Source organism: Phyllobacterium sp. LjRoot231, from assembly GCF_964253365.1.
Taxonomy (GTDB): Bacteria; Pseudomonadota; Alphaproteobacteria; order Rhizobiales; family Rhizobiaceae; genus Phyllobacterium.
In genome coordinates this window covers 114,194-169,967 of the sequence record NZ_CAXUQT020000001.1, presented here as the reverse complement: position 1 = coordinate 169,967, position 55,774 = coordinate 114,194, and the positions used below count along the sequence as shown (strand labels likewise).

At 55.3% G+C, this 55,774-nt stretch carries 55 protein-coding genes, 1 tRNA gene and 2 pseudogenes (2 of these 58 cut by a window edge); 32 read left to right on the top strand and 26 right to left on the bottom strand.

The features are described from left to right. Window positions 1–707: the 3' end of a CHASE2 domain-containing protein gene (locus ACSQ3H_RS00830; RefSeq protein ID WP_436115280.1), read on the top strand. 1,465 nt of this gene lie to the left of the window's left edge; the window shows 707 of its 2,172 coding nt (coding positions 1,466–2,172); its start codon lies off the left edge, out of view; it ends in the stop codon at window positions 705–707. 52 nt (window positions 708–759) lie between these two features. On the opposite strand, the gene ACSQ3H_RS00825 is transcribed toward ACSQ3H_RS00830, so the two are convergent. The 3 genes from ACSQ3H_RS00825 to ACSQ3H_RS00815 all read right to left on the bottom strand — a co-directional run bounded on the left by ACSQ3H_RS00825 (window position 760) and on the right by ACSQ3H_RS00815 (window position 3,493). Beyond that, a complete protein-coding gene (locus ACSQ3H_RS00825; protein WP_436115279.1) occupies window positions 760–1,800 on the bottom strand; it encodes a FecR family protein in 1,041 nt (346 codons plus the stop codon). Window positions 1,801–2,046: 246 nt separating this feature from the next. Continuing rightward, window positions 2,047–2,123 (bottom strand) — tRNA-Arg (locus ACSQ3H_RS00820). Window positions 2,124–2,923: 800 nt separating this feature from the next. Next, window positions 2,924–3,493, bottom strand: coding sequence for a UvrD-helicase domain-containing protein (locus ACSQ3H_RS00815; RefSeq protein ID WP_436115278.1), 570 nt, complete (start codon window positions 3,491–3,493; stop codon window positions 2,924–2,926). Between the two features lie 183 nt (window positions 3,494–3,676). Here ACSQ3H_RS00815 and ACSQ3H_RS00810 point away from each other — a divergent pair, with 183 nt between their 5' ends. The 3 genes and pseudogenes from ACSQ3H_RS00810 (at window position 3,677) to ACSQ3H_RS00800 (ending at window position 6,611) form a co-directional block, all read left to right on the top strand. Then, window positions 3,677–4,870 carry a PAN domain-containing protein gene (locus tag ACSQ3H_RS00810; RefSeq protein WP_436119303.1) on the top strand — a complete coding sequence of 398 codons (1,194 nt, stop codon included), beginning with the start codon at window positions 3,677–3,679 and terminating at the stop codon, window positions 4,868–4,870. Next, window positions 4,792–4,968, top strand: a pseudogene (locus tag ACSQ3H_RS00805) (PAN domain-containing protein); the annotation flags it as partial. The gene ACSQ3H_RS00810 and the pseudogene ACSQ3H_RS00805, both read left to right, overlap by 79 nt. A 209-nt stretch (window positions 4,969–5,177) precedes the next feature. Then, window positions 5,178–6,611, top strand: coding sequence for an ISNCY family transposase (locus ACSQ3H_RS00800; protein WP_436115277.1), 1,434 nt, complete (start codon window positions 5,178–5,180; stop codon window positions 6,609–6,611). A gap of 243 nt (window positions 6,612–6,854) precedes the next feature. On the opposite strand, the gene ACSQ3H_RS00795 is transcribed toward ACSQ3H_RS00800, so the two are convergent. Next, complete coding sequence (locus ACSQ3H_RS00795) at window positions 6,855–7,925, bottom strand: SAM-dependent methyltransferase (protein WP_436115276.1); 1,071 nt, start codon at window positions 7,923–7,925, stop codon at window positions 6,855–6,857. Window positions 7,926–8,501: 576 nt separating this feature from the next. Between ACSQ3H_RS00795 and ACSQ3H_RS00790 the strand changes: the two genes are divergently transcribed. Further along, entirely contained in the window at window positions 8,502–8,936 is a 435-nt protein-coding gene (locus tag ACSQ3H_RS00790) for a helix-turn-helix domain-containing protein (protein ID WP_436115275.1), read from the top strand. On the opposite strand, the gene ACSQ3H_RS00785 is transcribed toward ACSQ3H_RS00790, so the two are convergent. Continuing rightward, on the bottom strand, window positions 8,933–10,207 hold the full coding sequence (locus ACSQ3H_RS00785) for an OmpP1/FadL family transporter (RefSeq protein ID WP_436115274.1): 1,275 nt from the start codon (window positions 10,205–10,207) through the stop codon (window positions 8,933–8,935). The two genes, ACSQ3H_RS00790 and ACSQ3H_RS00785, sit on opposite strands and share 4 nt — an antisense overlap. 347 nt (window positions 10,208–10,554) lie before the next feature. Further along, complete coding sequence (locus tag ACSQ3H_RS00780; RefSeq protein ID WP_436115273.1) at window positions 10,555–10,707, bottom strand: hypothetical protein; 153 nt, start codon at window positions 10,705–10,707, stop codon at window positions 10,555–10,557. A 27-nt stretch (window positions 10,708–10,734) separates the two neighbouring features. On the opposite strand from ACSQ3H_RS00780, the gene ACSQ3H_RS00775 reads away from it, so the two are divergent. Continuing rightward, on the top strand, window positions 10,735–11,241 hold the full coding sequence (locus ACSQ3H_RS00775; protein WP_436115272.1) for a hypothetical protein: 507 nt from the start codon (window positions 10,735–10,737) through the stop codon (window positions 11,239–11,241). A gap of 23 nt (window positions 11,242–11,264) precedes the next feature. Here the strand turns inward: ACSQ3H_RS00775 and ACSQ3H_RS00770 are convergent, their stop codons facing one another. Further along, window positions 11,265–11,828 (bottom strand): thermonuclease family protein, encoded by a 564-nt coding sequence (locus tag ACSQ3H_RS00770; protein ID WP_436115271.1) that lies wholly within the window; start codon window positions 11,826–11,828, stop codon window positions 11,265–11,267. Between the two features lie 331 nt (window positions 11,829–12,159). On the opposite strand from ACSQ3H_RS00770, the gene ACSQ3H_RS00765 reads away from it, so the two are divergent. From ACSQ3H_RS00765 to ACSQ3H_RS00735, 7 genes are all read left to right on the top strand, one after another. After that, complete coding sequence (locus ACSQ3H_RS00765) at window positions 12,160–13,050, top strand: LysR family transcriptional regulator (protein WP_436115270.1); 891 nt, start codon at window positions 12,160–12,162, stop codon at window positions 13,048–13,050. A gap of 133 nt (window positions 13,051–13,183) precedes the next feature. Then, window positions 13,184–13,987, top strand: coding sequence for a carbon-nitrogen hydrolase family protein (locus ACSQ3H_RS00760; RefSeq protein ID WP_436115269.1), 804 nt, complete (start codon window positions 13,184–13,186; stop codon window positions 13,985–13,987). Between the two features lie 11 nt (window positions 13,988–13,998). Beyond that, a complete protein-coding gene (locus tag ACSQ3H_RS00755) occupies window positions 13,999–14,670 on the top strand; it encodes an RraA family protein (protein WP_436115268.1) in 672 nt (223 codons plus the stop codon). A gap of 34 nt (window positions 14,671–14,704) precedes the next feature. After that, entirely contained in the window at window positions 14,705–15,745 is a 1,041-nt protein-coding gene (locus ACSQ3H_RS00750) for an ABC transporter substrate-binding protein (protein WP_436115267.1), read from the top strand. A gap of 33 nt (window positions 15,746–15,778) precedes the next feature. Further along, the gene (locus ACSQ3H_RS00745; RefSeq protein ID WP_436115266.1) at window positions 15,779–16,891 is read left to right on the top strand and encodes an ABC transporter ATP-binding protein; all 1,113 of its coding nucleotides are present in this window, start codon (window positions 15,779–15,781) and stop codon (window positions 16,889–16,891) included. Then, a complete protein-coding gene (locus tag ACSQ3H_RS00740) occupies window positions 16,888–17,769 on the top strand; it encodes an ABC transporter permease (RefSeq protein ID WP_436115265.1) in 882 nt (293 codons plus the stop codon). The genes ACSQ3H_RS00745 and ACSQ3H_RS00740 overlap by 4 nt, the downstream gene beginning before the upstream one ends. 5 nt (window positions 17,770–17,774) lie before the next feature. Further along, window positions 17,775–18,569, top strand: a complete 795-nt coding sequence (locus tag ACSQ3H_RS00735; protein ID WP_436115264.1) for an ABC transporter permease — start codon at window positions 17,775–17,777, stop codon at window positions 18,567–18,569. Between the two features lie 168 nt (window positions 18,570–18,737). On the opposite strand, the gene ACSQ3H_RS00730 is transcribed toward ACSQ3H_RS00735, so the two are convergent. From ACSQ3H_RS00730 to ACSQ3H_RS00720, 3 genes are read right to left on the bottom strand one after another with little or no spacing between them, the layout of a single operon-like run. After that, window positions 18,738–19,676, bottom strand: coding sequence for a plasmid partitioning protein RepB C-terminal domain-containing protein (locus ACSQ3H_RS00730; protein ID WP_436115263.1), 939 nt, complete (start codon window positions 19,674–19,676; stop codon window positions 18,738–18,740). Then, window positions 19,673–20,587, bottom strand: a complete 915-nt coding sequence (locus ACSQ3H_RS00725) for a plasmid partitioning protein RepB C-terminal domain-containing protein (protein WP_436115262.1) — start codon at window positions 20,585–20,587, stop codon at window positions 19,673–19,675. The genes ACSQ3H_RS00730 and ACSQ3H_RS00725 overlap by 4 nt, the downstream gene beginning before the upstream one ends. Beyond that, window positions 20,580–22,142, bottom strand: coding sequence for a recombinase family protein (locus ACSQ3H_RS00720; RefSeq protein ID WP_436115261.1), 1,563 nt, complete (start codon window positions 22,140–22,142; stop codon window positions 20,580–20,582). Before ACSQ3H_RS00720 ends, ACSQ3H_RS00725 begins: the two co-directional genes overlap by 8 nt. 98 nt (window positions 22,143–22,240) lie before the next feature. On the opposite strand from ACSQ3H_RS00720, the gene ACSQ3H_RS00715 reads away from it, so the two are divergent. After that, window positions 22,241–22,618 (top strand): hypothetical protein, encoded by a 378-nt coding sequence (locus ACSQ3H_RS00715; RefSeq protein ID WP_436115260.1) that lies wholly within the window; start codon window positions 22,241–22,243, stop codon window positions 22,616–22,618. 521 nt (window positions 22,619–23,139) lie between these two features. Here the strand turns inward: ACSQ3H_RS00715 and ACSQ3H_RS00710 are convergent. Beyond that, complete coding sequence (locus ACSQ3H_RS00710; protein ID WP_436115259.1) at window positions 23,140–24,600, bottom strand: MFS transporter; 1,461 nt, start codon at window positions 24,598–24,600, stop codon at window positions 23,140–23,142. 139 nt (window positions 24,601–24,739) lie between these two features. Between ACSQ3H_RS00710 and ACSQ3H_RS00705 the strand changes: the two genes are divergently transcribed. The 5 genes from ACSQ3H_RS00705 (at window position 24,740) to ACSQ3H_RS00685 (ending at window position 28,712) form a co-directional block, all read left to right on the top strand. Then, window positions 24,740–25,630, top strand: coding sequence for a LysR family transcriptional regulator (locus ACSQ3H_RS00705; protein WP_436115258.1), 891 nt, complete (start codon window positions 24,740–24,742; stop codon window positions 25,628–25,630). A gap of 322 nt (window positions 25,631–25,952) precedes the next feature. Beyond that, the gene (locus ACSQ3H_RS00700) at window positions 25,953–26,336 is read left to right on the top strand and encodes an ArsR/SmtB family transcription factor (RefSeq protein WP_436115257.1); all 384 of its coding nucleotides are present in this window, start codon (window positions 25,953–25,955) and stop codon (window positions 26,334–26,336) included. Next, the gene (locus ACSQ3H_RS00695) at window positions 26,333–26,881 is read left to right on the top strand and encodes an SRPBCC family protein (protein ID WP_436115256.1); all 549 of its coding nucleotides are present in this window, start codon (window positions 26,333–26,335) and stop codon (window positions 26,879–26,881) included. The genes ACSQ3H_RS00700 and ACSQ3H_RS00695 overlap by 4 nt, the downstream gene beginning before the upstream one ends. A gap of 69 nt (window positions 26,882–26,950) precedes the next feature. After that, a complete protein-coding gene (locus tag ACSQ3H_RS00690; protein WP_436115255.1) occupies window positions 26,951–27,703 on the top strand; it encodes a hypothetical protein in 753 nt (250 codons plus the stop codon). Window positions 27,704–28,031: 328 nt separating this feature from the next. Then, complete coding sequence (locus tag ACSQ3H_RS00685; RefSeq protein WP_436115254.1) at window positions 28,032–28,712, top strand: superoxide dismutase; 681 nt, start codon at window positions 28,032–28,034, stop codon at window positions 28,710–28,712. On the opposite strand, the pseudogene ACSQ3H_RS00680 reads toward ACSQ3H_RS00685, so the two are convergent. The 3 genes and pseudogenes from ACSQ3H_RS00680 to hglS form a co-directional block, all read right to left on the bottom strand. Beyond that, window positions 28,675–29,001, bottom strand: a pseudogene (locus ACSQ3H_RS00680) (EAL domain-containing protein); the annotation flags it as partial. The gene ACSQ3H_RS00685 and the pseudogene ACSQ3H_RS00680 overlap by 38 nt on opposite strands. A 393-nt stretch (window positions 29,002–29,394) precedes the next feature. After that, a complete protein-coding gene (gene amaB, locus ACSQ3H_RS00675) occupies window positions 29,395–30,906 on the bottom strand; it encodes an L-piperidine-6-carboxylate dehydrogenase (protein ID WP_436115253.1) in 1,512 nt (503 codons plus the stop codon). 81 nt (window positions 30,907–30,987) lie between these two features. Then, on the bottom strand, window positions 30,988–32,394 hold the full coding sequence (gene hglS, locus ACSQ3H_RS00670; protein ID WP_436115252.1) for a 2-oxoadipate dioxygenase/decarboxylase HglS: 1,407 nt from the start codon (window positions 32,392–32,394) through the stop codon (window positions 30,988–30,990). A 123-nt stretch (window positions 32,395–32,517) separates the two neighbouring features. Here hglS and ACSQ3H_RS00665 point away from each other — a divergent pair, with 123 nt between their 5' ends. The 3 genes from ACSQ3H_RS00665 to ACSQ3H_RS00655 all read left to right on the top strand — a co-directional run bounded on the left by ACSQ3H_RS00665 (window position 32,518) and on the right by ACSQ3H_RS00655 (window position 35,760). Further along, window positions 32,518–33,444 carry a LysR family transcriptional regulator gene (locus ACSQ3H_RS00665; RefSeq protein WP_436115251.1) on the top strand — a complete coding sequence of 309 codons (927 nt, stop codon included), beginning with the start codon at window positions 32,518–32,520 and terminating at the stop codon, window positions 33,442–33,444. 102 nt (window positions 33,445–33,546) lie between these two features. Then, a complete protein-coding gene (locus tag ACSQ3H_RS00660; RefSeq protein WP_436115250.1) occupies window positions 33,547–34,830 on the top strand; it encodes an NAD(P)/FAD-dependent oxidoreductase in 1,284 nt (427 codons plus the stop codon). Window positions 34,831–34,914: 84 nt separating this feature from the next. Then, window positions 34,915–35,760 carry an endonuclease/exonuclease/phosphatase family protein gene (locus ACSQ3H_RS00655; protein WP_436115249.1) on the top strand — a complete coding sequence of 282 codons (846 nt, stop codon included), beginning with the start codon at window positions 34,915–34,917 and terminating at the stop codon, window positions 35,758–35,760. Here the strand turns inward: ACSQ3H_RS00655 and cls are convergent. Next, window positions 35,732–37,192 (bottom strand): cardiolipin synthase, encoded by a 1,461-nt coding sequence (gene cls, locus ACSQ3H_RS00650; RefSeq protein WP_436115248.1) that lies wholly within the window; start codon window positions 37,190–37,192, stop codon window positions 35,732–35,734. The two genes, ACSQ3H_RS00655 and cls, sit on opposite strands and share 29 nt — an antisense overlap. Window positions 37,193–37,206: 14 nt before the next feature. Further along, window positions 37,207–38,706, bottom strand: coding sequence for a sensor histidine kinase (locus ACSQ3H_RS00645; RefSeq protein WP_436115247.1), 1,500 nt, complete (start codon window positions 38,704–38,706; stop codon window positions 37,207–37,209). 255 nt (window positions 38,707–38,961) lie between these two features. Between ACSQ3H_RS00645 and rpmH the strand changes: the two genes are divergently transcribed. The 4 genes from rpmH to yihA all read left to right on the top strand — a co-directional run bounded on the left by rpmH (window position 38,962) and on the right by yihA (window position 42,201). Beyond that, a complete protein-coding gene (rpmH, locus tag ACSQ3H_RS00640; RefSeq protein ID WP_040853797.1) occupies window positions 38,962–39,096 on the top strand; it encodes a 50S ribosomal protein L34 in 135 nt (44 codons plus the stop codon). A gap of 47 nt (window positions 39,097–39,143) precedes the next feature. Then, entirely contained in the window at window positions 39,144–39,506 is a 363-nt protein-coding gene (gene rnpA / locus ACSQ3H_RS00635; RefSeq protein WP_436115246.1) for a ribonuclease P protein component, read from the top strand. Window positions 39,507–39,539: 33 nt separating this feature from the next. Continuing rightward, complete coding sequence (yidC, locus tag ACSQ3H_RS00630) at window positions 39,540–41,396, top strand: membrane protein insertase YidC (RefSeq protein WP_436115245.1); 1,857 nt, start codon at window positions 39,540–39,542, stop codon at window positions 41,394–41,396. 181 nt (window positions 41,397–41,577) lie between these two features. Then, complete coding sequence (gene yihA, locus ACSQ3H_RS00625; protein WP_436119302.1) at window positions 41,578–42,201, top strand: ribosome biogenesis GTP-binding protein YihA/YsxC; 624 nt, start codon at window positions 41,578–41,580, stop codon at window positions 42,199–42,201. A gap of 89 nt (window positions 42,202–42,290) precedes the next feature. Here yihA and ACSQ3H_RS00620 read toward each other — a convergent pair whose 3' ends face one another. The 3 genes from ACSQ3H_RS00620 to ACSQ3H_RS00610 form a co-directional block, all read right to left on the bottom strand. Next, entirely contained in the window at window positions 42,291–42,842 is a 552-nt protein-coding gene (locus tag ACSQ3H_RS00620) for a fasciclin domain-containing protein (RefSeq protein ID WP_436115244.1), read from the bottom strand. A gap of 98 nt (window positions 42,843–42,940) precedes the next feature. Further along, the gene (locus tag ACSQ3H_RS00615) at window positions 42,941–43,651 is read right to left on the bottom strand and encodes an anti-sigma factor (protein ID WP_436115243.1); all 711 of its coding nucleotides are present in this window, start codon (window positions 43,649–43,651) and stop codon (window positions 42,941–42,943) included. Further along, a complete protein-coding gene (locus ACSQ3H_RS00610; protein WP_436115242.1) occupies window positions 43,648–44,187 on the bottom strand; it encodes a sigma-70 family RNA polymerase sigma factor in 540 nt (179 codons plus the stop codon). The genes ACSQ3H_RS00615 and ACSQ3H_RS00610 overlap by 4 nt, the downstream gene beginning before the upstream one ends. A gap of 162 nt (window positions 44,188–44,349) precedes the next feature. On the opposite strand from ACSQ3H_RS00610, the gene argB reads away from it, so the two are divergent. Then, the gene (argB, locus tag ACSQ3H_RS00605) at window positions 44,350–45,252 is read left to right on the top strand and encodes an acetylglutamate kinase (protein WP_436115241.1); all 903 of its coding nucleotides are present in this window, start codon (window positions 44,350–44,352) and stop codon (window positions 45,250–45,252) included. On the opposite strand, the gene ACSQ3H_RS00600 is transcribed toward argB, so the two are convergent. Further along, window positions 45,253–45,699, bottom strand: a complete 447-nt coding sequence (locus ACSQ3H_RS00600) for an Lrp/AsnC family transcriptional regulator (protein ID WP_436119301.1) — start codon at window positions 45,697–45,699, stop codon at window positions 45,253–45,255. Between the two features lie 158 nt (window positions 45,700–45,857). Here ACSQ3H_RS00600 and phhA point away from each other — a divergent pair, with 158 nt between their 5' ends. Then, window positions 45,858–46,691: a phenylalanine 4-monooxygenase gene (gene phhA / locus ACSQ3H_RS00595; protein ID WP_436115240.1), complete on the top strand. Its 834-nt coding sequence runs from the start codon at window positions 45,858–45,860 to the stop codon at window positions 46,689–46,691. Between the two features lie 36 nt (window positions 46,692–46,727). Here the strand turns inward: phhA and ACSQ3H_RS00590 are convergent, their stop codons facing one another. Beyond that, a complete protein-coding gene (locus tag ACSQ3H_RS00590; RefSeq protein ID WP_436115239.1) occupies window positions 46,728–47,405 on the bottom strand; it encodes a GGDEF domain-containing protein in 678 nt (225 codons plus the stop codon). A 249-nt stretch (window positions 47,406–47,654) separates the two neighbouring features. On the opposite strand from ACSQ3H_RS00590, the gene ACSQ3H_RS00585 reads away from it, so the two are divergent. After that, on the top strand, window positions 47,655–48,380 hold the full coding sequence (locus ACSQ3H_RS00585; protein ID WP_436115238.1) for a pyrimidine 5'-nucleotidase: 726 nt from the start codon (window positions 47,655–47,657) through the stop codon (window positions 48,378–48,380). 4 nt (window positions 48,381–48,384) lie between these two features. Here the strand turns inward: ACSQ3H_RS00585 and ACSQ3H_RS00580 are convergent, their stop codons facing one another. Beyond that, window positions 48,385–49,227, bottom strand: a complete 843-nt coding sequence (locus ACSQ3H_RS00580) for an LOG family protein (protein WP_436115237.1) — start codon at window positions 49,225–49,227, stop codon at window positions 48,385–48,387. A 511-nt stretch (window positions 49,228–49,738) separates the two neighbouring features. On the opposite strand from ACSQ3H_RS00580, the gene dapD reads away from it, so the two are divergent. Next, a complete protein-coding gene (gene dapD, locus ACSQ3H_RS00575; protein ID WP_436115236.1) occupies window positions 49,739–50,593 on the top strand; it encodes a 2,3,4,5-tetrahydropyridine-2,6-dicarboxylate N-succinyltransferase in 855 nt (284 codons plus the stop codon). A gap of 35 nt (window positions 50,594–50,628) precedes the next feature. On the opposite strand, the gene ACSQ3H_RS00570 is transcribed toward dapD, so the two are convergent. Then, entirely contained in the window at window positions 50,629–51,654 is a 1,026-nt protein-coding gene (locus ACSQ3H_RS00570) for a 2-dehydropantoate 2-reductase (protein ID WP_436115235.1), read from the bottom strand. A gap of 101 nt (window positions 51,655–51,755) precedes the next feature. On the opposite strand from ACSQ3H_RS00570, the gene dapE reads away from it, so the two are divergent. Both dapE and ACSQ3H_RS00560 read left to right on the top strand, forming a co-directional pair. Further along, window positions 51,756–52,943, top strand: a complete 1,188-nt coding sequence (gene dapE, locus ACSQ3H_RS00565) for a succinyl-diaminopimelate desuccinylase (protein ID WP_436115234.1) — start codon at window positions 51,756–51,758, stop codon at window positions 52,941–52,943. After that, the gene (locus tag ACSQ3H_RS00560) at window positions 52,940–53,566 is read left to right on the top strand and encodes a hypothetical protein (protein WP_436115233.1); all 627 of its coding nucleotides are present in this window, start codon (window positions 52,940–52,942) and stop codon (window positions 53,564–53,566) included. The genes dapE and ACSQ3H_RS00560 overlap by 4 nt, the downstream gene beginning before the upstream one ends. Here ACSQ3H_RS00560 and truA read toward each other — a convergent pair. The 3 genes in view from truA to def are tightly spaced (at most 14 nt apart) and all read right to left on the bottom strand, a layout consistent with a single transcriptional unit that may run on beyond the window. Then, a complete protein-coding gene (truA, locus tag ACSQ3H_RS00555; protein WP_436115232.1) occupies window positions 53,518–54,303 on the bottom strand; it encodes a tRNA pseudouridine(38-40) synthase TruA in 786 nt (261 codons plus the stop codon). The two genes, ACSQ3H_RS00560 and truA, sit on opposite strands and share 49 nt — an antisense overlap. A gap of 14 nt (window positions 54,304–54,317) precedes the next feature. Beyond that, window positions 54,318–55,247, bottom strand: a complete 930-nt coding sequence (gene fmt, locus ACSQ3H_RS00550; RefSeq protein ID WP_436119300.1) for a methionyl-tRNA formyltransferase — start codon at window positions 55,245–55,247, stop codon at window positions 54,318–54,320. 10 nt (window positions 55,248–55,257) lie between these two features. Continuing rightward, window positions 55,258–55,774 carry the 3' portion of a peptide deformylase gene (gene def / locus ACSQ3H_RS00545; RefSeq protein WP_436115231.1) on the bottom strand. 14 nt of this gene lie beyond the right edge of the window, so 517 of the gene's 531 nt are visible here — the last part of the coding sequence; its start codon lies off the right edge, out of view; it ends in the stop codon at window positions 55,258–55,260.

Genomic DNA, 55,774 nt, shown 5'->3' with positions numbered 1-55,774 from the left:
TGTTCTTGAACACACTGCTTGACGCGCTTAGCCGCCACGTCATCGCAAATGAAGGCACCCTCGACAAGTTCATCGGAGACTCGATAATGGCCTTCTGGAACGCCCCTGTCGATGTCGCCAACCATGCCAACAAGGCTGTTCATGCCGCCTTGGCCATGCGCGAGACGCTTGCCCGACTCAATGAAGATGACGCATTTGGCTTCGGAAACGAGCAAAGGGTCGGCATTGGGATCGGGATCCACACCGGGCTGGCGTGCGTCGGGAACATGGGTGCCGAGACCCGCTTCAATTATTCGGCTGTTGGCGATGCCGTCAACATCGCTGCTCGCATCGAGTCTTCCTGCAAGGAGATCAGTTTCGACATTCTCGTGTCAGACACCACTGCAAAATTGTTGCCGGGCTACGCCTTGCTTGAGGCGGGTGCGCTTGCCCTGAAGGGGAAAAGTATGCGAACCAGACTCTTCGCAGTTGTTGGCGATGAGCGCCTCGGCGGGTCTGCCAAGTTTGCGCAACTGCAGTCTATCCACGCCCAGCTTGTCGAGGCCTTGCGTTTGCGGTCAGCAAGCCGCCGCAGGATCATGCGTACTGCAAAACTCCTGGCCGCAGGGCTAACAACTGGTTTGCCTGAATTCTATCGCCGGATTTCCCGCAGGTCCGATCATTTCATCGATGAACCTACCGGAAAAGACGGGGGGTCGGCTGAGTAACCACATTAGCAATGGAGGTCAGTCCTCATATTACCGAAGTGGCGAGCCACGGTTAGTTATTGTCATAGCCTCTGCCGGAACGATCACCATCCCGATTATCGTTGCCCTTTCCGTGCCTATCTTTGCCGTGCCGATCGCGGTCTTTATCGTGGTCATCATCATCATGGTCTTTACCATGGTGCTTGTCATGATGATGCGGCTTGTCCGCCTTATCGGGTATATCTGGCTTGTCAGGCTCGTCAGGCTGCTGCTCGTGTTTGGACGGTGCAGCGTGTGTATCGGGCGTGTTCGGCCTGTCCGGAGCGGCACTTGGCGGATCGGGAGCGGCGGGCGGATCAGGAGCCGGAGGATTGTTAGGGGCGGGACTGGGGGCTCGGCCCGGAGGAAGCGAGCCGTCATCGTTAGACTGCGCTGCCGCCATTGAAAGGCCACAGCCAGTACCGGTAATTCCCAAGCCGCCTGCAAGTTTCTGACTGCCTGACAGGAACGGCAGGGCTTTGGGGCTGCCCAGCGTCTTGAATATATTACGATCGACGCGGCGGGTATCCGTCATCTGACCATTGCGCTTGGCAACGACACAGTCGCAGCGGCGCTTGAGTTCTTGACAGCCGCCAGGACCGCAGAACCGCGCCGCGCCATTCAAAAGAACGACGGCTGTCGTACCGTCAGGGCCCACATAGAAGTCGAACGCGGTTCCACGCACGCCGATCGTGCCGGCGGGCGTCAAGATTTGATAGGCCGAAGATTTCGAATTGCCGCTGATCCAGCGAAACGTTCCCTTCGCGGCTTTGATGGTAAGCTTCTTGACTGAGTCCGTGTCGTCATAAACGAACTTGTCGATGACCACCGACGAGCCCCATCCCACTGACAGCTTGGTACCGTCACGGAACAGGAATTGACCAAGGCCGGACTGGGAGGTCTTGATTCGTTCGTCACGGTGGACCGGCGCATCCACTACCAGCGGACCGCCTGCACCGGTAACTTCTGTCTTGATCAGGACCGCCTCGCCGACAGGCTCCGCGGCCATTGCTGGCAGCGGGCCAAAAAGCATCACACTGAGCGCCGCAATTGCGGCCCCACGCAAATTCGGCATCGGACCCCCATCTGAAGTCGACGATAGTAGCATGGGATCGGGACAGGCGTCCCTCATCCCTATTGGTTAGGAAGTTCGGGTGTCGGGACCTACCGCGATCACGGCTGCAGAACGTGGCGACCAGAGCGAGGAGAAGCCCTCCAAGCTGCGTCACGTGCAACGGCATGTTGAAGCTGGCAACCTGGCAAGAACTGCTGCAGGCATTGCAGACATATCTGAGCCTGCAGCCCCTCTTTAGTTCGGAAGTGGCGCACCCGACAGGATTCGAACCTGTGACCTCTGCCTTCGGAGGGCAGCACTCTATCCAGCTGAGCTACGGGTGCATTGAAGATGCGGTGACCTGCATGCGCGAAGCGTTTCTAACCGATGCAGCCCGCGGCTTCAATGGCGAATTTTGCTTGAGCGCAAGTAAGGTGTGCGGATGCTGGAACCGCGGGGCGCACAGGTTCGTAACTGCGCCCCTGGTGTATTCCGGCTTGCTGTCCTCTGACATTGCTACCTCGACACAAATACGAATCTACCTGATTGACGGTGAATAGCGCATTTCGAGTGCAGTGCTTTCAACCACTCAGCCACCTCTCAGCGCTAGGGATCAGTCTATTTGCGGGCGGTGTCCTAGCCAGCACAGATAAGTCACATGAGACCACCCAAGCGACACACGGAGTGTGGCGGTGTTGTGCCGGTAAACACGAAACTCATTCTCTCATAACCTTATCCAGCATGTGGCTGCAGTAGCCACAGAGACCCTGGTGTTCAGCGTAGATAATCTCATTTAATGGAATCGAAGTTCCGCAACGCGCGCAGTCTTGATCGCCATATTCGTGGCCACAAACTGCACACGCATTTTCAAAGTCTACATAGGTATCGTTGCCGCACTCGGTGCAGGGATGTAATAGACCGTCTTCTCCTGTTTCCTTGGCTCGGATGTAAGCCTCATATACGAACAGGATTGTCGCAGCGTTTGGGGAAGTGGTTTCCAAGCTGAATGCCCTTGAAGGGTTGCCTGATTTGTCGGCAGTCGTGGACGATTTGTTTCCAGAAGATCAACCCAATGCGTCGGCTGTGCGCCAACTGGCACTGCAAGCACTACCGGAAGTCGATCCCGGAGATAGAGACGCCCTGGTCACTGCAATAGCTGCGGGATTACTTCGCCGATTAGCATCGCGCGATGAAAACGCAGCCAAGAAATTAGGTCGCCTTGGAATGCCGCATCAGCTTCATTGACAACGTATCCTGGTGCTTCCGTCTGTAGGCGCGCCCAAGCAGACTCATAAGCTTGTCTCAATTTCTTGACTTGTTTCTTCCCTCCGTGAGCATTCATCAAATCACTGATGAGTGGCTGAAGCTCAAAATCGTTCAGCGGCCTTGGAGTTCTACCAGTCGCATCGAGAACGTGATTCCGCATCAACACTCTCAACGCTAGACTATGCAGGGTGACGGCTTTTAATTGTTCGCTGCCTGGAACGTCCATGCCAACAAGTTCTCGGTGAAGGTCCTCAGCAGCTATTCTGGTAAACGTGACCGGAAGAATTTTTGTCGGATCGCATTTCTGCTCCAACAGACGAGCAACACGCCGTTTCATAGCAAAAGATTTCCCAGTCCCTGGACCCGCAACTACGCGAATCCTCAGGCTGGTGGATGACACAATACTGTATGTCGGCGTGCCTTCGAGAATGCCGTCAGCCCATCCCATTACGATTCCCCCAAATAGACCGTATTTATGGATCCCTCTGATGCATATAGCGAGGTCAGCACGGGTTTCAATTGATTTAGTATTGCTTAGTAAATTACCTCCAATGGTGATGGTGAGGACAACTTGAAATACTCCCTCGATTGATGGTTTAATAAGAAAAAATGGCGCCGGGGGGCGTGAGTGATGCGTATATGCGTTGGGGTCCGCCGACTTTTGTCGGTTCTTTTGTTTTTCTTGTCCTTCACGGCTGTTGGTTTTGCAGCGGAACGATCGTTCGGGCCGTTTTCAATCAGTGACAGTCGTCCCGATGTTATCGCTTTGAACGGCGAAATTGGTGTTGGAGCGGCGCTTGATTTTCGCCGTGTGCTGCAAGCGGCGCCGAATGCCAAACTTTTCGTTCTGAACAGCCCAGGCGGGACAGTGGAGATGGCACTGCTCATCGCCGATGATGTGCATCAGCGCAACCTCGCCACGTTCATTCCCAAGGGCTCCGGCTGCTATTCCGCCTGTGCCTACATCTTCCTCGCCGGGAATGAGCGTCAGGTTGATGGCGAACTTGGCGTTCACCAGATCTCAAATGACAGTGGCAACCTTGTCAGCGCGCAATATTCGATTTCCGACATTCTTGACGTCTTAAACCGCTTCAACACGCCAACTGAAGTGCTCACCGTGATGTTTCGAACGCCGCCGAAGGAGATGCATGTCTTTTCGCAAGAGGAGGTTGCGCGCTTTCACATCAATCGGAAGCCAGGAACGCAGGCACCAGCTGACGCGGTTAAAACAGCCGAACACGAATTCGAACCCGATGGGGTTGCAACGAGCCCGACAACGCCGGTGGTTTTGTCGCCTGCCAGTATTCCGGCGCAAGCAACGCCGGAAGGCTTGAGCGGGCAAGCCGAGGCGAAGTTGTCGGCGATCGAACAATATGCCAAGCGTCCAACGCGCATGGCGGTCTACACTGGCCTTGATCTGTTTGGTGATGACATCTCGTCGGTGCGCACCAGCGATGCGGCGCAGTGCGCGAGGAGCTGTCTTTCGCTGAACGGTCAATGCAAGGCATTTACCTTCAACGCCAATCCACGTGTGGCGCGTGGCCCGAACTGTTTCCTCAAAGCCAGCGAAGGCACCGCCGACGGCAATGCGGTCGCGGTCTCCGGTAAGTTTCTCAGCAGCGCCGATCCGACCCGCAACAGTTTTCCATGGGCACGATCGACCCGAAATTGGCACTGTTCAAGGACGTGGATTTGCCCGGCGGCGATCTCTCTAGGCGGCCAGCGCAAAAGGGTGGCACGGCGCAACAGTGTCGTTTGGCATGTATTGCCGACAACCGCTGCATCGCCTTCACCTTCATCCAGCGCAAGAGCGAGTGTTGGCTGAAGGGCACGGTGGGGACGCCGATCTACGGCCAGGGCATGGTGACGGGGGTGAAGAAGATGCAAACGTTCGCGCCGACCTCGATCATCAGCTTGGAATAGCGCGTTCAAAGCGCGGTCGGACCCGAGGCTGACGGACTTTGTGGTGACGCACGTCGGGTTGCGTTGGCCGTCGTGAAATATCAGTTCCATAATGGGGTGTTATGCAACGCGAAACTGTAGCCGCAAAGTTAAAATGTCCTGTTTCTGCAAAGTAGAAACGTCGCTGTGTCACCTTCTCGCTTGTTGCAACGAGATTTGGGGTGCGGATTTTGGGATTGATTTTAATGAGCGAACGCGAACTGCATCGTATCGAGGTTTTGTCAGAGGTTATTGAGCGGCGTCGGACGATTGCGTCAGCGGCAATTGTGCTGTCGCTGAGTGTACGTCAGGTGCAACGGATCATGCGGACATTTTGTCTTGAAGGTGCGACGGCACTTCGGCACCGCAGCCGCGGCCGGCGGTCGAACAACCGTATCAACGACGGCGTGCGTGAGCTCGCGCTGCAGCTGGTCCGGGAGCGCTATGCGGACTTTGGTCCGACGCTGGCCGCCGAGAAGCTTGGTGAGCATGGATTTTCGGTTTCGCGCGAGACGCTGCGCCAGTGGATGGCGGATGATGGCTTATGGCTGTCGCGCAAGCAGCGCCGGACGTTTCGCCAGCCGCGGCTACGGCGCGAATATTACGGTGAGCTGATCCAGATTGACGGCAGCGATCATCGCTGGTTTGAGGATCGCGGCGATGCGTGCACGCTGCTTGTGTTCATCGACGATGCAACCGGGAAGCTGATGCAGCTTTTGTTTGTCCGCTCGGAGAGCGCCTTCAGCTATTTTGCGGCGCTGGAGCTTTACCTGAAGACCCATGGCCGTCCGGTTGCATTCTACTCCGACAAGCACTCGGTGTTCCGGGTTACCAAGCAGGACGCCAAGGGCGGCCAGGGCATGACCCAGTTCGGCCGGGCGCTCTCGGAACTCAGCATTGAGATACTTTGCGCCAATTCGAGCCAGGCGAAAGGCCGGGTCGAACGGGTCAATCGCACCTTGCAGGACCGTCTGGTCAAGGAACTGCGGCTGGCAGGCATCGGCGATATGACTGCCGGCAACGCGTTTCTGCACGGCTTCACGGAGCGGTTCAATGCGCGATTTGCGGTTTCTCCGATCAAGCCGAACAATCTGCACCGGCCGCTCAATGTCGTTCCGGACAGAATGCGCGACATTCTGTGCAAGCGGGAACAGCGTTACGTCGGGGAGCAGCTGGCGTTTTCCTATGAGCGCAAGCGCATCATGCTGGAGGAGAACGAGATCAGTCGGGGTCTGGTCGGCAAATATATCGACACTTACGCCTTTGCCGACGGCCGTCTCGAGATGCGCTGGAAAGGCATAACCCTGCCCTACAGGATGTTCGACAAGGATCAGCGTGTCACCCATGCAGCGGTGACCGAGAACAAACGGCTGGGCGATGTGCTGTCGTTTATCAAGGCTCAGCAGGATCCATTGCCGGCACCGAAGGTGAAGACCAACAGCGAGGGCATTGCTTATCAAAAACGCGGCCGCAAACCACCCGGACAAAAGGGCCGGGTTGATCAGATGATTGAGCGCCGAGCCTGTGAACAGGTGGCAAGTGCTCCCTCTATTGTCGCCGGTCCGGGCTGCGATATTGAGGTCTCCGCCCTGCCCGGCAACACGCCTCGGCGCATGTCAGGATGACATTTCTACTTTGCAGAACATGCGACATTTCTACTTGGTTGCAACAGAAACTCATGTCGCGAGGTTGGCAGCGCGACCTGGGTGAAAGACCTCCAGCGCACAGCGTGGCGCAACTATCCAGCGTTGAATTTGAAGTCACGTGCTTTTGCCCAATTGTCGTGCTCGCCACAAAATGGCAGTCGAGGTCGGATCAACGAGCTCGATATGATAGCCCCGTCTATGAGACGGAGAGGAGCACGGCGATCACACTGCCGATCCAACCTTGTGCAGCAGAACCACAGCGATAAAGTGCTCGTGACGCTGCGGATTTGCAGCGAGACGAGTCGCGAACCGGCCGAAGAGGTCATCGACCAGCTCCGCACGATTACGCACCGGATCGATAGAGTTCATGATCGTCGGACCTGAAAACGCCCTCATCATACCCGTCCAGCCCAGGGCAAGGTTGGCCGCATCCCCTGTCCGCTCGAAGTCGCCCCAATGGACGTCCGGCCCTTCGAGGATTTCAGCGTGCTCGATCTCCAGCCCGGCAAAGTGTCCGTCTTCGGAGAAAGGCGCTTGAATGTCGGCCATTCGACGCGGGGCCGTCGGCACGGTGATTCTCAGGATTTCATGGTCGGAAAACAGTCCGTCGCGCCTCATATCGCAAACGGCCTCCCACAATTCTCCCATTAGCCACTCAAACCCCATCCTGTCCGGCTGCCTGGCGGGGAACAGGGATAGCAGTCGACCGCCCGGACGCAGTTCCCTTGATCGAAGCTCTAAAAAATGCCGCCAGTCGCGAGCCTGTTGCTCGCTAACTGCAGCACGAATTTCCGGCACCCTGCTCCGCACCGCGAACACATGGTCCGGCGCATCGACCGGATTCCGGCTCATCCACTGGATCGTCCAAGAGTTCCAGCCGAGATGAACGCGTCCCGGCGGCGTCAAAGGCTCGAAATAGGTGCGGCCGATGGCAGACGGAAAGATTCCGGATGTTCCAACCATATAGCTGCCAGGATCTTCGTTCAATGTCGTGAAAAGGGACGCAAAGTCGTTGGAGGGCAGGTCGGTGTGGATGACTTCCACCATTCGCTCGTCACCCGCCCGGACCCGGAGCACTCGGATCGCCGTTGCGATGGGCTCCATTGAATTGAGGCCCTGCGACGAGCCGTAGTCGACTATGACCAGCGTCTCTTTTCCCAAGTCCACGGATTGGGCGGCCTTTTCCCAGAGCGCCAGGGCGGTGGCGTTTCCAGCTGCCTGCATGGAGGAGTTACGGTTATAAAAGCCATGTCCCTCCATGGCAGCGATCGCAGAGCTGACTGCTTCGGGCATGTTGCACCCCCCAACCCAACGGATAGCGTCACATGGGTTATGCGCAATTATATACGCGCCTCTGCACATAGCCACAGATTCGGTTATAGATCGCTACCGCTTGCCCGTTAACTGAGGACTCATGTCTAAAGTCGGTTTAAAAGCCAAGATAATCTGTTTCTTGAGTTCGTTGTAACTGGTCATTGCGCTCCCCCCAAATCTTTGGTTAACGAACGGTTAACGGGGCCCTAACTTCGACTCGAGGTCTTTGATTTTGGCCTCTAGTTCATCGACTGTGTTGCACACTGTCATGGTATCCTCGATTGCCAGCCCGCCACATTATCAGCCAGACAACAAACGCCAAGCCCATGCAAGGAGAGAGGCATATTATTGATAAAACTGGGTATTCCCCACGAAATCGCCCCCTACCATTAGTGTGAAAGCAATATCACCTGCCATGAATTTTTGGCCTCAGAAGCCGATTATCGGCATTTTCAAACGGTCGTTTACTGACAACTTCCGACATTGAACACGCGTGGATTTACAAGATCGAACCGGCTAGAAATCGCATGACGATTCGAACCATGGAATTCAAGCATGAACAACGCCTACGCTGCTCTCGATAGCCTACTTGACCCTTCCATTGAGGATATCATCAGAATTGTTGCCGAGTGCAATCAGCTATCGAGCGCCGACCTCATCGACAGGTCTCGCAAACCGCACATAGTAGAGGCTCGCGATGACGCAATCGCCGAGGCGTATGTGAGGCTGCGCGGAACGTCCTTGACCGATATTGGAATAGCATTTGGCAGCAGGAACTATGCAGCAATCAAGAAATCACTGATGCGGCGTGATCTTGAAGTGCCGGTGTCAGGCATCATTGATCGGGAGGCTGTAGCTACTGACGGCAGGGGAGGGATGTCCATCGAGGACATAGCGCATAAACATCACTGCTCACGCTGGAGCGTCCGGAAAATCCTCTATGAGGCCAAGGTTCCAGTTAAGAAAACCCTGGCCTCAGAAGCGACTTAGAATTTCAGCTTCGCGGAGACGGACAGAGCCGACACGAAGTCGTCGCCAAAGTCATAGGCGGCGTCGACGCCACAAGGCTGATTGCCCTCGCAAGCTGTTGGACCGTAGCTACCCGAGGACAACATGCCCACCGCAGCGCCGGCCTGGAGTTGCCAAGATTTGTTCGGCTGGTATTGAACGCCGGCTGAAAGCAGGTAGGTGTCGGTCTGCGTGGTCAAGCCAGTCGATGTGCCCCGATCCCAACTGATTTGAGCAGCGCCACTCCATTTTGGAGTGAACTGATGTCCAATGCCAGCCATAACATACCAACCGTCCTGGAACATCAGATCGAGAGATGTGAGGCGGAATGGAGAGCTAGGGCCGCATGAGCCTAACGACTTTGTAACCGTGGGGCAGAAGGGGATAACACCGAGGACACTCCAGTCGGTCCACTTGACCGTGCCAAAGGCGAGCCAGTCTGGAGCGATGCCTGTCTGCCATTTGAACTCAAGCTGCTGTGGCAGGGTTGCTGTGCCATATACGTCTGTGACTGCTCCTAAAAAGGGATTTCTGGCAGACGCAAGCGCTCTCGGGATCTCGGTCAAGTCCACGGTGCCGTTGACCTCGCCGAGGTCAACCTCTGCATTGTAGATAAGGCTGAAGCGCATTTCGTATTCAGGAATCTCATAGGCAACACCAGCGCGCCAGCCCCAACCATCGCCTTTAATGTCGAGTGTTCCGGTGCCATCATAGCCGGGAAACAGTCCGCTTAGTGGAATGTTGCTGTTGACCATCCTGGTCTTAAAGCCCTCGATCTCCTGATACGAGACGCCGGCTATGCCTCGAATGAAGCCCGGACCTACCTGCCATTTGTAGGAACAGGTCAAACCATAATCGTGGCTGGTAATCTCGGTTTCGATGTTGCTGGCGTTACCTTGCCAGGCATAGCCTGGATCGGTGTGAACGCCCCACGGCTCTTGATAGCTCGCCAAACAATCGAACTCTGGCGTGATGCCGACCTTGCCGCTCCAGCGAGGTATATTGTATGAAGGGGTCTCGTCTACGCTCGTCCTTCCGAAGCCTGGCCCATTGCTAGGATCGGTATCGCGCGCATTCTTGATTCTCCGCTCCGGCATGACGTGAGTGACGCCTGCATCAGTCGCAACTGTCCCCTTAGTAAATAGAAGATCCCAACTGTATCCACCGCGCTCAAGGCCGCTAGCCTGTGCGACAGACGATATACTGGTCATCAGCAGCGCGCCGCCGATGATTGATGTAATTGTTCTAGGCATTAATCCTCCCCACTCAAATCGGCCTACCCACACAGGCCACTGAAATTCTTACCAATACGGAAAATCAACGAAGCCGCCAGATCGTGCAACAGGTTTGCTTGAGCGGCGTTAACAGGAGCTCAATAAGAGAAACCGAAAAACTGCAAATTCGGCCACATTGCGACCGCCCAATACGATGTTTTGGGCGTGCAGAGCGCTCAAAAGGAGCTAAAACCGTCAGATTCAAGCCCAAACGGACTGTTGTTGCTCAAATGCAACTCGAATGGAAAATGACTAAAAAACGGCAATCCAGCGGCCAAATTTAGGACTAAGTGCCCTAATCCTTTCGAATTACGAATCACCGGACTCTATTGCGGTGTTTCCTCGGGCTCGCGTTCAGGATCGAACAGAAGGTGAGGGAACATGCTGAAGACCGAGCCGCAATCGAGGTCGCGCAAATGACTGTCCTCGGCGTTCACCCCGGTTACCCGAGAGGTTTCCTCATCATCTGACACGACCATTGAAGATCGTCCGTCTAGACGTTTTGAATGTCGGAGTGTGTTAAAAACGACATCATATTGCCCGTATTATTGCGAGATTACCAACTTTACGAGGCGGAGAAAGAAATGTCGTTTCCTAAGAAGGGTAAGTTCTTTCCATTTGGTATTGAGAATGATGGCAATGTTATCGATGAACTAAGCTATCCAATGGTGATCTCGCTCGCGTTGAAACGGTCGATTGGCGACTCGCACAGCGCCATCAAGACCGCAGCAAAATGGACTGGCGCCAATGAGCGAACCGTCAAAAACTGGTTCAAAGGCAAGTATGGTCCAAGCGGCGAACATTTGATGTCTTTGGCCAATCATTGCGATGAGGTTATGGAGGCAATGATGTTACTGGCCGGCCGGAAAAGCCTCTCGGTGAGCGTGAAACTCCAAGACCTAGAAACACGGCTCGAGCTGGCTCTTCAGATCGTTCGTAGCGTTGCGAGTGAGGAAACGCAGCGCGAACGACTTACCAAGCGCACTAAACTGCATACTGTCGCATCGGCATAGCTTCGAGCAGACGAGACAATTCTTTAACACCAGGGCATTCTGCGCCCTGTCCACGGTCGCGCGTGTCGCCGTTGAATAAGTATCGTTCCAACATCCCGGCCGCCAGTAGATACGAGAGCAAGCGTGCGACCGTATTGGTCCGTCATCCTGCCCGTATGCGGATCGCCGCGGTTGATGATGAGTGGCCGACCATCAATAAGCTCCTTCAGAAAGGCTTTCGCTTCAAGCCCCCGTTTCAGCTCTGAATCGCACTCGGCCTGGGTAATTTCGGGAGTATCGATGTTGGCGATCCGGATCCTTTCGCCGTTGTAGTGAATGGTATCGCCGTCGACAACGTAGAGCGATGGTCCGGCCAGGAACTGGTTGGTGGGTGATGGAGGTCGGTCAACCCGGGAACGCATATCAAAATGCGAGCCAAGATCTAGAACTCCTAAGAGCACGATTGCGTTCACACCAAGCGAAGCCAATATAAACGTTCTGCGCTGCTGCCAACGTCTTCGTGGCTGTTCCCCTTTCAATTTGTCCAGCCAAGTCGGGTCGTCTGTCTGCCAAGGCGACGGCTTTCTCGTCTGGTTGTTGACGACCAACTTGGGGCGGTCCCGCATGCTTCTCCCTCCGTTGCAACCAAGGATAGAAGGCGAACCATAAGAACAGCTTGAGAAATCAATTAAACTTTGTGGCCATGGACGATCTGAGCTCAACCTGGGATAAAGATCTCGCCTGGCCCAGCCAGCGCCCCTATGAACACCCATTAACATGCAATAGGAGGCGGCATGGCGTCACGCCCGCAGCAGGTCCTCCACGCGATCCACGACGAGGAGCGGCGCTAGCTTTTTGCGTCGTGCCAATTCGTAATAGCCCGGGCATTGGCATCAGGCTTCGTTTGCGGGAAGATCACTCCGGAAAGGGTCGAGCTACATGAACCTGCGCTTCGTCGAAACATTTCTCTGGATCGTCCGCCTCGGCAGTTTTAGTGCCGCCGCGGAGAAATTGAACACAACTCAGGCTTCGATTTCCAACCGCATCGCTACACTCGAGCGCGAGCTTGGTGTTCAGTTGTTTGATCGCGATATGCGCACTGTAAAACTAACACCGGTCGGGCAGCAGGCAGTATCCAAAGCGGAAGAAATTGTGAAGGCCGTTGGCGAATTTCGCGAAGCGATTGCCGATCCGACCAGCTTAAAAGGGTCAGTCAGCATCGGCACGATCGACTCCATCGTCCACTCGTTTCTGCCCCGCCTCGTCGAGCGTGTCCAAGAGCGCTATCCGGGGATCACCATTGATCTCAACGTCGACACCAGCCTCAACATGGCGCGGGAAATCATTGAACGGAAAATCGACCTAGCGTTGATCATGGGCCCAGCGCTGGATCATGGATTGGTCAACATCGATCTTGGGACGTATGGTTGCGTGTGGGTGGCAAGCCCGAAATACGGCTTGGCGGGCAAAAAACTGACACTTGCGGACCTTGCAAGCTACCCATTGCTGGCCTTTTCAAAAGGAAGCGTTCCTCATCATGGGCTGTTGCAGCAGTTTCGCGAAGCTGGGCTTGAGGCGCCGGCGATCTCGAATTCCAACTCGCTTGCCACCATCATGCGCCTTGCCAAAGATGGTCTTGGCGTCGCGCCTCTGCCGCGTGTCATCCTGGGTGAATATGTTGACGCAGGTGCATTGGAGATTCTTGACGTTACACCGGCATTTCATCCGCTTACCTTCCATGCGGTCTATGCCGATCACCCGGACAGTCTTCTGCCGTCGATCATTGCCCAGATGGCAGCTGAAGTATCGCTCTGCATGGCGGACGCTTAAGCGCATACAGGCGCGACACAAGCGGCAAGCGACGAACGCATAAGAAAATTCTATAGGACTGCTCAATTATTTCGAGTTTGTCTCACCACAATATTTTGCGCACGATCCATTCATTGAAAATGGAGGAATGAGCGTGAAAGTCAGTCTAGTGCAAATGAACTCGCAAGACAGTAAGGCTGCAAATCTTGAAACAGCCGCACGTTTGATCAACGAAGCCGTTGAGAATGAGGCACCTGATCTCATCGTGTTGCCCGAATATTACGCTTTCCTTGGTGAAGGCCGGGACAATATCTATGCCAATGGTGAGACGTTTCCGGATGGCGACGGCTACCGACTGATGTCGGGCCTGGCAGCAAAGCACAGTGTGACGATTCATGCTGGCAGCATCGTCGAACAGGATGGCAACAAATATTACAACACGACGATCGTCTTTGGCCCTGACGGTAAGGAACTGGCAAAATACCGCAAGATTCACTTGTTCGATGTGGATACGCCAGGCGGCACGGTCTACCGTGAGTCAGATACGATCAGCCGCGGCGAAGAGGTCGTCACCTACCAAGTGGGCGACACAAAGGTCGGTTGCGCCATTTGCTATGATGTGCGCTTTCCTGAACTGTTCCGCAAACTGCGCGATGAGGGCGCCGAAGTCATCGTTCTTCCCGCAGCCTTCACGCTGATGACCGGCAAGGACCATTGGGAGGTGCTTGCCCGTGCCCGCGCAATCGAAACGCAGACCTATTTCCTGGCGGTTGGGCAGACACTCTCCCATGCCGCGGGGCGCAAATGGTGCTGGGGCCACTCCATGGTCATCGACCCGTGGGGCCATGTCGTGGCGCAATGCTCAGATGGTGTTGGAACAACCAGTTCCAAACTGGACCTCGGCCACGTCACAAAGGTGCGCGGCGATGTTCCCGTTGCTCGCCACCACGTTCTTTGAGAGGTCAGACCATGTTTGAAGTCAATGAAATGCCGCGCCAGATCGATGCTGATTTGATCAAGCTCATGGAACGGGTCGAGACAGCAACGATTGGACACTTCCTGCATTCGGGGTTCGTCGATCGAGAGATTCGCGCGGTTCTGCCGGAAAAACGTGTTGCCGGAACCGCTGTCACCATCCGGATTCCGCATGCGGATTCGACTATCCTGCACTACCTGACCAAGATTGTCCGTCCTGGCGATTTCGTTGCAATCGAACGGTGTGGTGATGATCGCCATGCCTGCTGGGGCGGCGTTGTCACACATGCGATGAAACTGGCCGGCGTTGTCGGCGCGGTAATCGATGGTCCGGCCACGGATTTTTCCGAGATACGCAAGGTGGAAATGCCAATGTGGTGTCGTGGACCGTCACCGATAACGACCAAAATTCTAGGCCTGGAAGGAGCGATTAACGTTCCGGTTACGGTCGGCGGTCAAGTTATCAAGCCGGGCGATGCGATCATTGCCGATGAAAGTGGCGTTGTGATCCTAGCACCATCCCAGGCGCGGGCTGCCACTGAGAAGGCGCTCGGCATGCAGGAAAACGAAATCGTATTGCTCGAACGCTTGCGCAATGGCGAATTCCTTCCCGACATTTCGGGAGCAACGAAAATTGTGGAGGGTCAAAAGCGTCAGGTCGCTTGATCGATAACAATCAACTCATAAAACAGGGAACGAGATGATGTTTGCAAAACTTTCAATTGCTGTTTCAGCGCTCACAATCGCTGCGGTCTCCAGCGCCTCGGCAGAGACCGTGACACTGACGGCCTATAGCGGGATCTTTCAGGACCACTACACGAAGGCCGTTATCGAGCCGTTCATGAAAAAGTATCCCGATATTACCGTGCAGTTCTACGGCATGCCGAATTCAGCGCAGATGCTCGGAACGTTACGCGCCCAGAAGAGCAGTCCGCAGATCGATGTGGCCATCCTTGATGTAAGCGTGGCAAAGGCAGGCACGGATGAGGGCCTATTCGACAAGGTCGATGAAAGTGTTTCCGCAAACGTCAAGGATCTCTACCCAAATGCACGTGTTGAGGGTGTGGCCGGAGTCGGCGTTACCTTCGACAATCTGGTCCTAATCTACAATACGGATCAGGTGAAGGAGGTGCCCAAGTCTTGGAACGCGCTTTGGGACAAGCAATATGAAGGCAAGCTGATCATCCCCTCGGCCCCAGACATCCAGGGAACGACACTTACGATCATATCCAACAAGCTTGCCGGAGGGACCGACTACAAAACCGACGTTTCGGCAGGCATTGCCAAAATCGGTGAATTAGCTCCCGGTGTGCAGACCTGGGAGCCCAAGCCGGATGTCTATGCGCCTATAGCCAATGGCCAGGCAGCTCTCGGTATCGGCTGGAATGCGCGCGCGCAGATCTATTCCGGGACGTCGGGCGGGAAGCTCGGCGTTGCGCTGCCTCAGGAGGGAAGCGGGTTTCAGATCAATATGATCAATCTCGTGAAAAATGCTCCGGCCGGTGACGCTGCGAAAAAATTCGTCGACTACGCGCTCAGTCCTGAAGCACAGGCGGCATTTACGTCGGAAATGTTCTACGCCCCGACGAACTCAAAGACGGTCGTTGCAGAGGACGCTCTGAAACGCACGGTGGCAGACGATATGGGTAAGATGATCGATATCGACTGGTTGGCGGTAGCGAAAGTCCGTGATGGCATAACCGAGCAATGGCGTCGTCGTATCATCCCGCTCAGCCGCTAAACTTCTAGCACCAGTGAAAATTTGGAGGCTACCATGATGCACCAGACCATCAAACGCGATGGCGTTGAAACCATTGGCGACCCGTATCTATGCCTGGAAGGTATCAACAAGAAATATGGTCTTGTCGAAGTCATTTCAAATCTGAATCTCGAGGTCCGGAAGGGCGAACTGATTGCGCTGCTCGGCCCTTCAGGATGCGGCAAGACGACGACCCTGCGCATGATCGCAGGTCTGATCTCACCTTCCGCCGGAAAGATCGCCGTCGGGGGACGCGACGTGACCAACATCGCCCCTCATGGCCGAGATATGGGTCTGGTCTTTCAAAGCTATGCGCTGTTCCCGCATATGGCCGTGGCGAAGAATGTGGCGTTCGGTCTGGAAATGCGGGGCCTATCTCGCGCCGAAATTACGAAGAAAGTCGCCAAGGCGCTTGCCATGGTCCAGCTCGAACATCTTGCCGAGCGAAAGCCGCGGGAACTCTCAGGCGGCCAGCAACAGCGTGTTGCTTTGGCTCGTGCTCTTGTTATCGAACCCTCGATACTCCTGCTCGATGAACCACTTTCGAATCTCGATGCAAAACTGCGCGATGAGATGCGGGCTCAGATCCGGGACATACAGCAGCAGCTTGGCATCACGACGGTCTTTGTCACGCATGATCAGGTGGAAGCCTTGAGCATGTGCGATCGTGTCGTCGTCATGAAGGGCGGGCTCATCGAACAGATCGGAACGCCGCACGAAATCTACGAGCGGCCGGCGACGCCCTTCGTAGCTTCCTTTGTCGGTCGCACCAACCGCGTCAAAGGCAAGCGCACGGCAGACGGTTTTATACGAATTGGTTCAACGGTCATTCGGTCGACAAAACCGGCGACGCAGGACGATGTTGTGGTGATGGTGCGGCCACACCGCCTTCATATCGATTGGAACGCAACGTCATCGGAACAAGATGAAACGGCAAACCGAACGGCCGCTGTGCTTTCGCGTATTACCTTTGTCGGCGACGTCATCCAGTATCATTTTGACGTCGACGGTTCCGAATTCGTTGTCGAAGAGTCGACGAAAAAGTCCCAAGTTGACCATCGCCTGGGTGACAAGGCCATGCTGTCCTGGAATGTCGAGGACACGCTTGTCTTTGGAGCGGATCAATGACGACGGCAAACTTCGATCTGCCTGTCGTCGCACAGAAATCGTCCAACACTGTCGGCATCGCGGTTGCTTTGCTGTTACCGATCGCCCTGGTCAACGCCATCGGATTTATTCTTCCCGTTCTCAATCTGGCTAGAATGTCCTTTAACGAGGCCCTGCCTGGCGGCGGGATTGCCGAGGCGTTCACTGCCGCCAACTGGACTGGATTGATTCAGGATAGCTTCTATATCGAGCTGATCACGAATTCGATCATGGTCAGTTTGGGAATTACCCTCGCAACCCTGTTGGTGAGCTATCCCATTGCCCTATATCTTCATCGCGCGTCCGGTGCTTGGCGAACATTCTTGACGGTGCTCGTCATTTCGCCGCTTCTGACTTCTGCGGTGGTGCGGACCTATGGCTGGATCGCGCTCCTTGCCGAACAGGGCCCGGTTGCCAATGTGATTGCAGCGATGGGTTTTCGGCCGCCACGGATGATGTTCAATACCACCGGCGTCGTCATTGGACTGACCGAGATCCTCATGCCCTATATGATCTTGTCGCTAATGGCCGGATTCGGTCGGCTCGACCCCAAGGTAGAGGAGGCGGCCCGAACACTTGGCGCGACACCTTTCAGGACGTTCTGGCGCGTTATCCTGCCTCTCACTCTGCCAGGTATCGCCCTTGGCTGCCTTCTTTGCTTTGTCCTTGCCATTTCCTCCTTCATTACGCCGAAGCTTATGGGTGGCGGACGGGTGTTTTTGCTGGCGACGGAAATTTACGATCAGGCAATCGTAACGTTGAACTGGCCGCTGGCTGCGACGCTGTCGATGCTGGTGCTCATCATTTTCGGAGCGGCGTTGGCTGTTTATTCGCGCATCCTGCGCATGATCGAAGGATAACGGTAATGGAAGAAAATCCCACCTCCTGGTTTATGCGTGTGACCGTGACCATCCTGTTCCTTTTTCTGCTCGCGCCGGTCCTGCTCGTATTTCCGATTTCCTTCAGCGGCGATCAGGTTCTGGCCTTTCCGCCAAGCTCGTGGTCATTGCGGTGGTATGAAGCCCTCCTTGGAAACACCGTCATGATGTCGGCGTTCCTGACCAGTCTTGGACTTGCGGTCGTCGTTACCATCCTCTCGTTGATTATCGCGATTCCTGCTTCCTATGCGATCGTCCGGTTGAAGGTCACGGGATCGGAATTCCTGTTCAACCTGTTCACCGCGCCATTGCTGTTGCCGACGATCGTTCTCGGGCTGGCCATACTGATAATTTTCGCTTCGATGGGTCTCCTGGCGACTTTCACAGGCCTTGTCATCGGCCATCTGGTGATCACTCTTCCCTATGCGTTGCGGGTGCTGTCCGTATCGCTCGGCAATCTCAACCTTTCATGCGAAGAGGCGGCTTCGTCACTCGGAGCCAAACCTCTAGCCGTTTTCAGAAAGGTTACCTTGCCGATGATGGCGCCGGGTATAGTCGCCGCGACCGCGCTCTGTTTCCTCGTTTCATTTGATGAAGTGGTCATCACGCTGTTCTTGACAGGCCCGAGAATGACCACGCTGCCAGTTGAACTGTTCCATCATGTCGAGAGCCAGGCTGATCCGCTAGTAGCAAGTGTTTCGGTTCTTCTGATCCTGATGACGCTGGCAGTGGTTATGATCGTGGACCGGACAATGGGTCTGACGAAAGCCTTTATGAAATAGTTAGTGGGTTTCTCACGCAAGGTTCCTCCGGTGCGCGTTGACTGGAAAAGATCACAGTGAACGCGAACCGGCTGAAGTCGCTATCCACCAGCGATACGCGATCGCGCGTTGGATTGAAAGAATTCATGATCGTCGAACCTGGGAACGCTGCTAATCGTTTGCCACAGATTAGACGGTGGAGAACGTATTTTTTTCAGCCGCCACCGCAGTAGTAGTAATATCAATTATACTCTGAAATTCCGGCAGATACTCAGGACTATTTGTCGCTAGGTAGCTAATAACGCGCGCATTCCCTAGAATCCGCTTAAGGTAACCTCTAACAACGGTCAATTCCAAGTGATCTTTACCATAGGAATCTTGTATGGAACTCATAGCTTGTTGAAGCCGAGAGAGTTCCTTCTCCATCCGTGCAATGGCTTCAGCGGTAATGCCCCGAATATTCTTGGGTCTGTTTGGATCGGCTAATTGAGTGCGGGGCGTGCCCACTAGAATCGCTTTCGCATATCCAGTGGAGTAGTTATTGGCGTTTATCATGAGCTCCGCAGCTTCAATTTGACGAAACGGTTGCATCTTTTTCAGCGTTTCGAAGACTGCCATAGGGCAGTTCTTATCTTTTAGGAGCTCGGTTGCCTCAACACATACGCCCTTAAGTAAGCGAGCGCGGCGTTTTATCGTTGCAATATTGACGGTAAATACTTTTGCGATCCTCTCTTCAGGCACTCCGTGCTTGAGCGCGCTGACAATCATGGCATGTTCCTGAACGGAAGCTAATCGGCTGATGTGCTTGTTATAGGTAACAGCTTCGTCGTCTGTAGAAATAAGACATTCCACGTCTAAGTTCCCCAACTCCTTTAAGACCTCAATTCGTAGATGCCCATCTAGGATGAAAAACTGAGCAGGATTCTCGGGATCGCGAGCGATAACGGGCGGTTCAACAAGTCCGATCTCTGCAATAGATGTAGCGATTTGGCGATATTTTTTGCTCGCCTTCACGGCTTTCGGAAGGCCTTTGCGCGGTAACAATTTGGACAAGAGGACGAGCACGCAGTCATTTTCAAAACCTTGGCGAATTGTCCGGTCGGGCGGTGTTTTTTTGTCACTGCTCATGGCCGCTGTTCCCCAATGAGCCTCTGTTTTAATTGCGATGGAATTGCGTCCAACCCTTCCGCTTTTAACAACGCGACGAACGGTTCATCGGCCAATAATATCCGAAGGGCCTCCACAACAAATAATAACTTTCCTTGCGTAACTTCCGCCTTCTTAATGAGCACCTTTTGCTTGTCAGCCTCTTGCTGATAAGCTCGCACCATTGCCTCGCTTGTTAAAGGACGCTGCTGATAGTCGGTGCGACCGAACTGGTGGTCTGGTAAATGCCCACCTTTACGATTGCGCGTTTGCAGCAGCCGTCTCAAAGCAACTAGCTTTTTACCTTTGATCTTCTTCTGGGTATACGCATCGATAAGTGCAGTCTGTGCTCCTTCCTCATCCGCCCTGGCGATTTCGACTGCCAAAGTTAATGGTAATATTCCAGCCTCTACAGCTGTTAGTAAGCGCTCTTCTCCTTTTCCCAGGAGAGCAGTAATCATGTTTATATATTCCGGAGTGACACCGATCTTTTCAGCGATTTCGCGATCGCTGTATCCAATTTGGCTTAAGGCAGTGACGTCCTGCAGCAAGTCGACTGCTCTATGGTGACGCCGGGCGCAGTTTTCCACTAAGCTCATGACTAAGCAATCGTGGAGATTCGCTTCTACTACCAGAGCCGGGATGTGCGTTTGGCCCAGTTCCTTGTAAGCCTCTAGCCTTCCCTGCCCGCAGACAAGGTCGTAACAGGTGTCGTTTTGATTTAGAATTGCTGTGGCAACAGTTATCGGGCGTTTCAATCCGACCTTTGATATATTCTCTACAATCTGCTGAAACTTGCGTTTATCGCGCACTCTAGGGTTTAGAATTCTAATTTGTTCGATGGGGATGTTATCAATATATCTCCAAGAACCAACGGTCGCTTTATCATTCATGAGATATCCTCCACGTTGCTGATTGGGCAATTTGAAAAAAGAAATCGAGGGAATCAAATCGATACGCGTCCAATGAAAACGCATTTCGTTCTGCAAAACGAAGTCGGGGGAGTTCGATGTCGATGGCGGGAAGTAGATAATAATCGAGAGCGCGTTCGTTAGTTTCATCCATACGAACAACGATGGTAATGTCCGGGAGGAGACCAGTGTCGAGCCGCACTTTCCAACGCAGCGCCCCGGATTGTGTTGAAAAGCATCGCGACAGCACCACGGAGACGAAGAACGCGCTGTTAATTTGGAGCAGATCGGTTGTCTCATCGTGGTGAACTGCAGCTCCCACCGCCTCAAGCTCATCGATAAGATTGCTGATCAGTTTTGGATGGCGACGACGAAGTTCTCTGTTGACCTTGATGTAACGATAATCCCGCTCCGGATTATACCCGATCAGTGTATAGGCATTGACCAGGCTACCGAAGCGATGTCGGTAAACATTGCTCGATGGCATTGACTCCAAATCATCAATAATTATGCCGGAAAGGCTTCCCTGACTTTCTAGCAACTCTCGTAGTTTCGAGAGCAACTCAATATCGCTTAGATGTCGAGATCGAGCTTCGATGATGGATTGGGCGCGTTCGAACAACGCGGTGTTAACGATCGGGGTAAACGCGCCCTCAGCTCGGACCCACATTTCCGGGCTATTCCGTATCCTCTGCTTTTTAAGCTTGTAAGAGATTCGATTATATACGTTGTTTCCAATATATTTTTCGTTGGTCAGAATCTGGTGGATGGTCGAGCGCGCCCAAGGGCGGCCCAAGTCGGAGCACACGCCTTCCGTGTTAAGAGTATTCGCGATTTCTTGTTCGGACTTGCTGCACTCAACAAAAAGGCGATAAATTCGCCGCACTACGTCGAGTTCTTCAATCGGACCTGGCACTAGAATTACTCGGTCCGTCTGAAAACTTTTTCGTTGGCCGCTCAGCAGTTCCCCTTTTGAATTGCCGTGTTCATCGATCAGTAAGCGTCGCAATCCGAACCCGGGAGCACCGCCCTGACGATACCCCAGTTCGATCAGACGGCACTGACCAGCAAAAACCTTGACCGACAGTTCGCGGCTATATTCACCGGCCATGACTCTTTTGACAGTTTTTAAAAGATTTGAACCGATACTACCGTCATTCTCGAATTGTTCAGCGCAGTAGTGGACTCTAATGCCGGCGCGTGAGCACAAGTGTTCATAATAGGCGCTTTCATCAGCATCCTGGAATCTTCCCCACCTGCTGATATCGTAGACAAGAATTGCCGTAAATTTCGTTTGTCCAGATTTGACATCACTCATTAGGCTTATCAGTGCGTCGCGGCCATCAAGCCTTAAACCGCTGCGCCCTGAGTCCGTATAAACCTTTATGATTTCGAAGCCCCGCTCGTCGGAATATTTCCGAATTGCAGCTAGCTGGTTGTCTGTTGAGTATTTTTGATGGTCAGTGGACATGCGGACATAGGCCACAGCAGGAGCGGCTGCAATGTCATCGTCAGGTGATGAAATTGTGCGATCCAAGTGATCACCTAGAAACTGCTGAGATCGTAGAATTCGAGGCAGACATTTTCCATCCTTTAATGACGAGTGACGTTCAACATTACGAAGCGGAGAACGGAATGTCGTTTCCTAAGAAGGGTAAGTTCCTTCCATTCGGCTCAGGTGGTGATGGCATCCATATGGATGATCTGAGTTTTGCTATGGTGATTTCACTCGCGCTACGGCGTTCAATTGGGGATTCTCATCCAGCTATCAAAACGGCAGCAAAATGGACGGGTGCAAACGAGCGGACCGTGAAAAATTGGTTCAAAGGGAAATACGGCCCGAGCGGTGAACATTTAGTGTCCTTGGCCCATCACTGTGATGAGGTCATGGAAGTCCTAATATTGTTGGCCGGACGAGAGCAGCTTCTAATTGGAGTTAGGCTACAAGACTTGGAAGAGCGGCTGGTATCGGCCTTGCACCTTGTCCGGTTCACTGCTCGAAAGTCTGATTAATAAGGCGATTTTCAGAAGGGTGAACCGGTATAAAATATCGCTCGACTTTGCTTTTCGAGTGAATGAACGAGGAGCAATTTTCGACGCTGCCAATCCTGTTTTCAGGAGAGAATGTTACTCAACGATCTTGGCGATAGTCGGATGAGAAAGATTGGTTTTTTTAAAGACAAATCCCGCCGGTGAGTGGCGCAAACGTGCCGTCTTCATCTAGATTTCGCTAGCCAGCGATCACAACGACAAGGAAATAAAGGGAAAAAGCCGGGCGTTTTCAACGTGTTACGCAGCTTCGGAGGGCAGCACTCTATCCAGCTGAGCTACGGGTGCATTGAAGGTGCGGTGACCTGCATGCGCGAAGCGTTTCTAACCGATGCAGCCCGCGGCTTCAATGGCGAATTTTGCTTGTGCGCAAGTATGGTGTGATGATCGGGGGAGTGCGATTGCTGATGACCACGTGCCCGACTTCATCGGCTTCACGCCGAAAGCTTCCCGGATTGTATTGGGATCAAGGTGCCGTGCCCGCGTCATGACACGTCTCCAGGGAGCGGGGGGTGTGTTGCGGTAGCACGGCTTCCAACAGCGATAGCGAGCGCGACGACGATCAGGATCGCCGCGACTGCAAACGCGATCTGCATACCGGTGGCGACGGCCTCGGGATGCGCCGTTGTGATGTCGGTCGTCATTGAGGCGAACGCGAACACAGCACCCATGACGGAAGCGCCGGTGATGAGCCCGAGATTGCGCGACAGACTGAGCATGCCGGAAATTACGCCCCGCTGGTCTGGGTGGACATCCATCATCACGGCAGTGTTGTTGGCTGCCTGGAACAACTGATAACCGGGAGTCAAGACGGCGATGGCAGCAATGTAGCCCGCAATGCCGAACAGCGCCGGAAGCACGGTTAGAGCAAATGAACCGGCCGCCATTGCAATGAGTCCAACGATGACCATGAATGGCGCGCCCAAACGGTCGACAACACGACCAGCCAGGACACCGCTCAGTGCGGAGATGATTGGGCCAATGGACATAACGATTCCAACAAGAGCCTCGTCGAGCCCGAGCGCACGAGAGAGGTAAAACGGTCCGACCACCAGCGTCGCCATCATCACCGTCGAGACAAGCGCGTTCATGGCGAGGCTCGCACTCAGCACTGGATCGCGGAACGTCGCCAATTGGATCAATGGCGATGCCACTCTCGCTTCAGCGAGCACGAAGAGGCCGACTCCGAAGACAGCGGCCAACAGCAGAGCCACGTTAAGCGGACCGAAACTGCCGCGCCCGATCGTCATGGCAAGTGCATAGGCGCCAAGCGTCAGAGCAAGCAGCAGCGTGCCCACATTGTCGAAACCCACTCGCTCAGTCTTCGGCCCTTGGGCGTCGCCGGGCAGATAACGATAGGCGAGAAGGAACGTCAGGAGACCGAGCGGGACGTTGACGAGAAAGATTGCCCGCCAACTAAACCCAGCGATCAGAACGCCGCCGAGCGATGGCCCGAGAGCGGTGCCAATCGCGGACATCGTTCCGAGCAGCCCCATGGCGCTACCGGTCTTTGCCTTCGGAATCGTCTCACCGACAAATGCCATGGTGAGAGCCATCATGATGGCCGCTCCGAGGCCCTGCGCTGCCCGGGCGGCAATCAGCAGCCAAAGCGTGGGCGCGACGCCGCACAGGACTGAGGCCACCGTGAACAGGAAGATTCCGGCCAGTAGCAGCCGCCGGCGACCGGTGATGTCACCGAGCCGTCCGACGCTGACGATCAGGGTGGTGATGGCGAGGAGATAAGCAAGGACGATCCACTGGACTTCCTGGAAGGAAGCGCTGAACGCCTGTGCCAACGTCGGCAGGCCAACATTGGCGATGCTGGTGCCGAGCGAGGACAGCAACATGGATAGCGAAAGGCCGGCAAGCGCCAACTGGACCGAAGGTGTCCGTTCAGCACGTCCAGCTACTGCCTCATCTCGTCCTGCAATGATTGGCTTCAACATGAACTCCACTTTCTGGCGACTCCCGAAACGGAGCTGTTAGAAACGTAGTCCCTTGCCTGACATGGCGGAAGGCGCACCATTTGCACTTTATTCATGCGTCTGACGCCACATTCCAATCAAACAGTGCTACGATCGATATATGTCACATCCCGATCTCAATCTGCTTGTCACCCTTGATGTGCTGCTGACGGAAGGCAGCGTGGCTCGCGCCGCCAAAAGGCTGCGGCTGAGCCCGTCCGCGATGAGCCGCGCACTGGCGCGGTTGCGGGAGACGACCGGCGATCCACTGCTGGTCCGGGCCGGACGCAGCCTTGTTCCGACACCCCGGGCCCTTGAGCTTCGCGAGCGCGTCGGTCAGCTTGTGCAGGACGCCGAAGCCGTTCTGCGTCCTGTTGAGACGCTCGACTTGAATCGGCTTGTGCGAACATTCACGCTCAGAAACAGGGATGGCTTTGTTGAGAATTTCGGACCGCATCTCATTGCGCGCGTAGGCGAACAAGCACCGGGCGTACGGCTGCGCTTCGTGCAGAAGACGAACAAAGACAGTGCATCCCTTCGCGACGGGACCGTCGATCTGGAAACCGGCGTTGTGGGCAAGACGACGGGTCCTGAGGTGCGCGCGCAAGCGCTGTTTCGTGATCGTTTCGTCGGTGTCGTACGGATGGGACATCCGTTATGTGAGGTCACGATCACGCCTGCCCGTTATGCAGCCGGCCGGCACATCCTCATCTCCCGTCGCGGGCTCGACAGGGGACCGATCGATGATGCCCTCGAGCCGTTAGGGCTGAAACGGGAGATCGTGACGGTCGTTGCCGGTTTTTCGGAAGCTCTGGCTCTGGCGCGTGCCTCGGACCTGATCGCCAGCGTTCCCGAACGCTATACGGGAAACCTGCGCGATGGAATGTTCTGTTTCCCTCTGCCGGTTCCCCTGTCGGAAATCACGGTTTCACTGCTCTGGCACCCGCGGCTGGATGCCGATCCAGCGCATCGCTGGCTGCGCGGGCGCGTGCGGGACGCTTGCGCGGAGTAACCCACCGATTCATCGACACGCGGTAGAGCTGCCGTTGGCCGTTATCGAGCACCAGGTAATACAGGCCGAATGCAATCTTTTTCTCAAGACGGTGCAAGGCAACGGGCGAGCTTTCGTTGCCCCTAAGCGTCGCAGATCCCTAAGTTTTGATGCGTCGCAAAAGTCAACGTGTCGTCGTTGGGTTGTTACGCGGCGTTCACGCCCATCTCCTTTCGCGCCAAAGAATCTGGCCTACAGTCGGAACGCGGCAGCGGCACGACGGCCATTCGATCATTCAACCAATCGGTTGACTTTCTAAAAACACACATTTATATTCAACCACATGGTTGAATTAGAGTTACTTCAGATGAATTCCGTATTTCACGCCCTTGGCGATGCCACGCGCCGGCGGATGCTTCGCGAACTCGCCAGTGGCGAGCGAACGGTAAGCCAGCTTGCGGAACCCTTCGCTATCTCGCTCGCGGCCGCCTCAAAGCACATCAAGGCGCTGGAAAGCGCCGGGCTGATTCGTCGCGAGGTGCGCGGGCGCACCCATCTGTGCCGCCTCGACCCCGGACCGCTCGCCAGCGCCCACCAGTGGCTGAGCTTCTACGAGCGCTTCTGGACCGACCGTCTGGATGCACTCGAACACCTGCTCCGCGAGGAGGACGCACGTAAAGCGCCAACCCTCAAACAACCACCCAACCCCAAAGGAGACGACCAATGACCGAACTCGCGACCTTGGACGCCTATGGCGTGCTGACCGAGAATGCCACGTTGAAGATCCAGCGCCTTCTGCCCGGCCCCATTGAGCGCGTCTGGGCCTATCTGACGGAGCGTGAACTGCGCCGTCGGTGGCTAGCCGCAGGCCCAATGGAGATGAAGGTCGGCGCGCCCTTCGAATTCGTCTGGCGAAACGACGAACTTTCCACCCCCCCAGCTCAGCGGCCGGCCGGCTTTCCAGAGGAGCAGCGGATGCAGAGCCGGATCACGGAGCTCGATCCGCCCCGTAAGCTCTCCTTCACCTGGGAAGGCAGCGGCGACGTGTCCTTCGAGCTGGACCCAAAGGGCAACGAGGTGCTGCTCACCGTCATCCATCGCCGCCTGCCCGACCGCGAAACCCTGCTGAAGGTCGCAGGCGGCTGGCATATGCACCTCGACACTCTTGTGGCCCGCGCGACAGGCCAGGAGCCGGAGCCATTCTGGGACGGCTGGAGCCGCCTCAAGCAGGAATACGACCGGCGACTACCCGCCTCTGACGGGATTCACTAGGTACAGGCTCCGCCTGGTCCAACGGGCGGAGCGTGCTGTCACCACCCGGCCGCTAAGAGGATAAGAGCTATGAAAATCACATTGGCCCTGCCAATCATCGCAATCAGTCTCATTGGCATCTCGGCACGTCCAGGCCAGGCCACTGAGACAACTATCGAGCAAATGCCAGCCAGACTCGAAACTCAGTTTGCACTGAGCGCTCTACCTCCCGCGCTGCGGGACCAGGCATCCGTTTATCTTCTTGATGCTAGGAAGGGCTATCAACTCTCCCGACAGGGAGCAAGTGGTGTGACTTGTCTCGTAGAACGCACTGTCTGGGAATTGGCCGACTTTCGCAACGACATCTATATTCCTCTCTGCTACGACGCCGCGGGCACAAGGACTTACTTGAAAGTCATTATGGACACGGCCACGCTTCGCGCTCAGGGAATGAACCCTGCTGCATTGAAAGCTGAAATTGAAAATCGTTACAACAACCAGACTTATAAAGTTCCGGACAAGTCAGGTTTGTCTTATATGGTCGCGCCGGTCATGCGCACCGTGGGGCCCCCTGACATGAAAGTTCATACCATGCCCATGCCACATGTGATGTTCTACGCTCCGAACATCACGAACGAAGACATTGGTGCAGTTCCAAATCTCAGTATTCATTCCAGTCTTCTTTATCCCTTCATAGACAAACAAGGAATCGCTGAGCAAAGCTATATGATCCAACTTATCGGAGAAGCGGAGAAGGCCAAGATCATGGCTGACGAGAAGACTCTTCTCGACGATCTTTGCACCTATCGCGATGTTCTTTGTCTTCTGCATACGGAGCACTGACGTGCGTTACACGGAGCGCCGGCGCGACCTAGAAGGAGAGAAACGATGACCACCACAAGACCGGAACCAGCAACGCGTCCAAGCCGACTATCCTTTAATATTTTAGTCGCAATTTCGGCGCGTTTTGAACGCCGCTACCTCGGTGTCGCAAAAATCCTCGCCGCTCCAATGGAGAAATTCGGTTGAGGAAGAAAGCTTGCGTCGCCGAGGAACCATGCACCGTCAAGGTCGTTTAACGTTCCGCCATCACGAACATGTTTAAAGCGCTCAAGGCCATTTGTGGCATATCTAATATCGTCGCGCCCGTAGACCAGCCAAGGAGAATAACATGCGAATGAACCGACGCCATGTGCTGGCGCTTTCCGGAGCCGCCGCTGCGACCACACTCTTTGCGCCAGCCATCAGGGCTCGCGCGGCCGCGCCGTTCAAACAGCCCGAACTGCCATACGCGGAAGATGCGCTTGCCCCGGTAATTTCAGCGAGAACCGTTGGGCTCCATTATGGAAAACACCACGCCGGCTATTTCAAGAAGCTCAACACCTTGGTTGAAAAGACGCCCTATGCTGACCTCTCACTCGAAGATGTGGTTGTGCGCGCCAAAAAGGATGGCGACACCGCGATCTTCAACAATGCAGCACAGGCGTGGAACCACGATCTCTATTGGCAGCAGTTCAAAGGCGGGCCAGCAGCACCCAAGGGCGCGTTCCTGCAAGCCGTCGAGAGCAGCTTTGGCGGGTTTGACGAACTAAAGAAAAAAATGACCGCTGAGGGGGACAATGTGTTCGGGACGGGGTGGGTATGGCTCGTCAAGGATGGCGACAAGCTCTCAATCGTCGGCATGCAGGATGCCGGTGACCCGCTCGCGGAGGGCAAGAAAGCGCTGCTCGGTGTCGATGTCTGGGAGCATGCCTATTATCTTGACTATGAGAACCGCCGCCCGGAACATGTGGCGGCAGTTTTGGGCAAACTTGTTAACTGGGAATTTGTCGGCGACCAGTTTCAGGCATGACGGCAACAGTTTCGGTCTTGTCTCCGGCTTGGGCTTGATCACTGATCAGGTGCCAAAAGTTTTCGATCGGGCCCGGGTATCCGAGATAGAAACCTTGCCCGGCCGTGCACAATTCGCCGGCCAGAAATTCGAGTTCGTCCGGTGTCTCGATGCCCTCCGCAAGAACCGGCAATCCAAGGCCGCGTCCCAGCCAGGGCACAGCCTTGACGATCGCTGCGCCCTGCTCGTTCTTGTCGACCGACTTTATGAAAGATCGATCGATCTTGATCATGTCGAAGGGGAATGCGTGGCGCGGCGTGCGTGACGAAGGAGATTGACTGCAGAAAATGAAGCAAATGCACAAACCGCTGCTGCAAGGAGAACAAGTCTGAAGTCATGCTCATTGACGATACAATTATATACGGTCAGCATTCTGTTTCTCTGTCGCCCCCGTTTTATATGGAGAGGCTATTTCTCGATCCGTTAAGGCCGACTTAAGAAATGCTATCCGGGATAGCGGGGGAGGAACCGAACTAAAAAGAAGTAAATAAAGAAGAAATTATAGAGATAGAGGCCGGAAAATTAGTACAAATATACGCGTTATGGGACAAATGTGTGTGCGATTGAATATCGTTGTTTCAACGCGGAAAGAACGCTGTCCCCGATGCTTGTGACCGGGAACAGCATTACGGAAATCCAGCTACTATTCGATGTCGAAGGACACGCCCTGTGCCAGAGGCAGGGCTGACGAATAGTTCACCGTATTTGTGGCGCGGCGCATATAGGCCTTCCATGCATCCGAGCCGGACTCGCGTCCGCCACCGGTCTCCTTCTCACCACCAAAGGCCCCGCCGATTTCAGCGCCGGATGTACCGATATTGACATTGGCGATACCGCAGTCCGACCCGTCAGGGCTGAGAAAGCGCTCTGCTTCCTGCAGATTGAGCGTGAAGATCGACGACGAAAGACCTGCACCAACCGCGTTATGATCGGCGATCGCCTTATCGAAATCGCTATATTTCATAACATAGAGGATGGGAGCGAAGGTTTCTTCGGTTACCGGACCGTCCTGCTTCGGCATTTCCACCAGGGCAGGGCGAACATAATAGGCATTGTCGTAACCGGTATCGATACGAGCGCCGCCCGTTACCTTGCCGCCATGATCGGCTGCTTCCCGCAGTGCCTTTTGCATATTGTCGTAGGCAGCCTTGTCGATGAGCGGACCGACAAGCGCAGATGTCTCCAAGGGGCTGCCGACGGAAACGCTCTCATAGGCTTTCTTGAGGCGGGGCACGAGAGTGTCATACACGCTTTCATGCACGAAAAGACGGCGAAGGCTGGTGCAACGCTGACCGGCGGTTCCCATCGCGCCGAAGGCGATGGCACGCAGTGCCATGTCGAGATCGGCCGAAGGGCAGACGATGCCGGCATTGTTACCGCCAAGTTCAAGGATCGAGCGGGCGAAACGCTTGGCCAAACGCGGTCCGACTTCGCGGCCCATGCGGGTCGATCCGGTTGCCGATACAAGCGCAACCTTTGGATGATCAACGAGCGCCTCGCCGACGGTGCGATCGCCCATCAGCACCTGGGCAAGACCTGCGGGCACATCGCCAAAACGCTTGGCGGCGCGGTCAAAGATGGCAAGGCAGGCCAGCGCAGTCAGTGGTGTTTTTTCCGAAGGCTTCCAGACGACGGCATTACCGCAGACGAGTGCGAGCGCGGTGTTCCACGACCAGACAGCAACTGGGAAATTAAAGGCGGAGATCACGCCGACGACACCAAGCGGATGCCACGTTTCCATCATGCGGTGACCGGGACGTTCGGTTGCAATAGTCAGGCCGTAGAGCTGGCGCGACAGACCGACAGCGAAATCGCAAATGTCGATCATTTCCTGCACTTCACCGAGACCTTCAGACGGGATCTTGCCGGCTTCGATCGAGACGAGGCGGCCGAGTTCGCTCTTCAGCGCCCGCAGCTCCTCGCCGAACAGACGCACAAGTTCGCCGCGCTTTGGGGCAGGAACCAGACGCCATTCGCGGAATGCCGCATCGGCTTGCTCGATAGCCCTTGCCGTATCGTCAGCGGAATGGATCACGATGTCGGCGATTTTCTCTCCGCTGACCGGACTGAACGAGGGCATCTTGCCGCCTGTATAGGCAGACTCGGCCACGCCGAGCTTGGAAAGGAGTGTTTTCACTTCTTGAGCAATGGTCATCTTGCTTTCCTTTATTGTCTTTTTGCCAATTGGCTTGGAGCGGTTTTTATCAGCCGGCTCGAATTTTTGATACACCGAGCGTCAGCTTGCGAGTGCGATGGGTTTGAAGTGCCTCAGGCACGCATCGATGGATGCCCTTTCAAGGCTGACGTAATGCGCGAATTCGTCGAGAACAGGTGCGCCGAGGCAGTCTTCAAATTCCCGTTGGCTGGGGCTTGCTGCAAATTTCTGGCTGGTGTCATCGCCCAGGTTTGATTGGAAAATTCCAGCTGCGCTCACGGGCAGAAAGTCCTCGTAAACGATAGGATCGAATTGCACGGCACCCATAGCCAAAAGAGTTTCGATGTTTGAAGCCTCGCGAGCGGACAGCGTGTTCTGCGGAAGGCAGTCCACGACCGAATAGCGGAAATACCCGAGGCCTTGCCTGCGTATGCTATTCCAATCATCAGGAAAGGCCATGAACGCGTCAGTAAGTGCAGCAATGTAAGCTTCTGCGTTCGAGCCATCGGCGGCAGGGCGAACTGTCTTGCGAGATTCGGCCAAGAGCTGGTCGTAGAGCGCACGTCCTTTGGGTGTCAGCGCAATGCCACGCTGCTCGATCTCACCGAAGCGGGCCGTATGTGAACCGGCCTCCCATTCCCCCAGAGCGTTGCGGAACGACACATTTTCCTCGAGCGCCTTGAACGAGGTTTGACGCAGGAGGATGGGGCAAGCCCGGGTCGGAGGACCTTCGATGACGGCCTTTGGCGAGATGCCATGCGCTGGCATCAATTCCTGGACGGCATCGATGTCGAGCGTGCGCGGTGTCAAATGATTGATGTGCGGCCCTTTGAACGATACGACATCAGCGATCAACCGGTGTGCATCGTGCAGACGGCTATAGAGCTCGATGCTGACGCTCGCATGGTCGTGCCAACGGAAGGTCTCGAGGATTTCCTGTACGAAAAGCGCCGCATCTTCCGCGTTTAGGCCACCCTCGGTCTCGGCTTTCTCGATAAGAGAAATCGCCTTTGTGGTGAAGATCTGCCGTGTTTCGAGGATATTCCGGGCTTCGTTGCGAAGCTCCGGATCGGCAACGAGATCGAGCCGCAGCAATGAGGTAAAAACGCGAAATGGATTGATCTTCAACGCAGCGTCGCCCACTGGCCGGAAGGCTGTCGAATGTACCGGGACGCCCGCTTCACTTAGATCATAGTAGCCGACCGGATGCATGCCCACGATGGCGAAAACTCGCCGCAGCATGGCGAGTTCTGCGGCTGTGCCGACGCGGATAGCGCCATGTCGCTCTTCCGAAATGCGGTCGAGTGTGTCGGTTTGTTCCAGCCGATGTCTTAACTCTGGTGATGCGGCAAGGGTCTGGGCGTTTACCTTGGAGACCAGCGACAGGAGCGTTCCATAGGCAGGGACTTCTGTCCGGTACATGGAGGACATGGCTGATGAGAAAGACGCTCGAATGGCATCCGTCGAAACAAAAATGGTTGAGTTCACAATGATAGTTCCGCTGTGTTGGTGCGACAGCGAATTTCGTCGCCGTCATGCTTAATCTGGATTATAGATAAGATAATGCCCTGCGGATTGCGATGATTCAAACTGGGTTGATGCGAGATACGAATGAAGTTAACAAGACGCTTAATCCCGGACATTGATATTCTGCAGACATTCGAATGTGCTGCGCGGCATGGCAGTTTTACTCAGGCGGCGAAAGAACTGAATTTGACGCAGAGTGCCGTCAGCCGGCAGATGAGCGAACTTGAAGGCCAGATCGGCGTGCTGTTGTTCGAGCGCATCCGTCAGCGTGTTGTCCTCTCTGACGCCGGACAGAAGTTTCTTCCGGAAGTGCGGCGCCTGCTCGGTCTGACCGAAGAGACGATGCTGCGCGCCATGGCGGCGTCACAGTCTGCGTCTTCCCTGAGCATCGCCACCCTGCCAACCTTTGGCAGCCGCTGGCTGATGCCGAGGCTTCCCGATTTTTTGCGCCACCATCCCGAAATGGCGCTGAGTGTTGCGTCACGCTCGGAGCCGTTCGATTTCGAGGAAGAGCCTTTCGATCTGGCGATTCATTACGGACAGCCGGTCTGGGCTCATGCCACATGTACCTATCTTTGCAGCGAACTGATCGTACCCGTGGGAAGTCCAGAGCTTTGCGCCGCCAATCCCGTGAAGACACCGGCCGAATTGGCGAACTCTGCGCCGCTGCTGCATCTATCAACAAGACCCAAGGCGTGGGCCTCGTGGTTCGAAACGGTGCAAGCGGAGATCGCCAGCCCTTATAAAGGGCACCGCTTCGAACATTTTTCCATGGTCATCGAGGCGGCTCTCGCCGGGCTCGGCTTCGCCTTGCTGCCGCGCTATCTGATCGAGCAGGAGCTTACATCGGGGCGTTTGCTCGTGCTTTTCGACCAGCCGCTCCAGACCGAGAACAGTTATTATCTTGTGGTGCCTGACCACAAAAAGGAAAACGCTCTGGCACAGACCTTTTTTGCCTGGATCGCCGATCAGGTCAGCGACCGGCAGATAGCACCGCCTGTCATTCGTTGATCGCATCATGTCTTCAAGATTTTTCATTTTCGCTGGCAGAATCACGTCCTATAACGGCATGATAATGCGCCGGTTATCTCCGGCCGACCCGACGGTGATCCCATGCTGAATGATGAACGTTCCCACGGCCTATGGGAAAAGACCGCGCCGCCTGCGCCTACGACGGAACGGCTGCAGGGGAACATATCCGTTGACGTGGCGGTGATTGGCGCTGGCTTCACCGGGCTCTCTGCCGCTTTGCATCTGGCTGAAGCAGGGACAAAGGTCGCGGTGGTGGATGCTGCCGAGATTGGGTTCGGTGGTTCAGGCAGAAATGTCGGCCTCGTCAATGCTGGCATGTGGGTAATGCCAAATGATCTGCCGGGCGTATTGGGGCAGGTGCATGGTGAGCGCCTTCTGGAACTGCTCGGCAACGCGCCACAGTCGGTTTTCAATCTCGTCGACAAGCATCAGATCGAATGCGAGCTCGAGCGCACCGGCACATTGCATTGCGCTGTCGGCCAGGATGGGTTGAAACAGCTCGAGCAACGCGCCGAACAGTGGCTCGCCCGCGGTGCTGCGGTTCGTCTGCTCGATGCGAAGGAAACCGCCGCCAAGGTTGGCTCAAATGCTTATGCTGCGTCTTTGCTGGACAATCGGGCCGGCACAATCCAGCCTCTCGGCTATGTCCGCGGACTGGCAAGAGCTGCTCTCGATGCCGGCTCCGCGGTCTATACCGGAACGCCGGTTACTTCGACGGAGCGCTCCGGCAATCGTTGGATTGTGCGCACGCCGTCGGGCACGGTGTCAGCTAACTGGGTCGTGGTAGCCACCAACGCCTATACAACGTCGCCATGGCCGGAACTACGGGCAGAACTTCTGCACCTACCCTATTTCAATTTCGCCACAACACCACTACCCGAAGACGTCAGAAAGACAATCCTTCCCGAGCGGCAGGGCGGGTGGGATACGAAAGAAATATTGAGCTCCTTCCGCATGGATAAAGCCGGGCGGTTGGTTTTCGGCAGCGTGGGAGCATTGCGCGGCACAGGCATGGCAGTGCACAAGGCATGGGCTGCACGGTCCATCAGTAAGCTTTTTCCTCAGATCAAGGACGTGACGTTCGAAGCGGGGTGGTACGGCCAGATCGGGATGACTAGTGACAGCCTGCCACGCTTCCACACCCTCGCTCCGAATGTCATCAGTTTCAGCGGCTACAATGGCCGCGGCATCGCACCGGGCACGGTGTTCGGCCGCCTTCTAGCGGAGCATATTGTCGGCAAGATTACCGACGCAGACTTGCCGCTGCCAGTTACCCAGCCGAAAGAACAGGGCTTGCGGACAATTCGTGAAGGTTACTATGAGGTCGGCGCGCAACTGGCGCATCTGGTGGGGAACCGGTTTTGAGGCATGGTGTTAACCCGACATTTGCATTCGCTTGCCATTCTTGGCGTCCCGACATATCTCTAAGAGATGGACAGCAAGAAGCCGATGCGGCACACCAGACCGAGCGTCTCCGCCAGCATTTTCGCCGCGGTCAGGAACCGCAACAAGCGCCCGATCGGCGTCGGCAGGATCGTGCGCAATGATTTGCTGATTTCATCTTATAACGTCCACAAATGCGTAGGGATTGACAAGAAGTTCGATCCGGATCGTATTGCCCATGTCATTGGCGAAATCGGCGCGGATGTCATTGCCATCCAGGAAGCCGACAAGCGCTTTGGTGAAAGAACGGGCCTGCTCGATCTAGCGCGTCTCCATCGCGAGAACAGCCTCGTTCCTGTTCCGGTGACTTCGCTTTACCCCAAAGGCCATGGCTGGCACGGAAATCTGCTGTTATTTCGCGAGGGCGTGGTCCGCCGCGTTCAACAGCTTGTATTGCCCGGCCTTGAGCCGCGCGGTGCGTTGGTGGTTGATATAGATCTCGAAGCCGGCCCGCTTCGCATCATTGCCGCACATCTCGGTTTGCTTAGACATTCCCGCCAGCAGCAATCGGAAGCTATCCTAAGGGCGGTTCATGCCGATCCGTCACGTCCGACCTTGCTGCTTGGTGACTTGAACGAATGGCGTGTGGGCAAAGGTTCCTCGTTGCATTTCCTTCGCCCGGTCTTCGATCCGGCAAAAAATGCGGTGCCAAGCTTTCCTTCACGCTTTCCTGTCCTGGCGCTAGACCGGGTTCTTGGCCACCCACACAGCCTTGTTACGGCTATCGAGGTTCACGACACACCCTTGGCCCGCGTTGCTTCCGATCATTTGCCGATCAAGGCCTACGTCGACCTGAAATCAGCGTTGGCCGAGACAGAAGCAATTAGAGATAGGGCGAGCCTAGCCAGATAATCCGGTCGAGCAGGCGCACCCAGAACGAACGCGCGCGCAAGTTTTGAAGCAAAACTGGCTTGGCAGTTGACATTGCCTTTTTGACAAGCCCTTCCACTTCGGACGCAAACGCTGCATCCATAACCTCGAGATCGACTTCGAAATTCAGCCGCAATGATCGCGGATCGAGGTTTGACGATCCGACATAGGCCCACTGCCCGTCAACCACTAGCAACTTGGAGTGGTTGAAATTGCCGCTGGCACGCCAGATGCGGCAGTGACCTTTGAGAATCTGGTCGAACTGAGCCGTCATGGCGCGATCGACGAGTTTGAGATTATTGATTGCCGGAACGACGATATCAACCTCCACCCCGCGTCGTGCAGCGGTGACAAGTGCACTGATCAGTTCGCGGTCAGGCAGAAAATAGGGTGACATGATGCGGATGTGGGTCTGTGCAATCGAAAAGGCACCCATCAGCATTCGGTGGTTGGCCTCGAGGCTGCGATCTGGTCCCGATGGCACAGCGCGAATGAACACGGGCTCGCCTGCGTGTTTCTCGGGCGCGGTAATATGCCAGGGCTCGCCCGACAGCACTTCCCTGGTCGTGAAGCGCCAATCTTCCGAAGCGATGTGGAACAGATCCGTGACGATAGGACCGGTCAGGCGGAAATGGGTATCGCGCGCGTTGTCTTCGCCAGCAACTTCCGCGGAGAAACCGGCCCGGATATTCATGCCTCCGGTGAACGCAATCCGACCGTCAATAATCATAATCTTGCGGTGGGTCCGAAGATTGGCATAGGGCAGGCGCAAGCCCATGATGATGTTGCCGTTGAAGACATCGACCTTGACGCCATGTTTCGCGAGATAGCCGACAATGCTTGGAATGGAATAGCGAGCACCCACGGCGTCGATCAGGACCCGTACCTCGATCCCGCGCTTGACCGCCGCAATCAGTGCATTAGCTAGGCGAAGCCCGATCTTGTCGCGATCGAAAATATACGTCTCGACCAAGATGCTGCGCTTGGCATCGCCAATCTCAGCGAGCATGGCATGATAGGCTTCATCACCGCTCTGCAATATGTCGATGTCGTTGCCGGTCGTCAGACGGCAACGGCTGACGCGATCCCCGAGCGCCTTCATTGCCGCGAAGCGCTTCTCGAAATGCGCGAGTACATTTTCTTGGCTGGCGTCAAAGCGCATGAAATGGTCTTGGCCAATTTCGTGCAGGAATTCACGCTGCGAAGAGATGGAGGAACGTCTGATACGGTTGATTCCAGCGACCGCATATATGACGGCACCGATCACCGGCGAGAGGATGATCACGCCGACCCAGCCTATGGCGGCACGGACCTCTTCCTTGGTCATAGTCGCATGAATGGCCGCTGGCACACCGAGAACGATCGATAGCACAAAGAAAATTTGCGGCCAGTAGGTGAAGAGGTAATCAGCCATTGCGGCGTTTCATGTCAGGACGCGGAGTCCCGGCGCGAACGCCATTCGGCCAGCGAAACCGGCTGGTCAGGAATGCGGATTTCGAAACTGGTGCCCGCTCCTTCGCCACCGCGCAATTCAATCGTTCCTCCGTGAGCCCGTACAAGTTCATGGACAATAGCGAGACCAAGGCCGGTGCCACCTGAGCGAGCCGATCCTTTGAACGCCGTAAACAGATTTTCGCGCGCCTTGGGCGGTAGACCGGGGCCCGTATCATCAATGCCAATGATCGAAGTCGTGCCGATCTGTCCTGCAGTGATTGTCAATCGCTTGACCACCGATGGATCACCGCGGGTGTCGCTGGCCATAGCCTGAATTGAGTTTCGGCAGAGATTGGAAATGATGCGGAAGAATTGATCGGGATCGACATCGATTTCGAAATCCGCGGGCACGAGATTCTTGAATTCTATCTCTGATTTCGCATCAAGGTTGAGCATTTCCTCGACGTCGCTGATGATCGTGCGCAGCTTTACCCGCCGCCTCTGCGGCGGTGCTTCCTGCGTGCCGCCGTAGGCGAGCACTGTCTGCGAATAGTTGATGGCGCGGTCGATGGTGCGCACCAGTTTCGGTACGAAACGCTGGATCGCCGGATCACTGGTGTTTGCGAGGTGATCGGATATTAGCTGTGCCGAAGCCAGAATATTGCGCATGTCATGGTTGATCTTGGAAACCGCAAGGCCGAGGTCGGCAAGATGTTTCTGCTCGGCTAAGGTTCGTTGCAACTGGTGCTGCATATCGGCGAGTTCCCGCTGCGCGATACCGAGTTCGTCTTCGCGAGCCTCTGGCTTGATGATGCGCTGTGGATCATCCGGTGCCTGCGCAAAGGCTAGCATATTGTCACTCATGCGTTGGATGGGTCGAATGAGCAGGCGGCTGATCGTGAGAAAGACGAGGCCAGCCGTGATGAGTGAAATGAACAGCGAAATCAGCGCGACATTACGGGCATAGCGCAGCATCGCATTGCGTAGCGGGGCGTCGGAGGTAAGAAGTTCGATAATTTTACCGGTGTCTCCGACCGGGCCATAAACGCGGATAATTCGATGTCCGCCATTGATCAGCGTGTCGAATGCATCCCGGATCACTGTCACCGGATCCGTGACGGTAATATCGATGTGCCTGTCCACTTTAGAAGGCATCTCCGATACGGCGAGAAGCCTGGAGGCCCCTTTTTCGCGCAAAACGATCGCTTTCGTCCCCGTCGCGAGAAGCACGTCATTCTGTACCGATTGCGGTATGTCCTCGCTGTCGCTAGCAGCCAACACTACACTCGCCGCCGCAACGGTGTTGAGCCGGTCAGAAAGCCAGCGAATACGCATATCTGCAATGATAGGGACAAAAATCATCACTTCTGCGAGAAGGCCGAACAAGAGGGTAAGGCGCAGCAACTTGCCAGAAAGACGTTTCAGGACGGGCAAACGCCGGCCAGCATGCAACTGCAAGCCCGTCGTTTCTGGATTTTGTTGAGTTGCCGTCATTTTGACTCCATGAGCGTTTGATGTAAGTCAAACGCGTATCCGGTACAATAAATCAGTTGCCCGGATTTGCCTATTTTTGAATTACGTCAATCAATTGACTTATCGGCATCGTGCCTCTATAAGCCGCGCACGTCCGGGCTGACCGCCCCCGTGACGTTTATCAACGGCGTATTCTTATACGCTAATGGCGGTCCTGATATGCTCCTGTCAAAGAACAGACCACAAGAAGGGCCGCACACCGCGGTATTTTAACAAATGAAGCGTACTTATCAGCCATCCAAGCTTGTCCGCGCACGTCGCCACGGGTTTCGCGCCCGTATGGCAACTGCAGGCGGCCGCAAGGTTATTGCAGCGCGTCGCGCTCGCGGTCGCAAGCGGTTGTCAGCGTAAGGCATTCCGCGCGAAATCGTGCGGTCGGCTAGAGCTGGCACTACAGAATGAATGAGCAAAAACCACTCCGCCTTCGCAAGAGAGCGGAGTTTTTGGCTGTCCGAAACGGAGAAAAGCGCCGCGGCGTCTATTTTCTTGTCGAAGTCAAAGAGCGAGAGGACAAGAATGGTCCGCCGCGCGTAGGTTTTACGGTCACCAAAAAGAACGGGAATGCCGTTATCCGCAATCGCATCAAACGCCGCCTCCGAGAGGCCGTGCGCGTCAATGTTGCTGATGACATGGCCCCGGGAACCGACTATGTGATCGTTGCTCGCCGCGATGCGCTTGATGCGCCGTTCGCTGACTTGACACGGGAACTCTCGAAACGGGTTTCCAAGAAAATATTGACCCGGCGTTCGACGAAACCCTAACAGGCACCCGCGAACCCGACCCAAGGACTGACAATGGAAACGAACCGTAATTTTTTTATCACCATTGCCTTGTCCATTGTGATCCTGACGCTTTGGCAGGTGTTCTACATGAACCCCAAGATCGAAGCGCAGCGCGAACAGGCCCAGATCGAGGCCACGCGGCAAGGACAAACGCGCGTTGACGGACAGGCGAGCACGCCCGCAGGCACGGCCGCTAACGGCAACGCAGCGAATAATCTGCCGTCCTCGACACCGGCCACCCCAGGTGCGAATATTCCTGGCCAGTCACAGGACGCCGCCCAGGCTGGCAGCCTGACCCGCGCAGCCGCTCTTGGCCAGACGAGCCGTATCAAGATCGACACGCCGAGCCTCGGCGGCTCGATCAGCCTGACCGGAGCGCGGCTCGATGATTTGCAATTGAAGCAGTATCACGAGACGGTCGATGACAATTCGCCGAATATTGAGCTCTTGAGCCCTGCGCAGATGGCCGACGGTCAGTTCGCCGAGATTGGCTTCACTGGCAATGATTTGACGGGGACGGTTCCCGGCCCGGCGACTGTGTGGACCGTCGAAGGCAACAATAATCTCACACCGTCCACACCGGTAACGCTGACCTTCACCAATGAGAAGGGCCTCACCTTCAAGCGCACCATCAGCGTCGATGACAATTACATGTTTACCGTCAAGGATGCTGTGACCAATGGGACCCCGGCGCCTATCTCGCTTGCCTCCTATGGCCGCGTGACGCGCTTTTCAAAGCCTCTGCATCCGAGCACCTATGTTTTGCATGAAGGCCCGATCGGAGTAATCGGTGATGACGGTCTCGTGGAATACAAGTTCGCCGCGATCGAGAAGGAAAAGGAAGTCTCGCCCCCCAAGGCAACAACCGGCGGATGGATTGGCATTACCGACAAATATTGGGCCGCTGCCCTTGTTCCTTCCTCATCGAAGCCGTTTCAGGCGCGCATGTCTTATTTCGAGGATGGCCGTCCGCGTTATCAGAGTGACTATCTGTCCGATCCGACGACAATCGAGCCCGGTCAATCGGCAACGATTGAGAACCTGATCTTTGCGGGCGCCAAGGAAGTCGGCAAGATCAATGCCTATGAAAAAGATCGTGGCATTCGCCAATTCGATCTCTTGATCGACTGGGGCTGGTTCTATTTCATCACCAAGCCGATGTTCTACCTGATCGACACGCTCTATAAGGCCATCGGCAATTTCGGCGTCGCCATCCTGGTCGTAACGGTTTTGCTCAAAGCCCTGTTCTTCCCGCTTGCGAATAAATCCTACGCTTCCATGGCACGCATGAAGCTGGTTCAGCCGAAAATGACCGAAATCCGCGAGAAATATGCGGACGATAAAGTCAAACAGCAGCAAGCTATGATGGAGTTGTACAAGACGGAGAAGATCAATCCGATTGCAGGCTGCTGGCCGGTGGTAATCCAGATACCGGTCTTCTTTGCGCTGTACAAGGTCCTCTACGTCACCATCGAAATGCGCCACGCGCCGTTCTTTGGCTGGATTCAGGATCTGGCTGCGCCAGACCCAACTTCCGTCTTCAATCTCTTCGGCCTGATCCCGTGGGCAGTTCCGGCCTTCCTGATGATCGGCGTCTGGCCCCTGATCATGGGCATCACGATGTTCCTTCAGATGCGCATGAACCCGACGCCGCCAGATCCGACGCAGCAGATGATCTTCAACTGGATGCCGCTGATCTTCACATTCATGTTGTCGAGCTTCCCGGCCGGGTTGGTGATCTACTGGGCATGGAACAACACGCTTTCGATCACGCAGCAGGCAATCATCATGAAGCGCCAGGGCGTGAAGGTCGAATTGTGGGACAATCTTACCGGTCTGTTTCGCAAGAAGCCGAAACCTGCGGAATAGCGAGTGACTTTTTAAGTAATCAAAAGCCCCCGACCTGATCGGGGGCTTTTCTTTTGCGCGGTTGACAAGCCCCTTATAAACATTGATTGCAGGGCGAGGCCGTACGTGGCGCGGCAAATGGACGGAAGAAAAATTGAGCGAAGCGCAGCAAAACACAAACAGGCTGGTCGAGAAGGGCAGAATGCTCTTCGCACAAGGCTGGGTTTTTATTCGCGGCGTTCCAGCAATGAAGTTCCTGCCGCCGGAAGGGCCGCTTGAAATCGCTTTTGCCGGGCGTTCCAATGTTGGTAAATCGTCGCTGATCAACTCGATCATCGGCCAAAAGGGCTTGGCGCGCACATCGAATACGCCTGGCCGGACTCAGGAACTCAACTATTTCGTTCCGGATGGCCATTCGGGCGAGAACGGAGACCTGCCTCCGCTCGCAGTGGTGGACATGCCGGGCTATGGCTTCGCTGAAGCACCGAAAGAGCAGGTGGACGCCTGGACACGGCTGGTCTTCGATTATCTGCGCGGGCGCACGACGCTCAAGCGTGTTTACCTGCTGATTGATGCCCGTCATGGTGTGAAAAAGAATGATGCCGAGGTGCTGGACCTTTTGGACCGCGCTGCCGTGTCCTATCAGATCGTTCTCACCAAGATCGACAAGATCAAGCCCGCCGGTGTCCCGCGCCTGATGGAAGAGACGGCGCAGGCCATCAGAAAGCGCGCTGCGGCCTATCCGGAAATCCTGGCGACGTCGTCTGAAAAAGGCGCCGGGCTCGATGAACTCCGCGCCGCGATCGCCCTGCTTCTAGAAGAATAGCATCCGCAAAAAGTGCCCCGCACACGATCCAGCGGGTCGAGCGGGGCAAAGGCCAGGTTCACTCTGCGCAAATGAACCAGGATCTCTGACTACATTTTCGGCAGAAGAACCTTGTCGATCACATGGATGACGCCGTTCGATTGCTTGACATTGGCGATGGTTACAGTAGCCACCGTTCCGTTTTCGTCCGTCAGAGTAAGCTTCTTGCCCTTGTACTTGGCGGTCCATACGCACCCGCCAACTGTCTTGACCGGGTGAGCGCCCTCGTCGTCATCAATCATCTTCATGATGGTTTTCGATGAGGCGTCGGCGGCAACCACGTGGCAGGTCAAGATCTTGGTCAGCTTGTCCTTGTTTTCAGGCTTCAGCAGCGTTTCGACAGTCCCTTTTGGAAGTTCCGCGAATGCCTCGTTCGTCGGCGCGAAAACTGTAAAGGGCCCCTTGCCTTCGAGTGTCTGGACAAGGCCGGCAGCCTTAACTGCTGCGATGAGGGTCGTGTGATCCTTCGAATTCACGGCATTTTCGATGATGTTCTTGTTCTCATACATGGCGGCACCGCCTACCGTCGGGTTCTTGGCGTAAGCAGTTCCGGCAATCAGGATGGTTGAAAGGGCGATCAGGCCCAATGATTTCTTCAACATACTTCATCTCCATTGTTTATTTCCCCTCAGCGGAGGACGGATGGAGATACGGAAGGTTGGCGATTTAAGTTTCAGGCGCCATAAAAAATAAGGAGGCGCTAGATTTTGCGCACGATGCCCGCAGCGACAATCGGGCCGGTTGGCACGCCGCCTGGCGCGCCTCCAACAGGTTCTACCGTCAGCGCCAATGTCGTTCCATCACGCAACTTGGCGAGTAATGGCGACGATAGGTTAAACTCCGTCACTTGCGGCGAAACCATCAGGCCAAGCGAGACAGGCGCTTCGTTTCCGGCAATCAGCCAAAGTTCGAGCGAGCGGTCCTTTGGCATATCGCCGCTGACTACGGTGATTTTCAGCTTCTTGGTTTGGTCATCAAAAATCGCCAGCGTATGGACGGGACTACCTTGCACTTCCATCGATGCGACCAGTTGCTCGCTCGTCCGAGCAGGGCGCTGAATCAAATCACGGCCGATGCCGATCACGGCAAAAGCGAGCGCAGCGAACGCGAGCCCGCGCCAAAAAGCAATATTATTCCAGAACGACGCGTTGGCGGCCACTTCAATGGCAAAGAGACGCTGATCGATCCGGCTTTTCAGGTGTTGCGGTACGGCCGCCGCATCGAACTCGTCATTGAGAGGGTCGAATTGTCTTTGCCAGCGCGCAACGAGCAGGGCGAATGACTTGTCCGTTTCGATACGGCGCGCAACTTCCCGGCGCTCCTCCTCGGGGAGCACGCCCAACACATATTCGGCAGCGACGAAATCGTCGCCTTCCGGCGTTGTGTTGTCATCGGGTTCGATCGGGCTCATCCCTCCAGGCATTCCTTCAGTTTTATCAGGCTGCGGCGCAGCCAGGTCCTCATTGTATTCAACGGCACATTATGGCGGCTGGCCAGTACTTCGTAACTGTCGCCATTCAGGTAGGCGCCGCGGACAGCCGCTGCTCTGTCTGCCTCAAGCTGGCCGAGACAATCATAGATGCGTTGCGCTTCCCCACTAGCAACCGCAGCCTGTTCGGGATTGGGTGACGGTTCGGAAACTTCTGCGGCCTGATCCAATTCGACCGCTGCAGGTTTGCGTGACCGCAGTACGTCAATGCAGTGATTGCGAGCGATCGCGACAAGCCATGAAATAGGACTGGTGTCAGCGACGGCGAATCGATCTGCCTTGTTCCAAATCTTGACGTAGATGTCTTGTAACGCGTCTTCTGCTTCCGTTCGGTTACCCAAGACACGCAGGCACACGCCAAAAAGTTTCGCGCTTGTGGACCCGTATAGCGCATCGAATGCCGAGCGGTCTCGCAACGAGACTCGCGAAATCAGCTCCGATATGCCTTCAGGCGTCATACAAATGGCGTTTCCAGCTTTTATTTCCGATTTAAATCTGCCGACTGGACGAACTGTCAATGCCGAGACGCTAAAAACGTTGGCATAGAGCCTAAATCATGTTTGCCCGAAACCGTCTTTAACGCTAAGAACGCCCCGTCCTTCCCAAGCTGGAGCTTGCGCATGTCCTCCACATCCGACGCTGATCACACTGCCGAAATACAGGCAAGTCTGCTTTCCGCTGCTCTTCCCTATATGCAGCGCTATGAAAACAAGACCGTCGTCGTAAAATATGGCGGCCATGCCATGGGCGACGCGGCTCTGGGTAAGGCCTTTGCCCGCGATATCGCGCTTCTCAAGCAGTCTGGCATCAATCCTATCGTCGTTCATGGAGGTGGACCGCAGATCGCGTCAATGCTCGCGCGCATGGGCATCGAGTCGAAGTTCGAAGGCGGCCTGCGCGTAACCGACGCGAAGACGCTTGAGATAGTCGAGATGGTGCTCGCTGGTTCCATCAACAAGGAAATCGTCGCCCTGATCAATGCCGAGGGTGAATGGGCGATTGGCCTCTGCGGCAAGGACGGCAATATGGTCTTTGCCGAAAAGGCGAAGAAAACCATTATCGATCCCGATTCCAACATCGAGAAGATCGTCGACCTCGGTTTTGTCGGCGAACCTGTGGAAGTCGACCGGACGCTGCTTGATCTTCTCGCCCGTTCCGAGATGATCCCCGTGATTGCGCCGGTCGCACCTGGACGCGACGGCCACACCTACAATATCAATGCCGACACCTTTGCTGGCGCCATCGCCGGCGCGCTTGCCGCCTCTCGCCTGTTGTTCCTGACCGACGTTCCGGGTGTTCTCGACAAGGACAAGCAACTGATCAAGGAGCTTTCCGTGGCGCAGGCTCGGGCCTTGATCAAGGACGGCACCATATCCGGTGGCATGATCCCGAAGGTGGAAACCTGTATCGATGCGATCAATCGCGGCGTTGAGGGCGTTGTCATCCTGAATGGCAAGACACCTCATTCTGTCCTGCTCGAACTCTTCACGGAGCGCGGTGCAGGAACGCTGATCGTTCCGTGATCATTTCTTGAGATGATCGAGCGGGATTTTTCCCGGTCCCTTGATATTCTGCAGGACGAGCTGGGTATGCACATCACGCACACCCTTCAGCCGCATCAGCCGGTGCATGACGAAAGCATTGAGATCGTCCACGGTCGGCACCATGACGTGCAAAAGGAAATCGTGCTCACCGGTCATTGTCCAGCAAGACGAGACCTCGTCCATACGCTGGATTTCGGCGATAAAGCGCTCGGGAGAATCGTCGCTATGAGTGTTGAGACGCACCTGGATGAAAACCTCGACCATCAGGCCGATAGATCTTCTGTCAATGGTGGCTGCAAAACCTTGGATGACACCACTTTCCTGAAGTTGGTCGAACCGGCGGGCGCACGGCGTTGCCGATAGGCCAATCATCTGGGCGAGGTCAGTGATCGCAACGCGTCCGTTGCTTTGAAGAATCTGTAGCATCTTGATTTCGAAATCGCCAAATTGAGATGAAGTCACTCGAAATTCTCCAAACTATCTAACAATCCACTCATAATGATGCGCAACTGAGCTGATTAAGTCAAATCCTCTTATTTTCTCATCGTATCCTTCTGCAAAGGCAAGAAATTGAGGAGGAAGCCATGACGATCAGCGTTGAAGCCTATGCGCGCGAATGTGCAGAGCAAGGACTGCGGGGTAATTACGCGGTCTGCCAGCCGGATTTCACCGTTGAGCAGAAATACGACTATTCGGATGAAGACCAGGAGGTCTGGCGCACCCTCTGTGATCGCCAGACGAAATTGACATCGAAACTTGCTCACCACAGCTATCTTGATGGCGTGGACGCTCTCGGTCTTCTCGATCGGATTCCGGATTTCCATGAGGTGAGTGAGCGACTTCATAAACTGACCGGTTGGGAAATCGTTGCCGTGCCCGGTCTGATTCCGAATGAGCCGTTTTTTGATCATCTTGCCAACCGGCGCTTTCCGGTGACGAACTGGCTGCGCAGCAAGAAGGAACTCGACTATATCGTCGAGCCGGATATGTTTCATGATTTCTTCGGCCACGTTCCTATCCTGAGCCAGCCGGTCTTTGCCGACTTCATGCAGCTTTACGGTGAGAAGGGTGGCGCGGCATCACGCATGGGCGGCGAGCAACTTGCGGCGCGGCTTTACTGGTACACGGCAGAATTTGGATTGATGCAGGAAGAGGGCGCACCGCTCAAAGCGTTCGGCGCGGGACTCATGTCGTCGTTCAGTGAATTGCAGTTTGCGGTAACAAGCCTAGACTCGCACCACGTTGCATTTGATCTGGAAACGGTGATGCGGACTGCGTATGAAATCGACAAGTTCCAGCGGGCCTATTTTGTTTTGCCATCCTTCGCTGCGCTGAGAGATGCATTTGAGAAAGCCGACATGGCGAAACTGATTGCGCGCTGGAGAGATGTTGAGCCATTGGATCCGGCAACGGTCTAAAGATAGCCAGCAACCGGCTGTTATAAACTGGTTGCCTCAGGCAGCACTTTTCATGCTCGACTGAATGAATACGCAATTGCGGCCATTGCGCTTGGCCTCGTAAAGTCTGCGATCGGCGATCTGAAAATGATCGGCAATCGTTCCGTTTGCCAGTCCCACGATGCCGCCGATACTGACACTCAGAGGAACACGCTCGTTTTCCGGCGTCCGAAATTCGATGCGATTCACGGCTGCCCGAATGGTTTCCGCAATGGACTTGACGTTGTTCTCATCGTCCGTCGCAAGGAAAACAGCAAATTCTTCGCCGCCGATACGCGCGGTACTGTCGTCCTTCCCTATACAGCCGGTAATACATTGCGCGATCGCCATCAACGCGCCATCGTCATTATAGTGGCCGTGCATATCGTTGATTTTCTTGAAATGATCCGCATCTATGATCAAGAGTGAACCAGTTCGTCTGGCGCGCGCATCCTCGATATAGTTGAAGAACGCTTCGCGGTTGAGCAGGCCCGTCATACTGTCACGCGATGACTTCTCGAACAGTTTCGCATTGGTGATCTCAAGCTCGTGCATGACCTGATTGAGCTTTTCCAGGGTCAGCCGTAATTTCTCCGACTGCCGAAAGACCATGAAGGAGATGGCTGGAGAAATCACCAGCGGACAGATGGTGGCGATCATATAGCCCCTTGTGTCGTGCATATCGTTGGCCATCATGATGGCTCCAGTGATCAACAAGGAGCACGTCACGGAAATAATCATAACCATTGCACATTTGAAGAGAATTCTGGACATCGGACCTCGAAGACAGCTCTTGACCAATACGAGGAACAGATGAAGCGGTTGTTAGTGAAAAATTTAAAAACGGTCGTAGTTCAGACTCTTTTCGTCTATTGATTCGGGAGCGAAACAGAATTTTCTGAATTTGCTTTTGCCCATCAGAAAACGGCGGAACCTTAATCGCGTATGACAAATCAACCTGAACCTTTGAATTTTGCCCATGTGACCGATTGGGTCTTCGATCTCGACAACACCCTTTATCCGCATCATTCCAATCTGTTTTCCCAGATCGATGTGAAAATGACGGACTATGTCGCTGATCTTCTGAAGCTGTCCCGTACCGATGCGCGACAGATGCAGAAGCAATTTTACAAGGATTATGGCACGACGCTCAAAGGGTTGATGGACCGCTACGACATCGATCCGGACGACTTTTTGCAGAAGGTCCACGACATCGATTATTCCTGGCTGGTGCCCGACCCTTCATTGGCCATCGCCATCCGGCAACTGCCTGGCCGCAAATTCATCTTCACCAATGGTGATCGCGGACACGCCGAGCGTGCCGCGCGACAGCTTGGCGTTCTTGATGAATTCGACGACATCTTTGATATTGTCGCCGCGGAACTGCTGCCGAAGCCTGCCCGCGAGACCTATGACCGCTTTCTTGCCCGGCACAAGATCGATGCGGCGAGCAGCGTCATGTTTGAAGATCTGGCGCGCAACCTCATCGTGCCGAAAGCTCTGGGCATGACGACGGTGTTGATCGTTCCGCACAATTTCGAACCGACATTCTCGGAAATCTGGGAGCGTGATCCTGGTCATACCGATCACGTCGACTATGTTACCGACAACCTCGCTTCGTTCCTCAGCGCCATTTTGCCGGGTCAGACGGCCCTGAATGAGCCTGCGTGAAACGTCAGGTCAGTTCGTAGAAGGTTTTGATAACCTCCCAGGCTTCCTCAGCATTATCGACGAAGGTTATCAACTCGCGATCTGAAGGCGAGATAACGCCCTGTTCGGCAAGGAAGTCAAAATTGATTGCCTTTTCCCAGAATGGCTTGCCAAACAGCAGGAAGGGAATGCGCTCCATACGTCCGGTCTGAATGAGAGTAAGAGCTTCAAACGTCTCGTCCATCGTGCCAAAGCCGCCCGGGAAGATTGCCATAGCCTTGGCACGCATCAGGAAATGCATCTTGCGAATGGCGAAGTAGTGAAAGTTGAAGCAAAGCTCCGGCGTCACATAGGCATTGGGCGCCTGTTCATGCGGCAGCACGATGTTGAGACCGATCGTTGGTGCACCGACATCGGCTGCACCGCGATTGCCTGCCTCCATCACACCGGGGCCGCCGCCAGTCACGACTACGAATTCACGGTTGTAGGTCGTTGACGAATAGATCGAACAAAGTTGAGCGAACCTGCGGGCTTCAGCGTAATAATGCGAGTTGGCTTCGAGGTTTTTCTTCTGCGTTTGGTTTTTTGCAGCCCAGGCAGCACCGCCCGGTTCCGGAATACGCGCCCCGCCAAACAGGACAACCGTTGAACGGATGCCACGTTCGGCGAGAGCCATCTCCGGCTTCAGCAATTCGAGCTGTAGCCGCACGGCACGGAGTTCACGGCGTGTCATGAAATCCGGATCGGCGAAAGCCAGGCGATAGGTATCCGATTGGGTCTGCGGCGTTTCCGGTGCGGTCTCCACGCGGCGCACAGCTTCGGAGGAATGTGAAAACGGCGTCCAGCTGTTTTTTTCATCAGTGTTCAATTGTTTTTCTCCTTCTGCGGACACTTATGGCGTTTAGAGACATAAAAATCGACTCGTCATCCAACAATGTGACGCTACGATTGACCCTCTCACAGACTTAACTTAGTAGCCCTACCATTAGAGCCTTTCATGCCTAAATAGAATCGTTCTGCCGGAGGGAATTTGTGGACAAGGTCGAGGGGTTTGGCGAGGCCGATGCCTTTCCATCGGACGACGCCGAAGCCCGATGGATTTGGCCCGAATTCACCCGGCCCACTGGTCGAACCGCATTTCTCTCGAAATGCGGATAATTCGACCAGCGGGTTTAACAGCTTGTTGGTTTGCCAAAGCAAACCAACGGCTGGGTTTCCGGCTGGCGGCCAACCACTTTGTCAGGCGGCTTCGTCCGATGGAAAGACATCGACCTCGCCACCTTCCGCGTGGATTGTCTCGCCATCCGGGAAACAGAACTGTTCTATTTAGGCGTGAAAGGCTCTAACCTTAACCGCCCGTTTAATGGAGTGATCTGAAAATGTCCAAGCCCGATCTGACCAGTCTCGAGAAGACGATCGACACGGCCTTCGAAGAACGCGATGCAATCAGCACCGAAACACGCGGCGAAATTCGGGAAGCGGTGGAGACCTCTCTTCTGTTGCTCGATAGCGGAGAAGCCCGTGTTGCAGAGAAGCAGGCGAATGGCGACTGGAAAGTCAATCAATGGCTGAAAAGGGCCGTCCTGCTTTCTTTCCGGCTCAACCCAATGGGCATTATCGAAGGTGGCCCCGGCGGTGCACCTTGGTGGGACAAGGTCCCATCGAAGTTCGACGGCTGGGGTGCGACTGAATTTGCCAAAGCAGGTATTCGCACCGTTCCGGGTGCGATTGTACGCCGCTCGGCCTATGTTGCTCCGGGTGCGATCCTGATGCCATCTTTCATCAATCTCGGCGCCTATGTCGATGAAGGGACAATGATCGACACATGGGTTGGGGTTGGTTCCTGCGCGCAGATCGGCAAGCATGTGCATCTTTCCGGCGGCGTCGGCATTGGGGGTGTTCTCGAGCCCATGCAGGCCGGACCGACGATCATTGAAGACAATTGCTTCATTGGCGCCCGTTCCGAAGTGGTCGAGGGCTGTATCGTTCGTGAAGGTGCAGTTCTTGGTATGGGCGTATTTATCGGTAAATCGACCAAGATTGTCGATCGCGCTACCGGTGAGATTTTTTATGGCGAAGTTCCCCCTTATTCGGTAGTCGTTGCAGGCACGATGCCCGGCAAGCCATTCCCCAATGGTGAGCCAGGTCCCAGTCTTTATTGTGCCGTGATCGTCAAGCGCGTCGATGAAAAGACTCGTTCGAAGACCTCGATCAACGAGTTGCTGCGCGACTGATCTCATAAAGGAGAGAGGGCTCTTGCTCCTCTTTCCTAAACCTTCATAGCACGAATTTCTTCGACCGAATGGCTGCGGATCGGCTTACCCTCCGCTTGTTTCACACAGGCAAACACCTTTAGCGTGAGCTGGGCGGCGATGTTTTTCTCGTCGGCCAATCGAACGATCACACCCTGCAGATAGTCGATCTCGGTTGCGCGTCCACGTGAAAAATCCTCCCACATGGAGGAACGGGCGTGGGGATTGATGGCGAGCATTTTGTGAGCAGCAAGGCGAAACAGGAAATTTGGCAGGCGGAGAATCCAGGGAAGAACGGCGGGCGGCGCTCCTTGCACTTTTGCCGGCGTGATACCGTGCGCTCTCATGACTTTGAGGGCTTCGCTCATCTGATCTGCCAGCAGAAGCCGCCACTTCCGATCTGCCAATTGCTTCACAAGCGGTAAGTTTGAAAGCGCGTTGAGAGCATTGTTGAGGTTCATCAACAGCTTGCCCCAAAGAATGCTTTGCATATTCGGATGCGCTTTGATGGCGAGCCCCGGAACTGAAAGAGCCTCTGCCAAACCGTCCAAAGTGTCATCAATGAGAATGGTCCCAGGCATTGTCCGCCTTACATTAAGCGGCGTTACCTCGGGTTCAGACTGAACGACGTTAAATGGAACCATCCCGGAGATCACGGGCGCTTCCGGTGGCAGATGTTGGCGCAGCGTTTCAGCATTTCCGACGCCGTTCTGCAGGCTGACCACAATGACCTTTGATGGCGCACACCCCGCTATCAGCTCGGCCATCTCTTCGGTTGCGCCGCTCTTGACGGTGACGAGAATGATATCGGCTTGCCGGAATGCGATCTCAGGATCGCTTGTCAGGGAAAATTGCTCGAGCTCGATCAGTTTTTCAGCTCCGTCGGGGTCAATGATTTTTAGACCCTCTTGCTGAAGTAGCTTCACCATCCGAGGTCGAACAAGCAAGGTTACTGCCTTGCCCGCCGCGGCAAGACAACCGCCTGCATAACACCCGATCGACCCTGCGCCGGCTATGACGATCCGGCTGTTACTTTCGATCATGTCGCTGGCCTCTGGTTGAGTTGCTTCCACCCATTAAATCAGAAGCACGAACTGCCATCCAGTACGTGACAGCATCGCGCTTTTCCATTATCGCTTTAGGCATGAAATCCTCGACAGATCCCGTACGAAATCTCGCCCAACTCATTGCATGTCCGTCGGTGACGCCAGCCGAAGGCGGTGCGCTGACAGCACTTCAAGCCATGCTAGCGCCACTTGGCTTTGCGGTGGAAAGGCCGGTCTTCAGCGAAGACGGTACACCGGATGTCGAAAATCTCTATGCTAGGCGTTCCGGTAATGGACCGCATCTGATGTTCGCCGGCCACACGGATGTTGTACCCGTCGGCGACGAGGCGGCCTGGACCTATCCGCCATTTTCGGCAGCAACGCACAATGGCGAAATGTATGGGCGCGGCGCTGTCGACATGAAGGGTGGCATTGCCTGCTTTGCTGCGGCTGTAGGACGTTATCTTGAGAAAAATCGGGAACTCAAAGGTTCGATATCCTTCCTGATTACCGGGGACGAGGAAGGTCCTTCCATTAATGGTACCGGCAAGCTGCTGGAATGGGCCAAGGCGAAAGGCGAGAGTTGGGATGCGGCGATTGTTGGCGAGCCGACCAATCCGGACAAGCTCGGCGACATGATCAAGATCGGCCGCCGCGGCTCACTGTCGGGCACCATCGTCGTTCAGGGCGTACAAGGCCACGTGGCCTATCCGCACCTCGCCGACAATCCTGTTCGGGGGCTGGTGACGCTGGTTGATAGCCTGCTCTATCCCGCTTTCGACAAGGGAACCAAGGACTTCCAGACCACCAATCTCGAAATCACGACCATCGACGTCGGCAATCCGGCGGTGAACGTCATTCCGGCCAAGGCGACGGCGACATTCAACGTTCGCTTCAACGACACCTGGACAGATGAGACCTTGATGGCCGAGATTCACAACCGTCTCGACAAGGCCGCCGGTCGTCGCAAGCTGCGTCCTGGCAAGAAGGCACCGGTAAACTATGAACTGATCTGGCGAGATCGGCCAAGTCACGTCTTTCTTACGCGCGACGAAAAATTGATCGGGACTTTGACCTCGTCAGTCGAAGCGATAACCGGAAAGCGACCGCAACTTTCCACCTCCGGCGGCACGTCCGATGCCCGGTTTATCAAGGACTACTGCCCGGTGGTCGAGTTTGGACTTGTAGGCCAGACGATGCATATGGTTGACGAGCGGGTGGCGATTGCCGATCTTGAAATACTGACACAAATCTACGAACGCTTTATCGCGGATTTTTTTGCATGAATACGAGTGATATGCCGGATTTTGATGAGGTTCAGCGATATCTGTGGGGCGCATGGCGGATGATGAATGGTCATGCCGATGGGCTTGATCAACTCGATTTTTCCGAAGATGGCTTTTGGCAGTCATTTCATGCCATTACGATTTCCCTGCCGCCGCTCATCCTGGGCTGGATTATCTTCGCTAACGACATGATCACACTGCAACCGGAAACGGGCAATCGCTTTTCCATCATGGGCCGTGTGGCGTTTGTCGATCTTGCATCGTGGGTGATACCGCTGGTCGTTCTCGCCCTCAGCGCCCGGCGGCTCGGTCTCAACAAGCGTTTCAGCCCCTATGTCGTCGCAAGCAACTGGGGAACCGCGATTGGCGCATGGCTTATGGTGCCCGCAACGCTGGCACGGCTACTGCTGCCCGGTTGGCCAGCTTTGGCAACAGGTTTTGGCCTCGTGCTTTATGGGGGCATCATGTACCTGACCTACCGGTTGACGCACGTCGCGCTGAAAAAATCCCATGCCTATACGGCCGCATTCTTCGCGGCGATGGTAATCGGCTCGCTCTTTCTGATGATCCTGCTTCAAAATATACTAGGAATTTCCCTGCCCGAGCCGGTGATGATGAGATAGTCGACGCCGATGAGATAAAGACCGTAAGGAGGCGCAACAGGTCCGCACGCCTTGCGATCGCGCGCGTCAAGCGCAGCGGTGACATCATCCGCATCCCAACGCCCGCAACCGACTTCATTGAGCGTTCCAACAAAGGAGCGGATCTGGTTGTGCAGGAATGACCGCGCGGAAGCCCTGATCTCGATGATTTCACCGCTGCGCGAAACGCTCAAATAATCGAGCGTTTTCACCGGGCTCTTTGATTGGCATTGAGTCGCGCGAAACGTAGTGAAATCATGTGTACCAATGAGCCGTTGTGCAGCCTCATGCATGGCTTTTTCGTCGAGCGGTTTCTTCACCCACCATGCCCGGTGCATTTCGAGCGGCGCGGGAGGCCTGCGGTTGATGATGCGATAAAGATAGTGCCGTCCCGTCGCCGAAAACCGCGCATCGAAATTGCTTCCGACGAGTTCGACATTGATGATGCCGACGGTTTCCCCGGCGATGACCAGATGGGCATTCAACGCCTCGCGCACCTTCGAACTGCTCCAGTCTTTCGTCAAATCCACATGCGCGATCTGCGCCGTCGCATGCACGCCGGAATCGGTGCGGCCGGCAGCGCCAAGCGCAACGGTTTCGCCGCAAAACTTGAAAATAGCCTGCTCGATGGCAGCCTGAACGGTGTGGCCATTCTCTTGGCGTTGCCACCCGGCATAGCCGGTACCGTCATACTCGATGGTCAGCTTGTAGCGAGGCACTTAGGTCTTGCCGTTCATGGCAGGCGCATTCCCTGTGCGATCTTGGCGCCTCGTTGGAACTCCTGTCCATCCATGACCTTGCCGCCTGCGCGCTGTAATGAGCGCAGGCGAACGGCACCTTCACCGCAGGCAATGCGCAGATCGTCACCAAGCACGGTTCCAGGATCGCCGACGCCGGTTGCCAGGATCGAGCGCAGCAGCTTGACCCGCTCGAGATTTTCACCGATTTCCATCTCGCACCAGGCACCGGGGAAAGGCGCAAGGCCGCGAATGCGATTGTGAGCATCGATGGCAGGCTGCGTCCAGTCGATGCGGGTTTCCGCCTTGGTGATCTTGGAGGCATAAGTGACGCCGTCTTCGGACTGCGGCGTCAATGTAAGGCTGTCGCGCTCCAGAGCTGCCATCGCGCGGACCATCAGATCGGCGCCTGCCATGCTGAGCTGGTCGTGCAACTCGCCCGCAGTCATATCGGCTGTGATCTTTACCTTCTCGGCCATGGCCACAGGACCGGTATCAAGACCTTCGTCCATTTTCATGATCATGATGCCGGTCTCGAGATCACCGGCCATGATCGCGCGCTGAATAGGCGCCGCTCCACGCCAACGCGGCAGCAGCGAAGCGTGGCCATTATAGCAGCCAAGCCGCGTGCCTTCGAGAATTGCGGCAGGCAAGATAAGCCCATAAGCCACAACGACCGCAACATCGGCCTGGAGATCGCGAAACGCTTGTTGCTCCTCTTCAGATTTCAGGCTCTTCGGCGTGCGCACTTCGATGCCGAACTGTTCGGCGTTACGATGTACCGCGGAAGGCGTCAGCTCCAGCCCGCGCCGTCCTGCTGGGCGCGGCGGCTGGCTGTAGACAGCTACAATCTCGTGCCCCTGGCCGATCAAGGCGTTAAGGATGGGCACCGAGAATTCCGATGTTCCCATGAAGACAATGCGCAAACTCATCTGTTCACACCGCCAGCCGGCCTGGCGGGCGGTCCTTGGCGAGTTTCTTGAATTTCTTGACCACCATCTCTCGTTTCAACCGCGAAATGTGATCGATGAACAGGACGCCGTTCAAGTGGTCGATCTCGTGCTGCAGGCAAGTGGCCAACAGCCCTTCTGCGGCAACCTCGTGCTGCTTGCCATCGATATCGACATAGGAAACGCGCACTTGTGCCGGGCGCTCGACTTCCGCGTAATAGTCAGGGATGGACAGGCAGCCTTCCTCATACACATTGCGCTCATCGCTCGACGACAATATCTGCGGATTGATGAAAATCTGTGGTGCCTTGGGTTCGTCTTCCTTGGCGAGATCGATCACCAGCATCCGCAGCGGTTCGCCCACTTGAATGGCTGCAAGGCCGATACCTGGCGCATCATACATGGTGTCCAGCATATCGGTGGAAAACTTCCGTAAATCGGCGTCGAAGCGCTCCACAGGTTTTGACACCTGACGCAGTAGCGGATCTGGGAGAATGACAAGT

What these genes read in the sequence shown, in the direction of transcription:
- ACSQ3H_RS00785 (WP_436115274.1), bottom strand. Translation starts at nt 10,207, where the DNA reads ATGCCTAGAACAATTACATCAATCATCGGCGGCGCGCTGCTGATGACC.
- ACSQ3H_RS00745 (WP_436115266.1), top strand. Translation starts at nt 15,779, where the DNA reads ATGATGCACCAGACCATCAAACGCGATGGCGTTGAAACCATTGGCGAC.
- ACSQ3H_RS00655 (WP_436115249.1), top strand. Translation starts at nt 34,915, where the DNA reads ATGCGGCACACCAGACCGAGCGTCTCCGCCAGCATTTTCGCCGCGGTC.
- ACSQ3H_RS00600 (WP_436119301.1), bottom strand. Translation starts at nt 45,699, where the DNA reads ATGCTACAGATTCTTCAAAGCAACGGACGCGTTGCGATCACTGACCTC.
- ACSQ3H_RS00825 (WP_436115279.1), bottom strand. Translation starts at nt 1,800, where the DNA reads ATGCCGAATTTGCGTGGGGCCGCAATTGCGGCGCTCAGTGTGATGCTT.
- ACSQ3H_RS00740 (WP_436115265.1), top strand. Translation starts at nt 16,888, where the DNA reads ATGACGACGGCAAACTTCGATCTGCCTGTCGTCGCACAGAAATCGTCC.
- ACSQ3H_RS00735 (WP_436115264.1), top strand. Translation starts at nt 17,775, where the DNA reads ATGGAAGAAAATCCCACCTCCTGGTTTATGCGTGTGACCGTGACCATC.
- ACSQ3H_RS00730 (WP_436115263.1), bottom strand. Translation starts at nt 19,676, where the DNA reads ATGAGCAGTGACAAAAAAACACCGCCCGACCGGACAATTCGCCAAGGT.
- ACSQ3H_RS00690 (WP_436115255.1), top strand. Translation starts at nt 26,951, where the DNA reads ATGAAAATCACATTGGCCCTGCCAATCATCGCAATCAGTCTCATTGGC.
- ACSQ3H_RS00620 (WP_436115244.1), bottom strand. Translation starts at nt 42,842, where the DNA reads ATGTTGAAGAAATCATTGGGCCTGATCGCCCTTTCAACCATCCTGATT.
- ACSQ3H_RS00765 (WP_436115270.1), top strand. Translation starts at nt 12,160, where the DNA reads ATGAACCTGCGCTTCGTCGAAACATTTCTCTGGATCGTCCGCCTCGGC.
- rpmH (WP_040853797.1), top strand. Translation starts at nt 38,962, where the DNA reads ATGAAGCGTACTTATCAGCCATCCAAGCTTGTCCGCGCACGTCGCCAC.
- cls (WP_436115248.1), bottom strand. Translation starts at nt 37,192, where the DNA reads ATGGCTGATTACCTCTTCACCTACTGGCCGCAAATTTTCTTTGTGCTA.
- phhA (WP_436115240.1), top strand. Translation starts at nt 45,858, where the DNA reads ATGACGATCAGCGTTGAAGCCTATGCGCGCGAATGTGCAGAGCAAGGA.
- ACSQ3H_RS00795 (WP_436115276.1), bottom strand. Translation starts at nt 7,925, where the DNA reads ATGCCCGAAGCAGTCAGCTCTGCGATCGCTGCCATGGAGGGACATGGC.
- ACSQ3H_RS00810 (WP_436119303.1), top strand. Translation starts at nt 3,677, where the DNA reads ATGCGTATATGCGTTGGGGTCCGCCGACTTTTGTCGGTTCTTTTGTTT.
- ACSQ3H_RS00815 (WP_436115278.1), bottom strand. Translation starts at nt 3,493, where the DNA reads ATGGGATGGGCTGACGGCATTCTCGAAGGCACGCCGACATACAGTATT.
- ACSQ3H_RS00705 (WP_436115258.1), top strand. Translation starts at nt 24,740, where the DNA reads ATGTCACATCCCGATCTCAATCTGCTTGTCACCCTTGATGTGCTGCTG.
- dapE (WP_436115234.1), top strand. Translation starts at nt 51,756, where the DNA reads ATGAAATCCTCGACAGATCCCGTACGAAATCTCGCCCAACTCATTGCA.
- ACSQ3H_RS00560 (WP_436115233.1), top strand. Translation starts at nt 52,940, where the DNA reads ATGAATACGAGTGATATGCCGGATTTTGATGAGGTTCAGCGATATCTG.
- ACSQ3H_RS00780 (WP_436115273.1), bottom strand. Translation starts at nt 10,707, where the DNA reads ATGGTCGTGTCAGATGATGAGGAAACCTCTCGGGTAACCGGGGTGAAC.
- ACSQ3H_RS00665 (WP_436115251.1), top strand. Translation starts at nt 32,518, where the DNA reads ATGAAGTTAACAAGACGCTTAATCCCGGACATTGATATTCTGCAGACA.
- dapD (WP_436115236.1), top strand. Translation starts at nt 49,739, where the DNA reads ATGTCCAAGCCCGATCTGACCAGTCTCGAGAAGACGATCGACACGGCC.
- ACSQ3H_RS00685 (WP_436115254.1), top strand. Translation starts at nt 28,032, where the DNA reads ATGCGAATGAACCGACGCCATGTGCTGGCGCTTTCCGGAGCCGCCGCT.
- ACSQ3H_RS00755 (WP_436115268.1), top strand. Translation starts at nt 13,999, where the DNA reads ATGTTTGAAGTCAATGAAATGCCGCGCCAGATCGATGCTGATTTGATC.
- ACSQ3H_RS00695 (WP_436115256.1), top strand. Translation starts at nt 26,333, where the DNA reads ATGACCGAACTCGCGACCTTGGACGCCTATGGCGTGCTGACCGAGAAT.
- ACSQ3H_RS00590 (WP_436115239.1), bottom strand. Translation starts at nt 47,405, where the DNA reads ATGATGGCCAACGATATGCACGACACAAGGGGCTATATGATCGCCACC.
- argB (WP_436115241.1), top strand. Translation starts at nt 44,350, where the DNA reads ATGTCCTCCACATCCGACGCTGATCACACTGCCGAAATACAGGCAAGT.
- ACSQ3H_RS00615 (WP_436115243.1), bottom strand. Translation starts at nt 43,651, where the DNA reads ATGAGCCCGATCGAACCCGATGACAACACAACGCCGGAAGGCGACGAT.
- ACSQ3H_RS00645 (WP_436115247.1), bottom strand. Translation starts at nt 38,706, where the DNA reads ATGACGGCAACTCAACAAAATCCAGAAACGACGGGCTTGCAGTTGCAT.
- ACSQ3H_RS00610 (WP_436115242.1), bottom strand. Translation starts at nt 44,187, where the DNA reads ATGACGCCTGAAGGCATATCGGAGCTGATTTCGCGAGTCTCGTTGCGA.
- ACSQ3H_RS00790 (WP_436115275.1), top strand. Translation starts at nt 8,502, where the DNA reads ATGAACAACGCCTACGCTGCTCTCGATAGCCTACTTGACCCTTCCATT.
- ACSQ3H_RS00775 (WP_436115272.1), top strand. Translation starts at nt 10,735, where the DNA reads ATGTCGGAGTGTGTTAAAAACGACATCATATTGCCCGTATTATTGCGA.
- yihA (WP_436119302.1), top strand. Translation starts at nt 41,578, where the DNA reads ATGCTCTTCGCACAAGGCTGGGTTTTTATTCGCGGCGTTCCAGCAATG.
- ACSQ3H_RS00660 (WP_436115250.1), top strand. Translation starts at nt 33,547, where the DNA reads ATGCTGAATGATGAACGTTCCCACGGCCTATGGGAAAAGACCGCGCCG.
- ACSQ3H_RS00750 (WP_436115267.1), top strand. Translation starts at nt 14,705, where the DNA reads ATGATGTTTGCAAAACTTTCAATTGCTGTTTCAGCGCTCACAATCGCT.
- rnpA (WP_436115246.1), top strand. Translation starts at nt 39,144, where the DNA reads ATGAATGAGCAAAAACCACTCCGCCTTCGCAAGAGAGCGGAGTTTTTG.
- ACSQ3H_RS00700 (WP_436115257.1), top strand. Translation starts at nt 25,953, where the DNA reads ATGGTTGAATTAGAGTTACTTCAGATGAATTCCGTATTTCACGCCCTT.
- amaB (WP_436115253.1), bottom strand. Translation starts at nt 30,906, where the DNA reads ATGACCATTGCTCAAGAAGTGAAAACACTCCTTTCCAAGCTCGGCGTG.
- yidC (WP_436115245.1), top strand. Translation starts at nt 39,540, where the DNA reads ATGGAAACGAACCGTAATTTTTTTATCACCATTGCCTTGTCCATTGTG.
- ACSQ3H_RS00585 (WP_436115238.1), top strand. Translation starts at nt 47,655, where the DNA reads ATGACAAATCAACCTGAACCTTTGAATTTTGCCCATGTGACCGATTGG.
- ACSQ3H_RS00715 (WP_436115260.1), top strand. Translation starts at nt 22,241, where the DNA reads ATGTCGTTTCCTAAGAAGGGTAAGTTCCTTCCATTCGGCTCAGGTGGT.
- ACSQ3H_RS00725 (WP_436115262.1), bottom strand. Translation starts at nt 20,587, where the DNA reads ATGAATGATAAAGCGACCGTTGGTTCTTGGAGATATATTGATAACATC.
- ACSQ3H_RS00570 (WP_436115235.1), bottom strand. Translation starts at nt 51,654, where the DNA reads ATGATCGAAAGTAACAGCCGGATCGTCATAGCCGGCGCAGGGTCGATC.
- ACSQ3H_RS00710 (WP_436115259.1), bottom strand. Translation starts at nt 24,600, where the DNA reads ATGTTGAAGCCAATCATTGCAGGACGAGATGAGGCAGTAGCTGGACGT.